This window comes from Mesorhizobium sp. 1M-11 (genome assembly GCF_001303895.1).
Taxonomy (GTDB): Bacteria; Pseudomonadota; Alphaproteobacteria; order Rhizobiales; family Rhizobiaceae; genus Mesorhizobium.
In genome coordinates this window covers 115,344-168,743 of the sequence record NZ_LJSD01000074.1, presented here as the reverse complement: position 1 = coordinate 168,743, position 53,400 = coordinate 115,344, and the positions used below count along the sequence as shown (strand labels likewise).

Here is a 53,400-nt window from a genome sequence, read left to right as displayed (position 1 = left end):
GCGCTCGGACTGGCCGAAGACGAGGCCATAGCCGCGCGTGAATTGCGGCGGTGCCTTGGCCGAGCCCTTGAACTGGTTGACCATCTGGCATTCGGTGACCTGGACACGGCCGACCGGCACGGCAAAGCCGAGTTCCGGCATGAACACCTCGACATCGACCTCACCAATGCGGACCTCGCCGACGAAGGGATGGCTGCGCGCATAGCCGCGCTGCGTCGAATAGCCGAGCGCGAGGAGAAAGCCCTCGTCGCCGCGCGACAGCGACTGCAGCCGCATGGCGCGCGACATCGGAAATTCCGTCGGCGTCTGGTTGATGTCGCCGGGCTCAAGCGCCGGATCGATGAAGCCGTCGTCCTCGATCAGTCCTTCCTGGTCGAGAATGTCGGCCACGCGCATGACCGGCTCCTGAGCATCGGTGCGCTGCGCGCCTGTTTCGATCTGCGGATCGCCTTCGAGTTCTTCATCGAGCAGGCGGTGCGTGTAGTCGAAGGTCGGCCCGAGCAGCTGGCCGCCGGGCAGGTCCTTGTAGCAGGCGGACACGCGCCGCTCGACCAGCATGGCGCCGGTGTCGACCGGCTCGCTGTGGCCGAAGCGCGGCAACGTGGTGCGATAGGCCCGCACCAGGAAGATCGCCTCGATCAGGTCGCCGCGTGCCTGCTTGATGGCGAGCGCCGCCAGCCTGCGATCATAAAGCGAACCTTCGCTCATCACCCGATCGACGCCGATGCTGAGCTGTTCGGTGATCTGGTCCAGCGTCAGTGCCGGCACCGACCTGTCGCCGCGACGGCGATCGGCCAGCAGGCGGTGGGCATTGTCGATGGCGACCTCGCCGCCCTTGACTGCAACATACATCGATCAGCCCTCCATCTCGACGAGGCGCGCCGAACGCGGCAAGCAGGCAATGGCATCGCCCGTGGTGAGGATGAGGTCGACGCCACGCGGGAACCGTTTGCGGTTGGCCTTCCACTGCGCCGCGAAATCCTGCGGCAGGCCACGCGGCGCCAGAACGACACGATCGCGTATGCCTGGGCCCTCGAACGTCAGCGGCGCGCCGCTTTCGAGACTTGGCACCTGCAGGATCAGCGTGGCGGAACGGTTCGGATATTCCTGGGTACCCTGAGCAAAGCGCTCCAGCGGCGGCATGGTCTGGGGAGCGCCGACCAGGGCGAAAGCGACATCACCGCAGGTTGCCATCTCACGAGCACCTGTGTGGAAAGTGAGCCAGGCGCGCAGTGCCGTGCTTTCGGCCAGTGTGGCATCGAGCCAGAACGGGGTATCGGTATCGATCAGAGCGCAGGCCACGGCGCCGGCCGCCCGGTCAAGCCGCGACGGCGGCGTCACGACCGCGTCCACCTCGACGATGGTCGCAGGCTTCGCCATCGCATCCATGACGGCGCGGAAGACGGACTGGGCATTCAGGACCGGATTGGAGAACCCGCCTTCGAGGGCAGTCGCTTCGTTCAACATCAGTCTTCTCCGCGTACCATGGTGAAAAAGTCGACGCGGGTGGCAGCGGTCTGCTGGCGTCGCGTCTCGTCGGCAACGTCCAGTTCGCGTCGTATCGGCTGGATCAGTTCGGCATCGATGCGCGCCGCGGTCTCGGGATTGCGGCAGAGCGCATCGATGACCGCCGAGAGCCGCGCTTTGGCATGATCGCGACCGAGCATCATGGCATGACCGACCGAGCCATCTTCCAGCTTGACGCTGGCGCGGGTGACGGTCGCCTCGCCGACATTGAACGGCTCGCCGGTGCCACCGATGCGTCCGCGCAGCATCACCAGGCCAGCCTCGGGGCCGCGCAACGGCGTATGCGCCTGTCGCAATCCAAGCACCGCCCAGAGTGCGCTCAGCCTTTGGCTGCTGCAGCGCGCCAGAACCGCCATCCGGTCCCGTCGCGCGGTTTGATCGGCAGTGATGTTCATGCTTACCTCAATTTGTCTATTGATCTAGACAACTAGATATCTTAGCCTGTCTTAGCTCCGTTGGATGACGGAAGCATGACAGCGAGCGGCAGGAGCGGGATATTGTCGAAATCGGCATTGCATCGAGGAGTCGGCGTCGCGCTGTGGCGGCAGATCGGCGACGAGATCAGGCGGGGCATCGGCAATGGCCTTGCTGACGAGAGCGGACGCCTGCCGCCCGAAGCCGAACTCGCGGCTCGCTTCGGCGTGAACCGCCATACGGTGCGCGCCGCCATCGCGGCCCTGGTCCACGAAGGCGTGCTTCGGAGCGAACAGGGACGCGGCACCTATGTGCGACGCCAGAAACGCCTGACCTATCCGATCGGCGCGAGAACTCGCTTCTCCGCCGGTCTCGAGGGCCAAGTACGGGACCGCCAGATCGAGCTCCTCGACCATGCCCGCGAACCGGCCAACGCCACGGTTGCCGCAGCACTTGGGCTGGAGCCTGCCGAAGAGGTCATCCGTCTCGAAATGCGCGGCCTTGCTGACGGCGTGCCGGTTTCCCGTTCAACCGCCTGGTTTCGTGCCGCGCATTTCCCCGATATCGCGGACTATTTCGCCAGGACCCATTCGATCACACGGGCACTCGCGCTCTCCGGCATCAGGGACTATCGCCGCGCCTCGACGACTATCGAAGCGCGGCACGCCGACGACACCGACACGCGCGATCTGCGGCTTTCGCCCGGCGCCATCGTGCTGGTCGCGCGTGGTATCAATGTCGATGGTAGCGACAAGCCGATCCAGTATTCACAGACGCGCTTCTCGGCGGATCGCGTCGAACTGACGGTCAGCGCGGACTAGGCGTCATATGACTCATGGCGCTTCCAGCGTGCTCCGCCCTCAACCCCACATCATGAGGCCGATCCAGCAGGCTATGATGAAAGCTGCTGCAATCGGAACACCCCAATCCGAGAGGAAGTGCGCGGGACGGTTTGTGTCGAAGTGGAGGAATGCCATAGCATGCCCTCCTCTAACGGGCTGGATATCGCCCTCTTGCAGCCGAGCCCAGTTTCGGCTGTCGACCAAGATAATTATACACCCAGTTGGCAGTCTTCACCAAACGAATCATAAGCTTACGGAGGCCAGGTGAAACCGCATCTCTTGCTCGTAGAACCGATGATGGCCGAGATCGAAGCCAGGCTCGATGCCGCCTATCAGGTGCATCGTCTCTTCGATGACGCGCAGCGTGACGGCATCGAGGCGGCGCGCGCCGACATTCGCGCCGTCGTGACCGGCGGGGGCACGGGCCTCGCCAATGACTGGATAGACCGGCTGCCATCGCTCGGCATCATCGCCGTCAACGGTGTCGGCACGGACAGGATCGACCTCGGCTATGCCCGAACGCGCGACGTCCATGTCGCCACGACACAAGGAGCGCTCACCGACGAGGTCGCCGACATGGGACTGGCATTGATCCTTGCCGTGCTGCGCCGGATCGCCGAGGGCGACCGGTTCATGCGCGGCGGCCGCTGGCAGGCCGGCGAGCCATTCCCACTCGGCTCCAGCCCGCGCGGCAAGCGGCTGGGCATCCTGGGGCTCGGCCAGATTGGCCGGGCGCTGGGCAGCCGCGCCGAGCTCTTTGGCATGGCCGTGCGCTACTCGAACCGGACGCATTATCACGACGTGGCGTGGCCGCATTTTGCCGATGCGGCAGCACTTGCCGCCGACAGCGACGTGCTGGCCGTCTGTGTCGCGGCGACGGCGGACACGCGCCGTGTGGTCGACGAGGCCGTGCTCAAGGCGCTCGGCCCGCAAGGCACGCTGATCAACATCGCGCGCGGCAGCGTGGTCGACGAGGACGCGCTGATCACGGCCCTGCGCGATGGCTCGATCGCGTCGGCCGGCCTCGATGTGTTCGAGAACGAACCGGCCATCCGCAAGGATTTCCTCGACCTGCCCAACGTCGTGCTGATGCCGCACCAGGCCAGCGCCACCGTCGAGACACGCCGCGCCATGGGCTACATGGTTCTGGCCAGCCTCGATGCCTATTTCGCTGGAAAGCGGCCTGAAAACACAGTGAACTGACGTTCAGCGACTGCCTTTTCTGCCCCCGAGGCGTTCACCGCTTCTTGAACGCTTCGGCCAACGCTGCACCGAAAGCACCCTGCGACGGCGGCACCTTGTCCGGCCGGCCCTTGCCCTGCTGCGGCATGGCCGGTTTCCTCGGGCCGTCCTGGCGCGCCGGCTTGCCGGAACCGCCATCGCCGTCGCGCCGCATCGTCAGGCCAATGCGCTTGCGCGGAATGTCGACATCGACCACACGCACCTTGACGATGTCGCCAGCCTTGACCACCTCATGCGCGTCCTTCACGAACCTGTCGGCCAGTTGCGAGACGTGGACAAGACCGTCCTGGTGTACGCCAATGTCGACGAAAGCGCCAAAAGCTGCGACGTTCGTGACGGTGCCTTCCAGCAGCATGCCCGGCTTCAGGTCCTTGATGTCGTCGACCCCTTCGGCAAAGGTCGCCGTCTTGAAGCCCGGACGTGGATCGCGGCCAGGCTTTTCCAATTCGGCGATGATGTCGCGCACGGTCGGCAAGCCGAAACGCTCGTCGACGAAAACGCGCGGGTCCAGCGCCTGCAGCATGGTTCGGTCGCCCATCAGCGCGCGCACGTCGCGCCCGCAGGCGGCGACGATCTTCTTGGCCACACCATAGGCTTCCGGATGCACGGAGGACGCGTCCAGCGGCTCGGTTCCGTTCGGAATGCGCAGGAAGCCGGCGCTTTGTTCGAACGCCCTTGGTCCCAGGCGCGCCACCTTGAGCAGTTCCTGGCGGCTGGGGAACGGACCATTGGCATCGCGATGCGCAACGATCGCTTCCGCCAGCGAGGCACCGAGACCGGACACGCGCGCCAGCAGCGGAGCGGACGCGGTGTTGAGGTCGACGCCGACAGCGTTCACGGCATCCTCCACCACCGCATCGAGCGAGCGCGCCAGCCGGTACTGGTCGACATCGTGCTGGTATTGCCCGACCCCGATCGACTTGGGCTCGATCTTGACGAGCTCCGCCAGCGGGTCCTGCAGCCGCCTGGCAATCGACACCGCACCGCGCAGGGAGACATCCAAGCCCGGGAATTCAGCAGCCGCTGTTTCAGACGCGGAATAGACCGATGCGCCAGCCTCGCTGACGATCACCTTGAGCGGCTTCGGCGCCGGCATGTCGCCCAGAAGGTCGGCGACCAGCTTCTCGGTCTCGCGACTGCCCGTACCATTGCCGATGGCGATGAGCTCGACATTGTGCTGGCGCATCAGCCGGGCGATTTCGGCCTGGGCGCCGCGCACATCGTTCTTCGGCTGGAACGGATAGACCGTCGCCGTTTCCTTGAGCTTGCCGGTGCCGTCGACTACCGCCACCTTCACGCCGGTGCGGATGCCCGGATCGAGCCCCATGGTGGCGCGCGAGCCGGCGGGGGCTGCCAGCAGGAGGTCCTTCAGGTTGCGGGCGAAGACGTGGATCGCCTCTTCCTCGGCGCGTTCACGCAGGTCGCGCATCAGATCGAGCGACAGATGCAGCGACAGCTTCACACGCCAGGTCCAGCCGGCGACCTCGGTCAACCATTTGTCGCCGGGCAGCGCGTTGCCGATCGCCAGCGTCTGCACGATGATGCGATCCACCGGCTTCACCGGCGAAGTGTCGTCGGCATCGACTTCGATGGCGAGCGAAAGCACGTCTTCGTTGCGCCCGCGCAGCATCGCCAGCGCCCGGTGGCTGGGCGTGGTCGCCCAACGCTCGGCATGATCGAAATAGTCGGAGAATTTGGCGCCGGCCTCCTGCTTGCCGTCGACGACGCGTGCCCGCAGGAAGGCGCGATCCTGCATATAGGTGCGCAGCTTGCCGACCAGTTCGGCGTTTTCCGCGAACTGTTCTGAAAGAATGTCGCGCACGCCCTCCAGCGCCGACTTCGTGTCCGGCACCTCTTCGGTGATATAGCCTTCGGCCAGCTGTAGCGGAACAGCCGCACGGTCGGCCATGATCGCCTCGGCCAGCGGACCGAGCCCGCGTTCGCGCGCGATCTCGGCCTTGGTGCGCCGCTTCGGCTTGTAGGGCAGGTAGATGTCTTCGAGTTCCGCCTTGGTCGCGGCCGCGGCGATCTTGGCCTTCAACTCGTCCGTCAGCTTGCCCTGCTCGCCGATCGATTCCAGGATCGCGGCGCGGCGTGCGTCGAGTTCACGCAGATAGACAAGGCGTTCGGCCAGTTGGCGCAACTGGGTGTCGTCAAGTCCGCCGGTGACTTCCTTACGATAGCGCGCGACGAAGGGAACCGTCGCCCCTTCATCGAGCAGTGCAATTGCCGCCGATACCTGCTGCGGCTTGGCCGCGATTTCTGTCGCGATGATGGAAGCGATCCGTGCGGTTTCCACCTGTTCTGCGCCACTCATGCGTTACCCGTCTCCAGCCGTTGAGTCGGCGCACCATATTGAAGTGCGCAAAAGGCCGCCATGCTGTTGGCCAGGCGGCGGTGTTTCTCCACAGCGAGCAGGCAGAACTGGAAGAGGCCAACTGAAAACTTGCGGAACCGATCGGCCGCTCATGCATTCCCGACCTTAGGGGCCTTAGTGGAGAGCATGCCCCCGATGGATAAACCCCTCCTTCAAGTCCAGCATCTGACCATGGAATTTGGCGGCCTTGTCGCCATCGGCGACCTGTCTTTCGAGGCTCGACGCGGCGAGATCACCGCGCTCATCGGCCCGAACGGCGCCGGCAAGACGACCGTGTTCAACTGCATCACCGGTTTCTACAAGCCGACGGAAGGCATGATCCATTTCACCGGGCAGGATGGCTCGGAGTTCCTGCTGGAGCGCATGCCGGATTTCCAGATCACGGCCAAGGCCAAGGTCGCCCGCACCTTCCAGAACATCCGGCTGTTTCCTGGACTCACGGTGCTGGAAAACATGCTGGTTGCCCAGCACAACAAGCTGATGCAGGCTTCGGGCTTCCTCATCCTGGGGCTGTTCGGCATCGGCAGCTATCGCCGGGCTTCCGCGGAATCGGTGGAGTTAGCGCAGTACTGGCTGGAAAAGGCCGACCTCATGGACCGCGCCGACGACCCTGCCGGCGACCTGCCCTATGGTGCGCAGCGCCGGCTCGAAATCGTGCGCGCCATGTGCACTGGTCCGGAGCTGCTCTGCCTCGACGAGCCTGCCGCCGGCCTCAACCCGAAGGAGTCGCTGGCGCTCAACGAACTGCTGATGGATATCCGCAGCAACAACGACACATCGATCCTGCTGATCGAGCACGACATGTCGGTGGTGATGCAGATCTCCGACCACATCGTCGTGCTGGAATATGGCCGCAAGATCTCCGACGGCGATCCCGCCTTTGTGCGCGCCGATCCCAGAGTGATTGCCGCCTATCTCGGCGTCGACGACGAAGAGGTCGAGACGGTGCTCACCGATGTCGGCGACGCGAAGGTCATCGAACAGTTGGACACTGACCGCTAAGTCCTCTCGCAGCCGAGCATGGCCACAAGTTGTCAGGCCGTTTCCTGGATGACCAGGGTGAGCGTCCCGGACTGGTCTATGGTTGCCGCCACCACCTGCGTTGGATCGAGCCCGTTCTGGGCCAGCATCATCACCGCCACCGGCGAAGCCTGGATCGATGTCTGCAGCTCACGCAGATCGTCCGCGCTGGTGTCGTTCAGTTTGGTTTCCACCTCGGCCCTGGCCGGTTGCGGCAACTCTTCGACCCTGACGATATTGATTGCCGTGACCTCCTGGTCGGGCGACAGGCCTGGCATCGGCACGGATGGCTGCGGCGACTGATCCGGAGTCTGCTGTCCGGGTAGCTGTTGTTCCGGCTCCTGTGCCATTGCCGGTGAAGCGGCGGCCATCACGGAAAGGGCCGCAACCAGCGTCAAGATACGCATCGGCTTCTCCTTTCATACAAATACAGAACAACCCCACCGGCAGCCGGTTCCATATTTACCGATTCAGCAAGCTGGAATCTCGAGGGAGGCAACGTTCCCCGCAGTCGAGTCGGCAACAAACCTGCTTTTGGCGGCTATCGCGTTTTTCAAACCACAATGCTCGCCGCCACAGCCCCCGCGCTCACACCTCTCAATAAGGACGCGCGCGCGCCGGAACTGGTGTGGCGGCACGAACTCGCCTTCGGAGTCCGAACGATGAAGTCGTGCGCTCCGGCCTGATTGCTTCTGGCTCGATGGAAGCCAGTTCACGCGCAACGCGATCCTTCAGCCTCCGGCACTCGACGATCCGCCCTTGTTCCCGGGCTGCAAGCACAAAGGCCTCGAAAGCGGCGCGCGGGCTGCACCATCCCAGCTTGGCCTGTTCGAGAATGCAAGCGGCGCTGCGATAGCTGTCAGCCGATTTGTCCGGCCACGACATGCCCATTGCTCTTTCCACATCATACAAGGTCGTGATCGGGAGCTTATAGTCCCGTGTCGTGCGAAAGATCACCGCTTTGAATGGTGGCATCATCCTCTCCGATTTTGGTTTGATCTCGCCTCGTCTCCGAAATTCCCTTCAAGGGACAATTCAGACCAGTCTTAGAATTCCGGCAGAACAGTCCCGTTCCAAAAATCTGCAACGGCAACTCGACACGCTCATTTCTCCGCATTCTTCTGGCCATTGGGATAGACCCCCTTCAAGACGGCCTCGAAATGCCGACTGACGGCGGCATTGCATTCGCAGGCGATTGAACGAAGCCGGCTCGTTTTGTGCACGATGATGCGACCGCGCCTCGTCTCGATGACACCGTCATCCCGCAATTGCCGGAAGACGCGGCTCAGATAGCTGCGACCCACGCCGAGCATGGCCGCAAGCTGTTCCTGCGTCAGCAACAGATCGTGCCTGCCGGTCCGATCCATGGCCGCCAGCAGCCATTTGGCCGTGCGCTGTTCGATCGAATGGGCGGCATTGCAGGCGACCGACTGGAATATCTGAGCCAGCAGACAATCCGCATAGCGCGCGAACAGGTGCCGCAGGGTCGGCGAACGGGATTTCGCCTCCTCGAGCTCCGCCAGATCGATCCGCCAGAATGAGCCACCGACCTGGACAACGGCTCTGGCGTAGGCCGGCAATTTTCCCTGGCTGACGATTCCGCCAACCGCGCCTTCGCGTCCCACCAGCACCGTTTCGATGCCCTGGCCGTCGCTGAGATCGACAAAATAGGAAATCAGGCTTTCGGCGCGCGGAAAATAGGCGTGGCGGACAGTATCACCAGGTTCGTGTATCAGCAGCCCGGAATGCCCGGACCAGTCTTCCAGATGGGGCTGGAGCACTGCCCAATCTTCCGGCTTCAGCGCGCGCAAAAGATTGTTGTCGAGCTCTTCGAACGACACCTGCATGGTCGACGTGTCCCTTCTTGCGCTGGTCTCCATCAAAGGTCTGCCCGAAAAGCCGAGATATGTTCACTAGTATGCAGACGGGCTCCACCTTGTCTGTCTACAAGAACACACAAGGTGCGGTTTGAAGTGCTTTTAAGGCTTCCGATCAATCCAGGCGAGTTTTCGCTATCAGAGCGCGCCGCACGTCCGGTCGGACAGGTCACGCGCCAGCCCGGAAGATGCCCAGGCAATTCCAGCAAAAGCGCGCAGCGGTTTTGTGTCCGGAATTGCGTAACAGCAGTTACAGCGTCTCCGCGAAAAGCGGAAACGCTGTTGTCGACGACTGGACTTTCGAGGGCGTAGCGCCGTTGCCACGCCAAACTCTACAGGCGTGAGACATGACCAGGAAACTTCGCGCCGACGCCCCGGTTCGGCTTCGGCTCTATGTCGCGGGCGATAGCCCCGCCATGCAAACCGCGCTCGAATGCAGGCATATGATCCTGCAGCGGCTGGGGTCCCGGATCGAGATCGAGGTGATCGATATTCTCGAGGATCGGCACGCCGCTCGAAGCGCCGGTATCCTTGCAGCGCCAACGCTGAGCGATGACACGCAGTCGCCGCCGCGACGACTGGTCGGATATCTCGGCGCTCCCGAGGACGTCCTCGGTCACTTCGATTTGCTTGGGATAGGAGCCACCTCATGAGGGTTGCCACAGGCGATTGCCACGCAATGCATGCTTCGCCTTCCGAGCGCCCATTGCCCGGTTTTCGGCGACCTCGCGGGCAGAACAGGCCAGCGCATCAGAACACCCGCGACGGCATTCTGGTTGTCGACGCCAACGGTATGATCCTTTTCGCAAATGCCGTTGCCTGTCGGATGTTCGGCTGCCAGCCAGACGACCTGCTTCTGGCCATGTTCGGCTTCCCCGTCGCAAACGGAAGCGGCAGCGAGATCATCATCCACAATCCGGACCGACCCGGTATCCCGGCCGAGCTGCGGATAGCCCAAACCACGTGGGCCGGCATGCCGGCCATGCTGGTGCGGCTGCGCGATGTTTCAGAGCGGAGGGCCGAGAAGGCTCGTCGGCGACGAGCCTTGAAACTCGAGGCTACGGGGCGGCTTGCCGCCAGCGTTGCGCATGACTTCAGCAACCTGGCCGCCGTGCTGGAGTCCGGCCTCAGGGTGCTGCAGCGGCACCTCGGCGACATCGACCCGAAAGCAGCAACATTGATCGAAGAGATGCTCGGTCGCACCCATAATGGCGCAGCCCTCGCACAGCGGCTGCTGTCCTTTGCGAAAGGTCGATCCCTGGGCGTGGAATCAGTCGATCCCAACGAACGGATCGTTTCGCTTGCCGATCTGCTTGGACAGACGCTGGGCAAAGGCATCGAGGTGAAAACCGATCTCGATCCCCGCGTGGAAGCCATGCGCGTCGATGGCGACCAGTTCGACATCGCCATCCTCAACCTCGCCATCAATGCCAGGGATGCGATGGCAGGACGGGGCAGGCTTTTCATAGCCACTGCCGGCGGTATGGAGCAGCCATCGGACGAGAAAGGCAATGTCGCTCCCTTTGTCAGAATTTCCGTGGCAGACACTGGCTGCGGCATGACCGGCGAGATCCTTGCCCATGTCATGGAGCCGTTCTTCACCACCAAAGGGCAGGAACAGGGAACCGGGCTGGGCCTCAGCCAGGTGTATGAGTTTGCCCGGCAATCGGGTGGCCATGTCCAGATCGAAAGTCAGGTTGGCGAGGGAACCACCGTCCATCTCTTTCTGCCCGTGCCGACGGGAGAAGCCGGCATCCGCTGAGCCGGACGCGTATCCTGCCTGCAGAAATCTGGAACCCCGGCCTGCACCAGATGTTTTGCCAAGTGCTGGCGTTTCCCGTCCCTCGGAGCACCAGCCAAAGCGGACGTCGCTTTGCAGCCAGCCCGGCAAGCCGCCGACTTCCCTCGCACCGGGCTGGCTGGTTCGCCGTGGTCTCCGGTCGCAACTGAGCTTGAGTATTTCGCAGCAGTAAGGCCCCTCAACGCTTGCCGGCGCCGCTGCCTTCCTCGACCAGCATCAGCCACTCCAGCGTACGGACTTCGTCGTTGTCGAGAAATTCCTTCCTCCTAACCGGACCCACCGCCTTCAATTCCGCCGGCAACTGTCCGCTTTCCCATGACGCGATGATCTGGGGATGGATGTAGCCGGAGCGGCAGACAGCACGCGTATTGCCAAGCGCTGCGGCTACCTTGTCGATGATGCTGTTGCGGAGTTCGGCCATCCTTTTCTTGGTTTCAGGCAAGGGCGTCTGCGCGAACAGGGACAAGGCCTGCACCGTGGCGCCCCAGGTCCTGAAGTGCTTTGAGCTGAAGCCGCAAATGTCGCCGATATAGGCGTTGACGGCATGCGACGTCACCGAGGCCCGATCCCCGCCCTCGTCCAGATACTGAAACAGAGTCTGGCCCGGCAGGTCCTGGGTATGACGAACGATGGCTGCGATACGCCGGTCGGCCAGTTTCAGCCTCCATTCCTTGCCAGACTTGCCCTTGAAGACAAAACGCAAGGTCGAGCCGACGATATCGACGTGTTTGTCCCGCAACGTCGTCAGGCCGAAACTGCCGTTCTCTCTTGCGTAGGCCGGATTGCCGATCCTTATCAAGGTGTTGTCGAGCAGCCAGACGACCACCGCCAGCACGCGCTCCCTCGGCAATCCATGCCTGCGCAGATCGGAATCGACCTGCAGGCGCATTGCCGGCAGTGCTCGCGCAAAGGGAATCAAGCTTGAAAACTTGGCTTCGTCTCGCATGCGAAGCCAGTCGCGATGGTAAAGATACTGCCGGCGTCCGCGGGTATCCCGGCCCATTGCCTGGATATGCCCCGTATTGTCGGCGCATATCCAGACGTCCGTCCAGGCCGGCGGTATAGCAAGCGCACGAATGCGCGCACGATTGACCAAGCCGGCGACCTTCCCGCCTTGCGCGTCGAGATAGCGGAACCCTCGCCCTGCGCGGCGGCGGTAAATGCCAGGTTCGCCATCGGCAACATATCTGAGCGAAATCGCATGGGCCGCTTCCGCGCCATCATGCGGCGCGTCGTTTGCTCCAACCGCGTTGTCCAAGGGATGCCTCCTTCGAGGACAGCAACCCATTCGGCAAGGACCGGTTCCCGTTTTGAACTTTTCGGAACTGTCCCGGGACCGTGACGTTGGCCGAGGACAACCCGTGAAACGGAACAAGCCTGCGAAGGAGGCCAACATGCCCCGTGGCGACAAAGACAAATACACCGACAAGCAGAAGCGCAAGGCCGAGCATATCGAGGAAGGTTACAAGGAACGCGGCGTCTCGAACGATGAAGCCGAGCGCCGGGCCTGGGCCACCGTCAACAAGGAATCCGGCGGTGGCAACAAATCAGGCTCCGGTCGCGGCGATCCCGACACCAATGTCGCCGCTAAGAAAGGCGGACGACTTGGCGGCCGCGCCGCAGCCCGGCGCCCCGCCAGCGAACGCTCCGCATCGGCCAAAAAGGCTGCGGCAACCCGCAAGCGGCATGAGGCTCACTGATGGGAGACCGGCCAATGGCAAATGTTTCAGGAACCAATGCAGCGCTGAAGCAGCGTGAGATCCAGCGTGACATCGACAGCAAGGATCACCAAAAAAGCGCGAATGGAAAAAAGGGGGATGCAATGCAAGCAGGTGCCCGCCACTATCCAGTCCCGCCCTTCCCCAAACAGCATCTGGCCAAACCCGGGAAGGAGACGGAGGTCGAGCCCGCCCCATTGTACGATGCCCCCTACTATGTCGGCTCGGAAAAGCTGGCGGGCAAGGTCGCCCTGATCACCGGCGGCGCTTCCGGCATCGGTCGGTCCGTCGCCGTGCTGTTCGCGCGCGAGGGCGCCGACATAGCCATCAGCTATCTCTCGGAACATAGCGACGCGGCTGCAACCAAGGCGGCGGTGGAAGCGGAAGGGCGGCGCTGCATCCTGTTGCCCGGCGATGTCGGCAATCGCGAGAAATGCGGAAAAGTCGTCGACGAGACGGTGAAGCAGCTGGGGCATCTCGATGTGTTGGTCAACAACGCCGCGTTCCAGATCCATGCAACCGATATCGCCGATATCTCCGAAGAACAGTTCGTCATGACGATCGAGACCAATCTTTACGGCTACTTCTTCATGGCACAGGCGGCTATTCCCCACATGAAGCCAGGTTCAGCCATCATCAACACCGGATCCGTTACGGGAATCGAGGGCAGTGCCGACCTCCTCGACTATTCCATGACGAAAGGAGGTATTCACGCCTTTACGCGGGCCCTCGCGGCGAGCCTTGTCACCCGTGGCATCAGGGTCAACGCCGTTGCGCCTGGCCCGGTCTGGAGCCCGCTCAACCCTGCCGACAAGCCGGCCGAACGCGTGGCGAAGTTCGGGGCGAACACGCCGATGAAGCGGCCAGCCCAGCCGGAGGAGATCGCACCCGCCTACGTCTTTCTCTCGTCACCGCACTGTTCGAGCTACATCACGGGCGAAATCCTGCCCGTGGTCGGCGGCTACTGACGGTAAATGAAACGGCCCGCGGCGCTCAAAGCACCACGGGCCGAACTGCCTCCGCAACGAACATGCTATTTCTTTCCGCCTTGCTTGCCCCCCGAAATGGTGGACGAAACCACCGCCGGCGGATCGCTCGCCGGGAAACTGTCCTCCAAGCCGGACTGGAGTTGTTCCTCCAACGTCCTGGAGTCTTCGGAACGACCGGAAGTGCGCCGTTTGGCGATGTCCTCAAGCCGCTGTTTCGTGTCCGGAGATTCTTTGGCCTCTCGAATGACTTGATAAAGCTGTTCGATCGCGAATTCCTTGAGCAGAGGAAAGTCCGCTTCCCCTTCTCCGCTCTCCCCCTCAACCAGTTCGATCATTTCGCGCTCGAACTTGGCGAGTTCCTCTTCGCCACGAATCTTGGAAAGCCGCTGCAATGCCGCCCGCAAAAATTCGGGCGCAAAATGAGCAGCGGCCAGCTTCCGCAGATGCTCGACCTGTTCAGGGTTTTTCGTTGCCAGACTGCGCATAGTCCTTGCTCCTCACTTTTCGCTAGGGTTGGCTCTGCGTAACCGGCGGCGCCGACCCGGTATCCGTGCTCATGCGCCCATAAATCTCCACAGCCCCCCAAGCGACCAGCGCGAGAGCGAGACTGGCAAGCAGGATCAGAAGGACATGGGTGCCTTTGCGACCCTGCCTGGCTTTTTCGGCCGGGATCTTCTTTTCAGGCATGATGCCGATCCTCTCCGGTCAAACCCGTCCGAGCAGCATCAGGATGACGATGATGATGAGCAGCAGGGAAAGTCCGCCGCCGCCGTAATAACCGGTCCCATAAAAAGGACCGCCACCGAGACCACTGAAACCGCCAAGCAAGAGAAGGATCAAAATGATCACAAGAATTGTGCCGAGGGTCATTGTTCTCTCCTTCCGATCGTCTTGAACCGTGCTCAAGAATTCCAGGTTCAACGGAAAACGAACGCTCCCAGGCAGAGGCTCGTTCCATTTATTTCCATGGCAGGCACTGCGGACCAATCGAGATATTTTTTCGAATCTTTTGGAACGAACCGGAAAACCTCGGGTTGGCCCAGATGAGGGCTGACTGACTGAAGTGGCGGATGACCGAACCACTTCGTGGCGGCCCGCTCGGCAATCCGCATCGATTGCTTCCACCCGCCGTCGGGGCCTGACGCTTCGAACGAGCATCTTTGTCCAATCACCGAGCAGGAGATGATTCATGAAACCATTCGTCCTTGCGTTGGGCGCGCTGACCATCACCGGCGCAGCCTTTGCCCAGGAACAACCCCCTCAGCAAACTGCTCCAATCAAGCCGTCCGTCACGAGCCCGGATTCGACCAACCCTGCTGCACCCGTGAAGGGCAAGAACAGCTTCACGGAAAGACAGGCGAAAGATCGGATCGAAAAGAAGGGCTTCACCGACATCACGAATCTGAAACTCGGCGAGGACGGCGTGTGGCGCGCCTCGGCACAGAAGAACGGCGTGCCGATATCCGTGGCCCTCGACTACCAGGGCAACATCACTGAAGGCGCCATCTAGAGCTCGTGACGAAACGAGGCCGACATCGCCGGGATGTCACCGCGCCCCAATCCAGCCGTTCAATCCAGCATTCACCGAGAAGGAGATCATCATGCAAACAGTCACCGGACTGTTCGATACACGTAACGAGGCGCACGCCGCGATCCAGGATCTCGAAAAGGCGGGCGTCGCAAGCGACAAGATCAGCATCGTCGGACCTGCCGGATCTGAAAAATCTGAGACGGAAGCAGGTGATGGCGCCGCTGCCGGTGCTGGCGTCGGCGTGCTCGCCGGCGGTGCGGGCGGCCTTCTCGCCGGTCTCGGCTTCATCGCCATTCCAGGCATCGGCCCGGTCGTCGCGGCAGGCTGGCTTGCCGCGATGGCCGCCGGTGCCGCTGCAGGCGGCGTAGCAGGCGGCCTCGTCGGCGCGTTGGCCGGCGCCGGTATCTCCAAGGACGAAGCCGAGCTCTACGCAGAAGGCGTGCGCAGAGGCGGCGTTTTGGTCGCCGTGCAGACCAATGAAGCCGACGAGGTGACGATCCGTTCGCTTCTGGTTTCGAATGGGGCGGTCGATATCAACGCCCGTCGCGATGCCTACCTTTCCGATCCGGATGCGCCGGCAGAGGAATTTCCCGAGCAAAGGCGTTCTGCATCGTACCGCTAAGCGGAACGCAACATTCGCGACCGGGGAAGGCCAGCGATGATCGCCCCTCCAAGTCGGGGTGTGCGACCACCGTCACCCCGCCCCGGCCGCTGCTTCAAAGCAAATGAAAGGATGTAATCATGGGACTGTTCTCGAAGGAGATCAAAACGCTCGATGACCTGTTCGTCCACACCTTGCAGGATATCTACTACGCCGAGCAACAGATAGCGAAAGCCCTTCCCACCATGATCGGCAAGGCAACGGATGAGAAACTCAGGGAAGGTCTTGCCCATCATCTCGAGGAGACCAAGGGGCATATCGAGCGCGTCGAGCAGGTCTTCGAAATGCACGGCCAGAAGATCAAGGCGATCGATTGCCCAGCCATCGACGGCATTCTGGAGGAGGCCAATGACGTCACCGGCGACGTCGCCGACACGAAAGTACTCGACGCCGCCATTATCGCTTCCGCCCAGGCTGTCGAGCACTATGAGATCACCCGCTACGGCACCCTGATCAGTTGGGCGAAAGACCTCGGCCGCGACGATTGCGCCGCTGTGCTCGAACAAAATCTCAGTCAGGAAAAAGCAGCCGACAAGAAACTTTCGAAGATTGCCGAAGCGGCTGTCAATCTGAAGGCGGCTTGACCCAGGCATTCCGGGAGGCGGCGCTCGGCCGCCTCCTTTCATCGATCACGTATGGGTCGTTCTTGAAGTGTCGAAGCACGGTGTCTACCGCCCGGGAGGGATCACCCCTCGGCTTTCATGGTGCGGGCAATTTTGCGCAGCTTGTTCAAATTACGCCCTTCCCGATCCACCAGGTCCTTGGCCTGGTTCGGCGACAAATCGGTATGTTCGGCGAGAAACTTCACCAACGGATCGGCTGTTGCCGGTTCCTTCGTCGACGTGACATTGGCATTCCCATCGCGAAGCATCGCAACGGCTTCCCTTTTCGTGATGCCCACGCGGCGCGCATAAAAATCGGCCTCTATGGCCCGCTCGATACGGGTCGTCGCCTTACGGCTCTTTATTCTTTGTCGTAAGCGCATCGGACAACTTCCTCTTGTCTGGATTGGTCAGCGTTTCGCCCGCCGCATCGCGATCGCGGTCCGGATCGTCATTGGCAGGCAGATAACCGCTAGGGCGATTCTCCGGTGGTCCTTCCCATCTGGGTCTCTGCTCCGTGGTACCCGGTTTGCCACTGCCCTCGACCGGCTGATCGAAAGCAGCGGCATGGAGCATCATCACTTTCGCTACTTCGATGAGCGTCTCGTCGTCGTCAGCCGCCGAGCGAGCGTTAAGTCGAACCTGGATTTCTTCTCCGCCTTGCCCGTGAAACTCCACCACCGGCATTGGTCCATGGTCGACGACTGTTTTCAGGATCTGCATGAAAACCTCCTTCTATCGAAGTCTCATCGAACCAACCCATGCCACAGGCTGAGGTTCCGAAATTCCAGATTCTTAAAGGGTCCAGCCACTATCGCTGAAACATTTAGTGAGGGAACCGGGAGATCGAAGCTGGGTTGGTCCTCAGCCGCTGAACTGGTGCAGTACGGCGCGCTGGTTTTCATCAACAGATAGGGATTTCGCAATGGCCATATTGCCGAACACCCCCGAGCCTCAGCCACCCGAGCCTCCTCCCCTGCCCGACGAGACACCGCCTATCAAGGAGCCGGAACCCGACCGTTTGCCCGACGAAATACCGCGGCCCAATCCCGACGAGACCCGCAACCCGCCACGGCGGATGCGGATAGAGGCTGCCGCAGGCAAACCGCCGCCGACGCCTCCGGAAAATCAAAGCCAGGCTGGAACAGGAGACAAAAAAACGCCTAAAACGGACGAGACCGAGCATGGTACGCATGGCAGCCTCGATCCCGAAAAGCAGGGCGAACCTGCCAACACCAAGATAAACACCACCAACCGGCGCAATTGATCCGCCCAGCGTTTCGCCGAAGGGCAACGATCTGCTTTGGATGTTCAATGGAAGCCGCGCGGAACCGGTGGCCCTAGCTCGAGACCCGGCGCTGTTTGCTTTTTGCGAGCTCCACCACCTTCTGCTCGATTTCCTTGCGAAGCTGCTCCACCTCTTTTTCCGTCAGATGCTCTATGCCGATCAGGCGGTTTTTCGCCTCGGATGCCCGGATCAGTTCATCCAGCTTGGTCTGGATCGCTGCGTTATCCCTGTTCTGGGTGTTCTGGATCAGGAAGACCATGAGGAACGTGACGATGGTCGTGCTGGTGTTGATGATCAGTTGCCAGGTATCCGAATAGCCAAAATAGGGACCAGTCACACCCCAAGCCAACACCGCCAGAACGCAAAGCCCGAAGGTGAGCGCCTTGCCGGTGGCATGGGCAACAGCATTCGCGATGCTGGTGAATATCTGTTCGGTTTTCATTGGCAGATCACTCCTCCCCACTTGGCGGTAACGACTGGAACGAAGGCGCCGACGCTCCCGTTCCGAGAAACTGTGGCAGGTCACCCGCAAGCCCCAATTTTATCGGAACGTTTTGGTCGCCCACTCATTGGGCCTGCATCACTTCGATCAGCGTGGGGCGTCGAACTCTGGGAGATCACCATGAGAGTACGAGATTGCATGACCAAGGACGTGAGGATCGCCATGCCGGACGCGACCCTGCGCGATGTGGCCCAAGCCATGGCCAGCCTGGACGCAGGGCTGCTGCCGGTCGCCGAAGGCGATCATCTGATCGGCATGGTCACCGATCGCGATATCGCGGTTCGTGGTGTTGCGATGGGAAAAGGTCCTGAAACACCGGTACGGGACGTGATGACGGGCGACGTCAAATATTGCTTCGATGACGAAGAAGTCAGCGCCGTTCTGCAGAACATGGGCGATATCCAGGTGCGGCGCCTGCCCGTGCTCAACAGGGATAAACGTCTCGTCGGTATCGTCTCGCTCGGTGATCTGGCCATGAATGGCGAAGCCATGCATGCCGGCGAAGCGCTGGGCGGCATCTCGCAGCGCGGCGGGGAACATTCGCAAATCACTCACTAGCAGACTGTGGAAGCAAGGCATTGGAAGCGGCTGCCCTGGCGGGCGCTTCCAATGTCAGCGCGGCTGATCGCGTCCGAACTCCTTGCGCAATTCCACCTTGGCCTGCTCCAGGACTTTCTTCTGCGACGAGGGCAGATTCTTGCCAGCCCGATTGATGTAGAAGGTGAGCATCGACATGGCGGAGCGGAAGGGCTCCGATTTTCGCCGGCTGCTCTTTTCGGCTGAATGTTTCAGCGATGCAGCGATCTTTTCCGGATCATGGGATTCGAAGACGCCTTCCTCCAGCGTAAGCGCATCGCTTTTTTCAGTGACTTCAGCGGACCATTTCCTAGGCATCGTGACCTCCTGTTTGTAGGGGTAACTGCTCCCGGAGGGCCACGTTCCAATTAAAGGAACCGTATCGTGGGCCGACCATTTGCTATGGAGGCAAGCAACTCGGGAGACCATCATGGCGCGGCAGGCGTTCTGGAAGGGCTACCTCAAACTATCCTTGGTGACCTGCTCGGTCGCCATGACGCCCGCGGTTTCGGGCAGCGAGCAGATCCGTTTCCACACCTTGAACCGCAAGACAGAAAATCGCGTTCAAAGCCGCTATGTCGACGCGGAAACCGGCAAACCTGTCGCGGAGGACGACGAGGCAAAAGGATATGAAGCGGCGGAAGGAAAGCTCGTCGTGCTGAGCGACAAGGAGCTTGATGCCGTCGCACTCGAAAGCACCCGCACCATCGACATCGATATGTTCGTGCCGCGCCAGTCGATCGGCTGGATCTGGTACGATCGCCCGCATTTCCTCACGCCGAACGACAAGGTCGGTGAGGAGGCCTTTGCCGTCATCCGCGACGCGATGCAGTCGGCGAAGGTCGTCGGCATCGCGAGATTGGTCCTTTACCGTCGCGAACACGCGGTGATGCTCGAACCTCGAGGGAAAGGCATCGTTCTGTGGACACTTCGATATGGCGATGAGGTTCGCGATGCCGACGATTATTTCGCCGAGATCGGAAAAGAAAAGCCTGCGGCCAAACCCATGAGCGCCATGCGCAAGGTCATCGCCAAGGGGACCTATCCCTGGAACGACAAGTTCGCCCACGACCAACTTCAGGATCGGCTGCGCAGGCTTATCTCAAGGAGGCGGAAATCGATGGCACGCCCCGGAAAAGGCGAGAAACGAAAATCTTCCGACAATGTCATCTCGATCACGGACGCCTTGCGTGCCAGTCTTGCCTCAGAGCGCCGGAAAAGCTGATCGCTTCAGCGTCGCTTCAAGGCCACTTCCGCCTTGCGAAAATCCCGCCAGGGATCGGCAGTCGAGTTGCTCAGCCTGCTCAGGGCGTTGTTTACGGTGAAATGAGCCGGACCGATCGAAGGGCCAAGTTCATTCCATTCAAGCGGCATGGAGACAGGTGCGCCCGCACGCGCCCGGGTTGCGTATGGCGCGATTGCCGTCGAGCCGCGCTGGTTGCGCAGGTAGTCGACAAGGATGTGGCCGACGCGCTTCGACTTGGTGATCGTCGAGACATATTTGCCGGGGCTGTCCGAAGCCATGTCGTCCGCGATTGACTTGGTGAATTCCTTCACGTCCTCCCACCCGGTGACTGGCTTGAGCGGCGCCACGACGTGGATTCCTTTGCCACCGGTCGTCTTGACGAAGGTGCTGAGCCCGGCCTTTTCGAGGCGCTCGCGAACCTCCCGCGCGGCATCGATCAGATCCTGCCATGAAATTCCCTCCCCGGGATCGAGATCCATGACGATCTGGTCCGGGTGTTCCAGATCCGCCAGGGGTGCCTGCCAGGGATGGACCTCGAGCGTTCCGGCCTGGACGAGCCCGATCAGACCGTCGAAGCTGTCGATCGCCAGGATGGGCTCTTCGGAATTGTCGTTCGGATCCTGTACGGTGAGGATCTCCTTGCTATGGCCCCGCCACGCATGCTTCTGGAAAAAGCACTGGCCGGCGGTGCCTTCCGGACAACGCAGCAAGGCCAGCGGCCGCGAGGTCACGAAGGGCGCCATGCGTGGCCACGCCTCGGAATAATAGTCCGCGAGGCCTGCCTTGGTGACGCCGGCATCCTCCCAATAGACACGGTCCGGATGGGTGAGCTTCACGACGGATTTTGGTGTGTCAGCTGATTTCATGGCTTGTTCCCGCACAATCGTGGCCGCTGCCTTGTCCTCGCGCAGGCCACGGAAGACAGCATGGCGCAACACCCCGTCGGCGGTCCAGTTCTTGAATTCGATCTCGGCGACCAGTTCCGGCTCCACGAACCGCACCCCTCGCCTGTTCGCAGCATCGAGAGGTTTGGCCAAAGGCGACTTTTCGCGCGCAAGCTTTTGCAGCCGGTCGAACAACGAGCGCGCTGTCCTGGTGTTGAATCCTGTTCCGACGCGACCGGCATAGACGAGCCGGCGCGCCTGATAGTAGCCGAGAACCAGCGAGCCGATGGCATCGCGTGTCGCAGTCGACGGCACATAGCCGATGACGACGAATTCCTGCCGGTCGTTGCACTTGGATTTGATCCAGTCGCGCGTGCGGCCAGACGGGTATTTGCCTTGCCTCAGCTTCGACACCACGCCTTCGAGACTCAACCGGCAGGCATGCTGCAGCACCATTTCGCCCTCTTCGGCGAAATCATCGCTGAATCGCAGGCCGGCAGGCTGATCGGCCAACACATCTCTTAGCCGTGCCTTGCGATCGACCAGCGGCAAAGCGCGGAGATCCTGTCCGTCACAATAAAGCAGGTCGAAAAGATAGAGGACAAAGCGGTCGCTGCGACCCTCGCTGAGGTCCGCCTGCAGAGCGGAAAAATCCGAAGCGCCGCCACCGGCCTCCACCACCAGCTCGCCATCGAGGATAGCCTCCTTGACCGGCAACGACGCCAACGCGTCCGGGATGGCCTTGCCGAACTTGCCGGTCCAATCGAGACCGGAACGTGTCAAAAGCTGCGCCTTGCCCTCCCGCACATGCGCTTGCAGGCGATAACCGTCGAACTTGATCTCGTGGATCCAGCGATCGCCCGACGGCGCGTGAGGACGCAATGTAGCAAGCGCCGGCTCGACAAAACCCGGGAACGCGCTCTTGCGGCTGCCTTTCGGATGCCGCTTCGACGGCGGCGATGCCGCGGATTTCCGAGCGCGCCTTGCCTTCGGCGGCGCTGCCTTGTCGGCGACTTCCTCGACGGACCTGCCGGATTTGACAGAGTCCGGCTGTTCTTCGAGAATATCTCCAGCGTTCTCGTCACGAGCGAATTCGTCGGCGCCCTTGATCAGCAGCCAGTTTTCGCGCTTCTCGTTGCGGCGCGAGGCCATGCGCACCAGATGCCATCGCCCCTGCAGCTTCTCGCCCGACAGCTCGAATTCCAGATGGCCTTTCTTGAGGCCTCTCGCCGCATCGCCGAGGGGCCTCCAGTCGCCGCGATCCCACAAAACGACGGTGCCGCCGCCATATTGTCCTTTGGGGATCGTCCCTTCGAAGTCGCCATACTCCAGCGGATGATCCTCGACATGCACAGCTAGCCGCTTGTCGCTCGGCACAAGGCTCGGACCGCGTGTCACGGCCCAGCTTTTCAGCACACCGTCCATCTCCAGCCGGAAGTCATAGTGCAGGCGGCGCGCATCGTGTTTCTGCACGACGAAACTGTGTCCGCCGCGCCGGTGCGGAACAGCACCTTTCGGTTCACGCGTGGAGGCAAAGTCGCGTTTTTGACGATAGCTGGTAAGAGCCATGGTCAGCCTGCCTTGCGCCGATTGGGTCTGTCGTCACTTTTCGTGACATCAGCGCTGCGCCGCAACGCGTCCATCAGATCGACAACCTTGCCCTCACGCTTGCGTTTCGGGGGCTTGATTTCGCGGCCTGCCATCTTGGCCTTGATCAATTCCGCCAGAGCCGCGTCGTAGCGATCATCGAACCGCGCCGGATCGAAAGTACCGGCCTTCGATTTCATGATGTGCTTGGCAAGATCCAGCATTTCCTTCTTGATCCTTGGTTCCGGAACCTTGGCGAACGCTTTTTCCGGCGACCGGATTTCGTAGTCGAAATGCAGAGTGTTCGCCAAAAGCCCGTCGCCATCGGCGCGGATCACCACGGTGCGCAGCCTTCGAAACAAGACGGCCTCGGCGAGGGCTACAGCCTTCTCGGCCGCAAGACTGTCGCGGACAAGGGCAAACTTTTCGTCCGCGCCACGATCCGGACCAAGATAGTAGGGACGATCGAAGAAAAGCGGATCGATATCCACGCATTTGACGAAGCGGGCCACGGAAAGTGTCTTGTCGCTTGCCGGAACAAGCTCGGCGACTTCGTCCGGTTCGACGGTCACGAAGGTGTCATTGCCGATGTCGAACCCCTTCACCTGATCTTCGTCGGCTACCTCCCTGCCGGATTCTTCATCGACATATTCACGCCGGACCCGATTGCCCGTCTTGCTGTTGACGACATGGAAGGACACACGATCCAAGGTCGAGGCGGCTGCGTAGAGCGCCACCGGGCATTCGATATCGGCGAGCGCCAGATTGCCTTTCCAGAGTGCGCGCGGCGCCATCGGCTCATCCCCACGAGGTCTGTGCGTCAGGTCTCATCGAAACGACCACCCTCGCGGGACGGATCGCGACTGATCACCGCCTCTTCCGTGTCGTTGGGCAACGCTTCGTCGCTTTCCTGGTAGGAGTTGTCGGCGTCCTCCTCTTCGGTCTCGCCGCTCCCCACTCGTTCCGTCATCTCGACCTCGGGCGGGATGTTGCCGTTGCTCAAGGCATCATAGGCATTCAGCGGACCGGGCGTGGATACGGTGTGCGCCATCATCGCCATCGCTTGCCGCTTCACCTCATCATCGTCGTCGAGCCAGCGGTCGGAGCGAAAGGCGACCGTGATGGATTGTCCTTCGCCATCCTGGAATCGAACGCGATAGCCATAGGCATCGCCGCGATCGACCTGCGTTGTTATTTCCGTGCGTCGAACCTGCATTCGCGCCTCCTCGCTTGAGTTACGGGGCTTGGAGTTACCGGGGTCAACGCGGCTCTTCTGCGGGCGTTCCGCTTTTTGTCCGGGTGGCCGGAAAATTGGAACAACCGCGCCGCCCAGCTGTTGGCCAGAACAACGCTACGCCAACACAAGGAGGATTTTCGATGGCCCGAGAACGCGATCCTTACTTCGGCCCGAACTATAGCGACGACCTCGACGACTTCGAAACAGAAGACCTGCGGTTCCGCGGCGGTCGTCCGCGCGATGAGCGCCCCCCTCGTCTAAGATCGAACGCCGATTTCTATGCAGGCACCCGCTATCGTCGTCCGACCGACCCCGACCATGATGATCGTTACCCTGCCGGACAACCCAACTACAGTTACGGTTCGCGCTACAACTATCCCGCACCGCGACACGAGAACCGCCCGGGCGGTTACCGGCAGTCCGACTATGACGATTTTCGCAATCGCGGGCATCGCGATTTCCTCGATCGGGCCAGCGACGAGGTTTCGTCGTGGTTCGGCGACGAGGACGCAGCGCAGCGCCGACGCACCGATCATCGAGGGCGCGGCCCCAAAGGTTACACGCGCTCGGACGACCGCATTGCCGAAGACCTGAACGATCGCCTTACGGACGACTGGTTCCTCGACGCGTCGGATATCGAGGTCAGCGTGAAGGCGAGTGAAGTAACGCTGGATGGCGAAGTGACTAGCCGCTCCGACAAGCGGCGGGCCGAGGATATTGCCGACGATGTTTCAGGCGTCATCAATGTTCAGAACAATCTGCGCATCCGCTCCGCCGACACGTCGTCTCAAGCCGCTGCGTGACCGGCAGCATGCTTCTTTCAGCGGTACGGCCAATGTCTAGCGAAGAAATCAATGCCGCCTCCCTCGGCGAGCTTGCGCGCGCGGAAGCCGCCTGCACACGCTGCCCTCTCTATCGCAACGCAACGCAGGTGGTTCCCGGCGAGGGTAAGGTGCGCTCAAGCCTGATGCTGGTGGGGGAACAGCCGGGTGACAAGGAGGATATAGCCGGCAAGCCATTTGTCGGCCCGGCCGGCCAGCTGCTCGATGAAATTCTGGAAGACGCGCAAATCCCCCGTTCGGCCGTGTTCGTCACGAATGCGGTCAAGCACTTCAAATTCGAACCGCGAGGCAAACGCCGGCTGCATCGCCGCCCAAATGTGGGTGAGATCGAGCGCTGCAAATGGTGGCTCGAGCAGGAGCGCAGACTCGTTGCTCCGAAAACCTTCATCGCCATGGGCGCGACCGCGATCAGAAGCCTGACCGGACGCTCACAACCGGTCTCATCTCTCAGGGGCAAGACACTGGAGCTTTCGGACGGCACACCACTGCTTGCGACAATCCACCCCTCATACCTTCTTCGCATCCGCGATCCGGACGATCGGGCACGCGAGCGCCTTGGCTTGCAGCAAGATCTGGCGCGAGGATGGGAAATGGCGAGGCACCTTCCACAGACATAGCGATGCTATTCATTCAGTTCCTTGGCCATGTCGAGATGGTGCCGCAGCACCGGCAGCGTGTTGGCCGCCCAGGTCTTTATCGCTGTGTGCTCGCCTTTCTCGCTATAGCGCTGGAACAGGTCGACGGCATCCGCATGCGCCTTGACCTGTTCGGAATGGTAGCGATCGTTGAAATCCTGTCCTCGCATTTCTTGAAGCTCGGCAATCGTTTCTTTCTGGCTTTCCGTCATCTCGGCCGGAACGACGGCGTTGATGGCCTGGTTTTCCACCATCTGCTTCAATTCGCTGCCGATCCGTTCGTGGTCGCGCACCATCTCCTCTGCAAACGATTTGGTCGCTGGATCGGCCCGCTCGATGGCAAGCTTGCTCACCGCAATTTCGAACAGGTCGCCGGTCGCGGCTTTCTTGACGAAATCTTCGGTCGAGGGAGAGACACCCAGCAGCGAATTCACACCCGCCTTTTCGGCGGCTGATTGGGCCAGTGCGGCCGTGGCCGCCAATACGATGGCGGCGGCAAGGACGAGCTTCTTCATGGACTTTCTCCCTGTCTCGGATCCGAACGAGAGCGGACTTTGATCGTTCCATGAAATGCGGGGTGCTCCAGCGCGAGCGGCAGATTTTCGGAACCGCGATGATCGCTTGGCATTGAGCTCGTGTTGAATTTTAAGGGCGGTAACCCGATCGGGCAACGCAAGGTATGGCGCACCATGACCCTCAAGGACACGATTTCGATCGATATCGATCTTGGGACCGAACCGCGTGAGGCCTTCCTGCATTTCACGCGAGAAATGACGAACTGGTGGCCAAAGGACTATTCGTGGTCCGGCGAAACGCTCCAGGAGATGACCATTGCCGATCAAGCCGGTGGATTTTGCACCGAAATCGGGCCGCACGGATTTCGTTGCGATTTTGGACGGGTCCTCGAAATCGATTTACCCCGGCATATCGTCTTCACCTGGCAGATCGGTCCCAATCGCGAGCCGGTTCCCGATCCGTCGAAAGCCGGCGAAGTCGACGTGACCTTTTCGGCAATACCCGGCGGAACGCGCGTGACTCTGACCCATAGGGGCTTCTCAAATCATGGCGCCAGCGCTGAGCAATACATGGAAGCAATGGGCTCGGCGCAGGGTTGGCCGTTGATCCTGCAACACTTCGCGAAGTCTGCGCCACAACGGGATAAGATCAGCAGGCAGAGCGATCCCTCACTGTGTGTGTCCAGCACTAAGCACTTGTGAAAGTGCGCGAGCGAATGTGATTTGAAAGCCATCCCAGAAAGGCGCTTATAAACCTCCGGTCGAGCATGCCAAGGGAGGTAGACGTGACTGTCTCTTTCACGAGTGGCGTTGCGTATCCCGGTGACCTGACTGCCCTGCAGCGTATCTATGACGATGTTTGTGACGACCATGGCTTTTGCCATGGCAGTCCAGCGGCTGAGGACCTGGCTCGAGCAACGATGGATCTGTTCTCGCAAGGGATCCTGGACCAGGACGAGATGATCGAAAGCCTCGAAATCTATCTGGAACGGAAATCCGGCGGACGTTAGCCTCCTGCTTAATCTGATCACCCTCAACTTATTGGTATTTCACAATATTCCAAAACAGTGTGCGCACGAAACATACTGTGTTGGAACGAGCTTGGCCGTGATCGCTTGATAGACCCGGGCGCGGTGAACAGTACGACCTGTCACAGCCCGTGAGTTTTGATGCGCAATGGCAGAACGCCGTCGCGCAAGAACAAGGAGGACAGAGCCCATGGCTTGTTTCACACCGGTGAGCTTCAGGACAGCGTGCGGAAGCAAATTCGTGATCCGCAACATAGCCGACATGGCCAATGCGATGCGCCGTTCCTGGCCGGACAAGGATTGCGAAAGCTATCTGCGAGCGGTCGATTTGATCGAGCGCGCCCAGGAAGGCGAGTGCAGCCCACGCGCAGCCTTCGGCGCCTTCATGCAGGCCGCGACCGAACAGAACCGCATCGTCCGCCGGCGCCACCGCTTCCCGAAGGAAGTCGCCCATACGCTCGCGGACATTTCGAAATTCGCGGCCTCCTAGAAGAGCTCAGCTGGCAAACAGCAATCCGCCGCCGCTACTTGCCTGCCTCACCAGACGGACTTCGGCCGTGACAGCCGTTGCAATCATCGATCGGGCCGAACTTCCTGCCGGCCCGCTTGTCCGTCCGGTGGCAGTCGGAACAGAATGCGTGGAACATGCCGTCGACGCGGGTGGTCTCGGAGATCGAGACACGCTTGTGGCAGGTCAGGCAGTTCTCATTGCCCGTTCGGTCGACGAAATTGTGGTGGCAGCCGGCACATGCCAGCCCCGTATGGTCGGTGTGCAGGAAGCGTGCATGGTCGATCGGAGCCTGCCGCAGGCTCGCGAGCCGCGTTTCGGCCATCGATCCCATCGCCAGCCAGGCAATTGCGCCGGAGAACAAAGCCAGCGTCGCCGCCAGCCGGAAGGGGTGCCGCTCTCGCAGAAAACCTTCGATCAGCAGGAAAGTGAGCCCCGCGAGCAAGGCGGCTGCCGCGAAGACGGTCATCCCGGCGATCAACGCGATGTGGGTGCAGGCAGCCGCGATCAGCAGATAGCCGGCCGTCCTGTGCACGGACAGGCTTGAGAAAGGACCGAGCTGCCGGCGCAATGATCGGGACCGCTGCACGAGCATGACCACGAGGAATGCCAGAAGCGCTACGATGCCGGCAACGATCTCGACCGGGATGGCCGGGGTCAGCCAACGCCAGAAGACAGGCTGGAAACCCGTGGTGATGATGATGTGGGCGGCAAGCGCTGCCAACGCCGCCCAGCCGAAAATCCTGTGCCACGGATATTGGCCGGAGGGAGGCCGCAGGAATAACGTTGCGGCGGCCAGCAGCAGGGCGGCAACGCCCAACAGGCGCGCCGCCCACCACGCCATGTCGGTCGGTTGCCAAAGAAGAACGGAGACACTGGCCACCAGCAGCACGAGCCCGGCCTGGCCGGCATGGCCGGCCAGCTTATGCAGCCCCTTCGCGCGCAGGTTCATAGCCTCATTCCCCGGCGAACTGGTCGCCAAGCTAGTGCCTTGACCGGCAAAGGGCATGTTCGACTTCAAGGCAATTGACAGCTTCCGACGACAAACCAACAATTCCCGCAGAAATCCCACCAGGGCATGGGAGGGACATGCCCCTGGCGACCGTGACTGGAGCAATTCCAGGAAAAGAGCGTAGCGGTTTTCCGTCCGGAATTGCGTGAAAACAAAGTTAGAGCGTTTCCGCGTTTCCGTGAAAAACGGAAACGCTCTGGAGGTACGGGATGCAGGGAAGCGGGACGATCGCGCCTCGGGCAACGACACTGCTGCTCGACGCACTGGCCAACAAGGGCCAGGAACCAGAAAGCATTTTGGCGCGGCTCGGACTCACTCGCTCCAGCCTTGCGGAGAGCCGTGAAAGCACGCCGCTCGCGATCTTCACCACCATCCTGGAAGCCGCCGCGCGCGAGAAGGGTGACATCACCTTCGGCCTGAAGCTCGGCCGCAGTTACAATCTGCCGGCGCTGGGCTCCATCGCCACCGTCTTCTTCACCGCGCCGACACTCGGCTGGGCCTTTTCGAAATTCACCAGCTACTTCTCCAGCCTGCAGAGCAATACCGAGGCGCGTCTGGACGTATCGGGTGGCCTCGCCAGGCTGAGCTATTCGATCTCCGACCCTACGGTGCGCCTGCGCCATCAGGATGCCGATTTCACCATCGCGCTCGAGCACAAGATGTTGACCGACGTGATTGGGCCGCGGCGGATCATTTCCCATGTCGATCTTGAGCATGATTGTTCCAGGGACATGGATGCCTACCGCAGCTATTTCGGCTGTATGGTGCAGAGCGGACGGCCGCGCAATGCGATCTATTTTCCCGTCGCCTATCTCGATCACAGCGTTCCCGGTGCAGATCCGGTGGCGAATGCGCGAGCCGAGGAGGAGCTTCAGGAAAACCGGTCCGCTCTGCGGCAGGAAGTCGACCTTGTCACCGCCCTGCAGGCATGGATGAGCGCCGCACTTGCGCGCGCCTTCGATGCCGACGTCGAACACGCCGCTGCCGATTTCGGCGTGTCGCTGCGCACTTTCCAGCGGCGGCTGGCGGAATGCGGCGTGAATTTCCTCGATATCCGCAACAAGGTGCGTATCCAGATCGCCAAATGCATGCTGGTGGCGACCGACATTCCGCTGACGACGATCGCGCTGCAGCTTGGCTACAGCGAGCCCAGCGCTTTCTCGCGCAATTTCAGGAGCCAGGTGGGCGAGACCCCCGCCGACTACCGGACCCGGGAAAGGCATATCTAAGAGCAATTCCAGGAAAAGTGTGCAACGGTTTCCCGTCCGGAATTGCGTAAAACAAAAAGTTAGAGCGTTTCCGTGAAAAACGGAAACGCTCTAAGGCGGAACGGCAGCTCGCCTGCATTTTGGCGCATTCTGTCAAGCGGGCCGCCGAAGTCGCGATGCAAAGTCGAAATCGAGAGCCTGTCGCCGCCCTGGGAGGAGTGGAAAGAGGCTGCGGACGAGGTCGCCAGGCGAAGGAGAAGCGCCCGGACAACCATCATCGACGTCGCCTGCGGCCGCAATCGTTCCTGCTACCTCCAGCTTGATTCCGCTGCCTTGCCGAAACGGCATGGTTGCGGCGCATTCATGAAGGGTCGGCATGGGAAGGAACGAGCAACGGGGAGGACCACCAATGCGTTTGGGTCTGTTCGCAGCGGCCATGCTGGCCGGCACGGCGATCTTGCCTGCCTATGCCCAGGAGGCTGCCAAGGAAATCCAGCCGGAGGAGATCACCAACGTCAAGATCCCGGCCGGCACCGAAATGCTCTTTTCCATGGATCTCGCGCTGAATCACGTGGTCGACGGACGCATCTATGTGATGGACGCCAAGACGTTGAAGCCTATCGGCATCATCGGCACAGGCAGCCTGGGCATGGCCCAGTTCCCACAAGGCTCGAAGGACATCTATGTTGCGACATCGCATCTGTCGCGCACGACGCGAGGCGACCGCTCGGATTTCGTCGAGGTCTATTCCGGAGAGGATCTCACCTTCAAGGAAGAAATCCCGATCTCGAAGAACAGGGCGCAGGCGCTGAACTATCGTTCGTTGTTCCAGCCGTCGGCCGAGATGAAATATCTCTTCGTGCAGAACGCGACCCCGGCGACCTCGGTGACCGTGGTGGACCTCGCTGCCAAGAAACAGATCGGCGACATCCCCAATCCCGGCTGCTACGGCATCTTCCCTTCGGCCAAGACCGCGACACGCTTTGCAACGCTGTGCGGTGACGGCACTGTCGGCACCATCGACGTCAAATCCGACGGCACCGGCGAGATGAAGCCGTCGGAAACGATCTTCGATCCGGACAAGGACGCCATCTTCACCAGCGCCTACCGCTGGGGCGACAACTGGGTGTTCCCGTCCTATGGCGGCAACATCTACGTCATCGATGTCGAAGGAGACACCGCCAAGCTGGTCGACAAGATCGAGGTGGCCAAAGGCGTCGAGGGCGATTGGCGCCCAGGCGGCTACCAGCCGCTTGCCGTGCATGACAAGAACGGCGTCGCTTATATGCTGATGCATTCCAAGGGCACGGAAGGCAGCCACAAGAATCCGGCCGAAGAGATCTGGGCGATCGACCTCAAGGACAAGAAGGTCATCGGCCGTTCGAAGTCGGTGCCGGCCATCGGGCTGACCGTCAACCAGGGCGACAAGCCGGCCTTGTTCGCGATCGACGGGTTGAAAGCGGAAATTGTCCGCTACGATCTGCCGGAAGCGGGCAAGGAGTTCGCGCTGACGCCAGCCGTATCGGCCTCGGGCGGAGATCTGCCCGACCAGGTCGAGGTGCGATAGTCCGCCATGGTAGCGCTGCACCCGATCCTTGTGGTGATCGCGGCGGGGACGCTGGTCTGCGTGTTTGCACGCGCGGCCATGCACAAGACCACCGACCTGACCATGTTCATGCACACGATGGGCGGCTATCGCCTGCTGCCTGCCGCGCTGCTGACGCCGGCGGCGCTTGGCCTGCTGTTTATGGAAATCGCGGTGATCCTCGGCCTGATCGTGCCGACGACCCGGCCGTTCGCGGCCGGCATAGCCTTGCTTCTGCTTGTCGTCTATGCCGGTGCCATTGCCATCAACCTGGCACGCGGCAACACGCATATCGACTGCGGTTGCGGCGGCGCCGGGCAAGGGCTGTCCTGGTATCTGGTGGCCCGCAACGCCGTGCTCGGCATGCTTTGCCTGGTGGCGATGGCTTCGCTGCTGCCGGTCGAGATGACCGCCATTGGCTGGCTGAGTGCTGCCGCCGGCATCCTTTCCACCATCCTGCTTTTCGCAGGCATCGAAAAACTCATCGACAACTGGTCCTGGCTGCAGGCGTCCAATCGCACGTTCGAGCAGCACAATCACGAGGGGCACGACTGATGGATCCGCTGGTTGTAGCCGTGATCGTCCTGTGGGCGATCGTCATCGTTCTCCTGGTCGTCGTCTTCGCGCTGGCGAGACAAGTCGGCATCCTATTCGAGCGCGTGGCGCCGATGGGCGCGCTGATGACCGACGCCGGCCCCAAGATCGGCGAACAATCGCCGCGCTTCGATCTTCTCACGCTGGACGGCAAGCCGCTGACGCTTGGACCGCCGGCGCCGAAGAGCACGCTGATCTTCTTCCTGTCGACCACCTGTCCGGTCTGCAAGAAGCTGTTGCCGGTACTGAAGTCGCTGAAGCAGGCGGAGGCGCAGAGGCTCGGCATCGTCATCGCCTCTGACGGCGATGCGCTGGAACACGCCGAATTCCGCCGCGCCGCCGGCCTGGCCGATTTTCCATACGTGTTGTCGCGCGATCTCGGCATGACTTACCGCATCAACCGGCTGCCCTTCGCGGTGCTGCTCGACCAGCAGGGCGTGGTGCGCGGCAAGGGCCTGGTCAATTCACGCGAGCAGCTGGAAAGCCTTCTCAATGCGCAGGACCTCGGCCAGGCCTCGATCCAGAACTGGATCGAAGCCGAAGTCGCCCATCGTAGCTAGACGACACGTGGTTAGAATTAGGGGAGACACGCTATGTCGAAACTGATCGACAAACTCTTCGGTGCCATCGACCACGTCACGGAGCGAGGGTCGCGGCAGATGGCACACCGGCTTGGTCGCCGCACCTTCCTGTCCTTCGTCGGCAAGGTGGCCGTCGGCGGGGCGATCATGCCGCTGCTGCCGTTCGACCGGGATGGCGGCGGCACCGCTCGTGCTGCCGCGGAAAAGACCGACCAGGAATGCGAATACTGGCGTTATTGCGCGCTCGACGGCTTCCTGTGCACCTGCTGCGGCGGCACCATCAACCAATGCCCGCCCAATGCGCAGGTCTCGGCGGTGACGTGGGTCGGCACCTGCCACAACCCAGGTGACGGCAAGGACTATCTGATCAGCTACAACGACTGCTGCGGCGTTGCCTCCTGCGGCAAGTGCCTGTGCAATTTCAACCTGCGCGAACGGCCCGGCTACCGCATGGGTGTGCACAACGACATCAACTGGTGCATGGCCAACACGCAAAGCAATTATCACTGCACCGTGGCAGCCGTCGTCGGCCTCGGCAACAGCAATGGCTAAAGCAATTCCAGCAAGAGTGCGTAGCGATTTTGCGTCCGGAATTGCGCTAAAACAAAGGGCTGCAACCAGCCTCGCCTTCGCGCTGGCAATGCTGGTCACGGCCAGCGCGCAGGCCGACGATGCAGCCCTGTTCACGCAGACCTGCGGAGCCTGTCACGGCAAGGGAGGCGTCGGCATCCCCGGCATGGCGCCACCACTCGCCGGTGCCGACTGGGCAAAGGCCGGGAAGGCGGAAAGCCGAACCTATGTGCCGACAGTCATCCTGAACGGCCTGTCCGGTAAGCTGATGGCCGCCGGTCGCACCTATCAGAGCGTCATGCCGGCGCAGAAGCAGCGTAAGGACGACGAGATCGCGACACTGGCGAACTATGTGCTTGCCACGCTGAACACCGCCCCGACCGATTTCAAACCGCTGACGGCGGCGGATGTCGGGGCACTGCGCGCCAACAAGGTCGACCACAAGGCGCTTCTCGGCACGCGCTCGCAACTGGTCCAGTGAGCGATGAGAAGCGTCGCCCTCGCCGTCCTCTTGGTCTCGATGGTTGTCGCCGGCATCCTCCCCGCCGCTGCATCGGAGAGCGGTCAGATACTCTACCGGCTGCATTGTTCGGGCTGTCATGGCCTGCAAGGCAATGCGGCAACGGTCGGCCGCATCCCCGCCTTGGCCGGCAACGTCGGCACCTTCATGAAATCGGCGGAGTCGCGAACCTTCCTCACCCAGGCTCCGGGCATCATGAATTCCGGCCTCAACGACAAGGATGTGGCGACGCTGATGAACTGGCTGGTGCCGGCACTGGCAAAAGATTCGCTGACCGAGCCGTTCAAACCGTATTCGGTCGAGGAGATCGCGCATTCGCGCGCCAACCGGCCACCCGACTTCTTTGTCGCGCGGCGCAAGGTGGCCGAGAACCTGCAGAAACAAGGCTATGCGCTGCCGAACTACTGAAATAGCTCGCAAATCCTGGCAGCGCTAATCCGCGGCAGTCGTCGACACCGGCGGACCTTTGGCTGTGCGTTCCTCCACCTCAACCCGGTCTCGGCCCTGCCGTTTGGCGCGGTAGAGCGCGGCATCGGCGCGTGTGGTCAATTCGCTGAGGCTTTCGCCATGTCGCGCCGAGGCGACGCCGAAACTGGCTGTCAGCTGTTGCGTCTGCGGTAATCCCTCGAAACGGTTCTGCCGCACGCTCTCCCTCAACCGTTGAGCAAAGACATGGGCGCCGGACGCATCGCAGTTCGGCAGCAGATAGGCAAATTCCTCGCCGCCGAGGCGACCACAGACATCAACCTGGCGCATCGTTTTGTGCAGCAGACGGCCAAAATCCTTCAGGACGGCATCGCCTGCCGGATGCCCGAACGTGTCGTTGATGCTCTTGAAATGGTCGATGTCGACCAGGATGAGACTGATCGGCCGGTTGCGCGCGTCGGCAAGCAATTCCTGCGCGCGTTCATCAAAGCCGCGCCGGTTGAGTACCCCCGTGAGGGGATCGACAGCGCGTTCATGGCGCAGGTCGGCGACCATGTCGCTCACGGTAACGGCAAACAATGCGAGCGCCAGCATGACGCCCAGAACCGCCAGCGAAAACTGCAGCGCCAGCCAGAAAGGCGACGTACCGAATGCCCCCGCCGATGGCGCCACGCCGCCGACCGTCAGCACCGTACGTGGGAAGAAATGCAGCGAAAAGGCAAGCAGGATCCAGAACAGGATCTTCTCGGCAAACATCCCACCACGCAACTGGCGCAGGCGCCAGGCAGTGGCAAGGCAGATCAGCCCGTAGCCGAAGTTCAGGATGTAGATGCGAACGATCAGCTGGCGGTCGACATAGAAGAAATAGGCTATGCCGCCGCAGATCAGGACGAGAATGGCGAGATAGCCGGCCAGGCTCAAACGCTGGCTGGAACGCCGAAGCAGCCCGTCATTGAGCAGAAGCACGCTCAGCGTATAGAGGAAGGATGATGCCATTGCGTTCGGGCCGTGCCCGTCCGGCACTGCCAGGATCTGCGACAGGGTTCCGAGGCAGAAGAACAGGCAGGCCGCGCAAAAGAACAGCAGATATTGAAGTCGCCGGTCGCGCAGCCAGATCGCCGCGAAACTTGCCGCGAAAACCAGCAGGATGGCGGGTCCGATGAGGACAAGGGGATTGGAAGGGACACGCATGGCGGTATGACGGTTCGGCGGTCCTGAAACGCGGGGCAGCTTTTGCACAGAAGGCGGCCACCCGCAACGACCGAAGCCAAGACCGGTTACCGCTCCGTCAACGCGTCCCGCGGAAACCTTCCATTTCCTTACTTTGGGCCGGGCAAAGCCAGCCTTTCATATGTGGTTCGGCTTGACGCCCCCGTTTCAGGCCCGCCTTGTCGGGTTCGCCAAACCATCGCGACGCGCCCTGAGCACGGCATCGCCTCCCCTAGAGAGATATTTAACGCGCTAAGCATGACAGGCCGGTAAAGTTGAGTTATGAATACAGCTTACGTGCCTTTTGTCCATTTGTGGAATCCGCCTTCGCCAACGGAGTGGTTCCACCGACTGGTTGGGACGACCGATGCATCGGCTAGACGATGGTCAGCGAAAGAAACTGGAACGCATTCGCAAAGCCCTCGCCCTGCAGATCGAGGAGGCTGCACGGGACGGCCACGATATGCTGGCGCATCTCTTGGAAATGGCGCGCATCGAAGTCTCTGCGATCCTGAATGACGCCTCGAGGGCGAAGCACTAGTCGGAGGCGCCGTAGAGTTGCATCGAAGCTGGAGCAACTCCAGCAAAAGTGCGCAGCGGTTTTGCGTCCGGAATTGCGTAAAAAGAGTTAGAGCGTTTCTGCGTTTTCGTGAAAAACGGAAACGCTCTAGTCCAGACTTTTCGAAAAACGCAGTCCGGTGTGTTCATACCCAAGCCGGGCATACAGGCGGTGCGCGTCCTCGCGATGTTTGCTGGGCTTCACCGTAACATAGCTGACGCCGTTATCACGGAGCCAGGTTTCTCCACACCCCACCAGCAATGCGCCAACCCCGCAGCCCCGAAAACGGGAGGAAACAACGAGCGCGACAATCGCTCCTTGCGGATCGCTTCGGTAAAGCGATGGCGAGGTCGAGACCGCGACCATCCCCGCAACAGCGCCATCTTCAACCGCAACGAACATTGCGTGGTCCGCCCGGTTGGCTACAGCCGCTATCCGTGCCGCCATCTCATCGCTGGAAGTCGGGTAACCGAGCTCGGTCATAAGCTGCCCCAGCGACGAGACATCACTCGACGTAGCGTACCTTGTCTCCATCGCGAGTCCCCTTGTTTGCCGGCGTACTCATACGCAGTGCGTATGAAGGCGACGCGACATGGCATCTCCCGCCAACTCGTCTCCACCATCTGTAACCGTGGCAGCTGCAGTTTACGGTTGATCTCACAGCCATTTTGTGTAATTAAATGACCGACCGGTCGGTGAATTACACAGGCAGAGCAAACCGACGGGGAGGAAACCCATGCCGGAAGCTTCTATCTGCGACACCGTTCGCGCGCCGACGAGCCGTTATGGCGGCGCGCTGGCGGCGATCCAGGCTGATGATCTGGCAGCACTTCCCCTCGCCGCCATCGCATTGATCGTCGGACGCGTCTGACGCGCGATCCTCAAACGCGATCAGGAAAAGGAGACGTCGCCATGTATGCACAGATGGTCAAGACGGACGCGGCTCGGGTCAAGAGCCTGGATGAGATGGAGCCGCAGGAACGGGCTTTCCAGGAGCGCATCGATGCCGGCCAGAAGATCGAGCCGAAGGAATGGATGCCGGAAGCCTATCGCAAGACGCTGATCCGGCAGATTTCCCAGCACGCCCATTCCGAGATCGTCGGCCAGTTGCCGGAAGGCAACTGGATCACCCGCGCGCCGACGCTGGAGCGCAAGGCGATCCTGCTCGCCAAGGTGCAGGACGAGGCCGGCCATGGGCTCTATCTCTATTGCGCGGCCGAGACGCTCGGCATCAGCCGCGACGAGATGTACGGACAGCTGCATTCCGGCAAGGCGAAATACTCCTCGATCTTCAACTATCCGACGCTCACCTGGGCCGACATCGGCGCCATCGGCTGGCTGGTCGACGGCGCCGCGATCATGAACCAGGTGCCGCTGCAGCGCTGCTCCTACGGGCCCTATGCGCGCGCCATGGTGCGCATCTGCAAGGAGGAGAGCTTCCACCAGCGCCAGGGCTTCGACATCCTGACCGTCCTGTGCAAGGGCACGCCTGAGCAGAAGGCGATGGCGCAGGATGCGCTGAACCGCTGGTGGTGGCCGTCATTGATGATGTTCGGCCCTTCGGACGATGCCTCGGTCCACTCGGCCCAGTCGATGGCCTGGAACATCAAGCAGGACTCCAACGACGAGTTGCGCCAGAAATTCGTCGACCAGACTGTGCCGCAGGCCAGGTTCCTGGGCCTCACCGTTCCCGATCCCGACCTGAAGTGGAACGAGGAGAAAGGCGGCCATGATTTCGGCGAGCCGGACTGGACCGAATTCTTCGAGGTGATCGCCGGCAACGGCCCCTGCAACCGCGAACGGCTGGAAGCCCGCCGCAAGGCCTGGGACGACGGCGCCTGGTTCCGCGACGCGCTCACCGTGCATGCCGAAAAACATGCCGTTCGCAAGACGCCGGCGGCAGCAGCGTAAACCGCGATGGAGCGCACAATGGCACCCTCCCCGATCCTGAGGATATTGCTTCTGATCTGCGTCGCCTTCTTCCTGTGCATGGGCGCGGCCCATTTCCTCGGCCTCAAGGTGCCGGTGCTGTTCGTCTATTTCGACACGCCTTTCTACGCCTACCAGGACCGCATCATCTCCTTCACGCTTGTCACCTATGCGGCGTTGTTCTTTGCGGCCTCGCGTGACCGAGCGGTGGTGCCATTCGCGCTGATCTCGATCTGGGCGACTGTGATCGGGCTTGCCTACATCAACCAATCCAGTGAACTCGCCGAGGTGCTGAGCTGGCGCGGCACCGCCATCTACTGGCTGCAGACTGCCGCACTTGCCGCCCTGGCGGTGGTGCTGACCGGACTGTTCATGAAAGAGCGCGGCTCGAGCGCGCAGAGGAGCCTGACATGACAAGCGAATGGCCCTTGTGGGAAGTGTTCATCCGCGGCCAGCACGGCCTCAACCATCGCCACGTCGGTAGCCTGCACGCGCCGGACGCCAAGATGGCGATCCACAATGCGCGCGACGTCTATACCCGCCGCAACGAAGGCGTGAGCATCTGGGTGGTGCGCTCGTCCGATGTGGTGGCCAGCGCGCCGTCCGACAAAGGCCCGCTGTTCGATCCCGCCAATTCCAAGGTCTACCGGCACCCGACCTTCTTCGACGTGCCGGACGAAGTGGGGCACATGTGATGGGCGCCACTCCCGAGGCAATAGCGGAATTCGCACTGCGCATGGGCGACAATTGCCTGATCCTCGGCCATCGCGATTCCGAATGGTGCGGCCATTCGCCGGCGCTCGAGGAAGACATCGCGCTCGCCAACACAGCGCTCGACCATGTCGGCCAGGCGCAGCTCTGGCTCGGTCTTGCCTGCGAAGCCGAAGGCAAGGGCAAGACGGCCGACACGCTGGCCTTCCTGCGCGACGCCTCCGGCTATCGTAACCTGCTGCTGGTCGAGCAGCCGAACGGCGATTTCGGCCGCACCATCATGCGCCAGTTCCTGTTCGATGCCTGGCACCTGCCGATGCTGAAGGCTCTTGTGCATTCCAGCGACAAGCGCGTCGCCGAGATCGCAGAGAAGGCTTCCAAGGAGGTCGCCTATCATCTCGATCGCAGCACCGACCTCGTCGTGCGGCTGGGCGACGGAACCCGCGAAAGCCAGACCCGGATGCAGGCGGCGCTGGACTTCCTATGGCCCTATACGGGCGAGATGTTCCTCGGCGATGCGCTGGACGACGAGTTGGAAGCAGCCGGCATCGCCCCGGCACCCGCTTCGCTGCGGCCAGCCTGGGACCAGCACGTCAATCGCACGCTGGCCGAGGCCACGCTGAAAGCGCCGGACAAGAGCTACGCCCAGAAAGGCGGCAAGCGCGGTGTGCATTCGGAACATCTCGGTTTCATCCTGGCCGAAATGCAGTTCCTGCAGCGCGCCTATCCCGGCGCGAAATGGTGAGGCCGTCATGAACGTCGCCGCCATCACCCGCCCCCGTCTCAGCCAGGTCTGGTCCTGGCTTGCCGAGATCCCCGATCCGGAAATCCCGGTCATCTCCCTCATCGATCTCGGTATCATCCGCGATGTCGCCTGGCGCGGCGACACGCTGGAAGTGACGGTGACGCCGACCTATTCCGGTTGCCCGGCGACCGGCGTGATCAACCTCGAGATCGAACGGACACTGGTCGAACACGGCATCGAAAAGCTCGCGCTCAAGCGGCAGCTCTCGCCGGCATGGACCACGGCCTGGATCAGTGCCGAAGGGCGCGAGAAGCTGAGCACCTATGGCATCGCTCCGCCCCAGGAAGGCACGGCGGCCTGCGCAGGCGCGTTGATGCCGCTGACTGTCGCCTGCCCGCAATGCGGCTCCACGAAAACGGAGCGTATCAGCCAGTTCGGTTCCACACCGTGCAAGGCGCACTACCGCTGCACCGAGTGCCTGGAACCCTTCGATTATTTCAAGAGCATCTGAGGCGCCGATGGCCCGCTTCTTCCCCCTTGAGGTCACCGAAATCCGCCGCGAGACCCGCGACGCCGTGGTGGTGACACTTGCCCCCCGCGATGAAGACCGCCAGGCCTTCGACTTCACGCAGGGCCAGTACCTGACCTTCCGCCGTTCGTTCGACGGCGAGGAGTTGCGCCGCTCCTATTCGATTTGCACAGGCAAGGATGAAGGGCTGCTCCGGGTCGGCATCAAGCGTGTCGACGGCGGCGCCTTCTCGACCTGGGCCAATGAGGAGCTGAAAGCGGGCGATGCGCTGGAAGCCATGGCACCGATGGGCGCTTTCCACGTGCCGCTGCAGCCCGAAGTGAGCCGGCACTATCTCGCCTTCGCCGGCGGCAGCGGCATCACGCCGGTGCTGTCGCTGATCAAGACGACGCTGGCGCGCGAACCCGGGTCGCGCTTCACGCTGATCTACGGCAACCGCTCGATCAACTCGATCATGTTCCGCGAGGAACTGGAGGATATCAAGAACACCCATCTCGGACGTTTCAACGTGGTGCACGTCCTGGAAAGCGAAGCGCAGGAGATCGACCTGTTCTCGGGCCGCATCGATGCCGAGAAATGTGCGCGCCTGTTCAAGGGATGGGTCAACATCGATGCAGTCGATATGGCCTTCATCTGCGGACCGGAGCCGATGATGCTGGCGATCGCCGCGTCGCTGCGCGAACACGGATTGCGTGACGACCAGATCAAGTTCGAGCTGTTTGCCTCCGCCCCGCGCCGTGCCAAGCATGTCGTCAAGACCGCCGCCGATGGCGCCAAGGCCGAGACTTGCAAGGCGACGATCACGCTCGACGGCTCCACCCGCATCATCGAAATGGCGAAGAAGGGCGAAACCCTCCTGGAGGCGGCACTGGCTGCCAGCCTCGACGCGCCTTTTGCCTGCAAGGCCGGCGTCTGCTCGACCTGCCGCGCCATGGTTCTGGAAGGCGAGGTCGAGATGGAGACCAACCACGCGCTGGAGGACTACGAGGTGCGCCAAGGCTACGTGCTGACCTGCCAGTGCCATCCCTTGTCGGACCATGTGGTGGTGACCTATGACCAGTAGTGATCCGCAAGAAAGCATGCCGCTGGAGGACTATCTCGCCCAGGGCGGCAAGCTGACGACACCGGAAAACGCGCCGCCGCGCTATCGCGGCGAATTGCTGCGTTTGATGGCGACCTTCGTCGACAGCGAGCTGGCGGGTGCTGCAGGCTTTGCCGACATCGTCAACCAGGGCCCCGGTATCAAGGAGCGCATCGCCGCTTCCCGCATCGTGCTGGAGAAACTCGACCATGCCGAGCGTGTGCTTGCCGTGATGGGCGAATTCGGCGCCGACATTTCTCGCTATGCCAACCATCATCCCTGGACGGCGCGTGTCGCCCGCGACAGCGACCTGGGTGCTGCGCGCCATGGCTCGGACATGCGGTTGGCCGTGCTGCACTATCCACTGCAGGACTGGCTCGACGCCGTCGTCATGAACGTGCTGATGGGTCGGGCGGTGACGCTCCAGCTCGACGAGCTTTCCAGCCTGTCCTATCAGCCGCTCGGCGACATCTTCCGGACGATCCTGCCGCGTGAGCGCCGGCACATGGAACTCGGCGAGGAAGGCCTGCGCAAGCTGCTGCAGGACAAGGCCAACAAGCCGCCGATCACTGCATCGATCGCCTATTGGCGCCCGCGCGTCGCGGCAAGCTTCGGTGCCGCAGCATCCCAGCATTTCGACACGCAGAAGAAATTCGGCCTGCGCCATACCGGCAATGCGGAACTCGCCGCCGAATGGGCACGCCAAGTCGACAGTTTTCTGGGCGATATCGGCCTGCGCTGATCCACCTGCCCGCCTTTCACAGCCATCGAGGAGCCAGCCATGAACGCGCCCCTGAAGAATGTCCGCCAGCTGGAATCCTACATTGCCGGGCAATGGGTTCGCGGTGCCGGCAAGGCGGTGTCGCTGCTCGATGCCGCGACCGGACAACCTGTGGCGCTGATCGATGCCAGTGGCATCGACTTCAAGGCGGCCCTCGGTTTCGGCCGCGAAACAGGCAATCCGGCACTGCGCCGGATGAGTTTCCACGAGCGGGCGCTGATGCTGAAAGCGCTCGGCCAGGCGCTGATGGAGGCCAAGGAAGAATTCTACGCGCTGTCGACGGCGACAGGCGCTACCCGCACCGACAGCTGGATCGACATCGAGGGCGGCATTGGCACGCTGCTTTCCTACGCGTCGAAGGGCCGGCGCGAGCTGCCCAACACGCACACGCTGGTCGACGGCGACGTCGAGCTTCTGTCGCGCGACAACAGTTTTTCCGCCCAGCATATCCTGACGCCGCTGGAAGGCGTGGCTATCCACATCAACGCCTTCAACTTCCCTTGCTGGGGCATGCTGGAAAAGCTTGCTCCCACGCTGCTTGCCGGCATGCCGGCAATCGTCAAGCCGGCCAGCCAGACCGCCTATCTGACCGAGCTGATGGTGCGCCGGATCATCGATCTCGACATCCTGCCCAAGGGTGCCTTGCAATTGGTCAGCGGTTCGGTCGGCGACCTGCTCGACCATGTCGACTGCCAGGATGTGGTGACTTTCACCGGTTCGGCCGCGACCGGGCGCAAGCTGAAGGCACATCCGACGATCGTCGAGAACTCCGTGCGCTTTACCATGGAGGCGGATTCGCTCAACGCGGCGATCCTCGGGCCCGACGCGGTTGCCGGCACCGAGGAATTCGACCTTTTCGTCAAGGAAGTGGCGCGCGAGATGACCGCCAAGGCCGGCCAGAAGTGCACGGCCATCCGCCGGGTGATCGCGCCACGCGCCAGCGTCGACGCCCTGATCAAGGCTCTCGGCGAACGCCTGGCCAAGACCCCGCTTGGCAATCCCGGCGAGGACGGCATCAAGATGGGGCCACTGGCGAGCCTGGCGCAGCGCGACGAGGTGCGGGCCCGGATCAGGGACCTGCAGGGTGATGCCGAAATCGTCGCCGGCGATCCGGACAAGCCGAATGTCATTTCAGGCGATGCCGAGGCCGGCGCGTTCCTCAGCCCCGTGCTGCTTTATTGCGACAGGCCGGGTGCCGCGAACGCGGTACACGACGTGGAGGCCTTCGGGCCTGTCAGCACGATCATTCCCTATGAGATCGCTGAAGAAGCCGCCGTGCTGGCGCGGCGCGGCAAGGGCAGCCTTGTGGCATCCGTCTTCACCAATGACTCGAAATTCGCGCGCGACACGGTCCATGCGCTGGGCCCCTGGCACGGTCGCGTCATGATCGGCAACCGCGCCAGCGCGAAATCGTCGACCGGCCACGGCTCACCTTTGCCGGTTCTGGTGCATGGCGGCCCCGGCCGCGCCGGTGGCGGCGAGGAGCTTGGCGGCATGCGCTCCGTCAAGCACTACATGCAGCGCACGGCGGTGCAGGCAGCACCCTGGCTGCTTTCGGAAGTGGCAGGTCGCTGGATGCAGGGCGCGAAGGCCAAGCATGACGATGTGCATCCCTTCCGCAAGTCACTCGCCGAACTGGAGATCGGCGACCAGTTGGTGACGGGCACTCGCACGGTGACGCTGGAGGACATCGAGCATTTCGCCAATTTCACCGGCGACACCTTCTACGCCCATATGGACGAGGAAGCAGCCAGGGCGAACCCGTTCTTCGAGGGACGTGTGGCGCACGGCTATCTGATCGTCTCCTTCGCCGCCGGCCTGTTCGTCGACCCGGCGCCTGGGCCGGTGCTCGCCAATTACGGCGTGGACTCGCTGCGCTTCCTCACGCCGGTCAATCCCGGCGACACGCTACAGGTGACGCTGACGGCCAAGCAGATCAATCCGCGCGAGACCGAAAGCTATGGCGAGGTGCGCTGGGACTGCACGGTGACCAACCAGGACACGCAGGTGGTGGCGCAATACGACGTGCTGACCATGGTGGCGAAGACCTGGCCGCAGTAGCCTTAAACCGGCACCTGCCCATGCACCTTGATGTCCTTGAGCACCAGATTGGTGCGCACATGGGCAATGCCGGGCAGCCTGAACAGGAAGTGTTCGAGGAAGTCGTTGTAGGCATCCTTGTCGCGACAGACGACATGCAGATGGTAGTCGGCCTCGCCAGTGGTCGAAAAACACTCCAGCACCTCCGGCCGCGACGCGACGCGCGAGACAAAGGTGGCGACGTGATCCGCCTCGTGGCGCGACAGCATCACATGTACCACGGCCGAGAAATTCAGGCCGGCCTTCAGCGGATCGACGACGGCACCATAGCCTGAAATGATGCCTGCCTCTTCCAGCGCCCGGACCCGCCGCCAGCAGGCGGACGCCGACATACCCGCCTTCTCGGCCAGTTCCTGGTTGGAGATGCGGGCATCCTGCTGCAGCAGCCTCAGCAGAATCCTGTCCGGTTCGGTAAGGTGCATCGAAATCCCGCCTATCGGTTGGTCTTACCAACTATCTAGCTAAAATCGGCAGAATTGACCATATCGTGAGCAAATCGGGGTGAAACTGGCAGGATATTTCAAGCAGCAAGCGTAGACTGGATCGGATGGTACCCTTTCGGGAGATCCCGGCCGTGGCTGACGTCTTGCTTGCCGACTACAATCTCAACGACCGTTATACGAACAAGAACGGCCGTGTCTTCCTCACCGGAACACAGGCGCTGGTGCGCATCACGCTCGACCAGGCGCGGCGCGACAAGGAGCATGGCCTGAAGACGGCCGGCTTCGTCTCCGGCTATCGCGGCTCACCGCTTGGCGGCGTCGACCTGGAGCTGTGGCGGGCGAAGGAGTTGGTCAAACAGCACGGCATCGAGTTCCTGCCCGCCGTGAACGAAGACCTCGCCGCCACCGCAGTACTTGGCTCACAGCAGGTCGAAACCAATCCGGATCGCACCGTCGAAGGCGTGTTTTCGATGTGGTACGGCAAGGGGCCAGGCGTCGACCGTGCCGGCGACGCGCTGAAGCACGGCAACGCCTATGGTTCCTCGCCGCATGGCGGCGTGCTGGTCGTCGCCGGAGACGATCACGGTTGCGTGTCTTCTTCCATGCCGCATCAGTCCGACGTCGCCTTCATGGCCTGGTTCATGCCGACGCTGAACCCCTCCTCCGTCGGCGAATATCAGGCCTTCGGTGAATATGGCTATGCGCTGTCGCGCTTCACCGGCATGTGGGTCGGCTTCAAGGCGATCTCCGAAACCGTGGAAAGCGGCCAGTCGGTGGACATCGTCGCCGACCGCGAGTTCCAGCAGCCGGACTACACGCCGCCACCAACCGGCCTGCATTACCGCTGGCCCGACCTGCCCGGTCCGCAGATCGAAGAGCGCATGGAAGCCAAGAAGATGGCCGTCTATGCCTTCGCCGAGGCCAATCCGATCGACCGGCGCATCTACGACGTCGCGGATGCCAGTTTCGGCATCGTCACCACCGGCAAGGCCCATCTCGACCTGATGGAAGCGCTGCGGCTGCTCGGACTGGACGAGAAGGCTTGCCGCAAGCTCGGCATCGACATCTACAAGGTCGGCATGGTGTGGCCGCTGGCGCGCCGCGACGCGCTGGAGTTCGTGAAGGAGAAGAAGGAGATCCTCGTCGTCGAGGAAAAGCGCGGCATCATAGAGAGCCAGCTCAAGGAGTATTTCTACGACTATCCCGGCCACAAGCCGCACTCGATGGTCGGCAAGCGCGACGAGGACGGCAACAGGCTGATCTCGTGGATCGGCGAGCTGTCGCCACGCATGCTGGCGCCGATCGTGGCCAAGCGCCTGGACATGGTGTTCCCGAACCTGCGCCTGCTCGACCGAGCCGCGGCGCTGGTGCCGGAATCCGAGCGGCTGATCCAGGTGCCGGGCGCGGCGCGCACGCCCTATTTCTGTTCCGGCTGCCCGCATAATTCGTCCACCAAGGTGCCGGAAGGCTCCAAGGCGCTGGCCGGCATCGGCTGCCATTTCATGGCGAGCTGGATGGACCGAGAAACGACGTCGCTGATCCAGATGGGCGGCGAAGGCGTGAACTGGGCGGCATCCTCGCTCTTCACCGGCAAGGGCCACATCTTCCAGAACCTCGGCGAAGGCACCTATTACCATTCCGGTTCGATGGCGATCCGCCAGGCGGTCGCGGCAAAGGCCAACATCACCTACAAGATCCTGTTCAACGACGCGGTCGCCATGACCGGCGGCCAACCGGTGGACGGCCCGATCAGCGTTCAGGCGATCGCGCAGGAAGTGCGCGCCGAAGGCGTGGAGCGCATCGCGCTGGTTTCCGACCAGCCGGACAAGTTCAGCATCGCGGCATTTCCTTCAGGTGTCACCCTGCATCACCGTTCGCAGCTTGATGCCGTGCAGCGCGACCTGCGCGAGGTGAACGGCGTCTCGGTGCTGATCTACGAACAGACCTGCGCCACCGAAAAGCGGCGGCGGCGCAAGCGCGGCACGATGGAGGACCCCAAGCGTTTCGCCTGGATCAACGATCTGGTCTGCGAAGGCTGCGGCGACTGCTCGGTCGAGTCCAACTGCCTCAGCGTCGAGCCGAAGGAGACGCCGTTCGGCCGTAAGCGCAAGATCAACCTTTCCAACTGCAACAAGGATTTCTCCTGCCTGAACGGTTTCTGCCCGAGCTTCGTGACGGTCGAAGGCGCGGTGCGGCGCAAGCGGCAGGCCAGCAACGAGGATTTCGGCGCCCGCGCTGCCGCACTGCCCCTGCCGGATGCGCCCACACTCGACCGACCATACGACCTGCTCGTGACCGGTGTCGGCGGTACCGGCGTGGTGACCGTCGGCGCGCTGATCTCAATGGCGGCGCATCTGGAAGGTAAAGGCAGCTCGGTGCTCGACTTCACCGGCTTCGCGCAAAAGTTCGGCCCGGTGCTTTCCTTCATCCGGCTGGCGGCAACGCCCGATGCCATCAACCAGGTACGCATCGATGCCGGGGCGGCGGACGCCCTGATCGGCGGCGACATCGTGGTGTCGTCTTCACCGAAGGCTTCCGCCTGCTACCGGGCCGGCATGCAAGCGGTGGTCAACATGGCGGAAATGCCGACCGGTGACATCGTGCGGCTGCGCGATGCCGATCTTTCGACCCGTCGCCGGCTGAAGGAGATCGAACGCGTGGCCGGAGCCGGCAACGTGCGTGCGCTGGACGCTAACGCCCTTGCCGAGCGGCTGTTCGGCGATGCGGTCTTCGCCAATATCATCCTGCTCGGCTATGCCTGGCAGCGAGGGCTGGTGCCGATCGAACACAACGCACTGCAACGGGCAATCGAGCTGAACGGCATTGCGGTCGAACGCAACAAACAGGCTTTTGCCGCCGGGCGGCTGGCTGCCGCCGACCCACGCCCCCTGATCGCCGGTCAGCCGGCCATGGCAAGTGAAAGCCTCGATGAGATGATCGCACGGCGCGAGGCTTTTCTCGTCGATTACCAGGATCGTGCCTGGGCGCAGCGTTATCGCGCGACCGTTGAGCGGGTTCGCAGCGCCGAGCGGCCGTTCGGCTCGGAAGGCCTGACCGATGCCGTTGCGCGTTCCCTGTTCAAGCTGATGTCCTACAAGGACGAATATGAGGTGGCGCGGCTGCATATGCAGACCGGCTTCCTTGCTGAGCTCAAGCGCGAGTTCGATGGTGATTACAAGGTCAACTACCACTTCGCGCCACCGTTCATGGGTGGCGGCAAGGACGCGCGCGGCCGGCCCCGCAAACGCCAGTTCGGCCAATGGATCCAGACGCCGCTGCGTGTCATGGCCCGGATGAAACGGCTACGCGGCACGGCCTTCGATCCGTTCGGCTACACGGCGGAGCGCCGGATGGAGCGGGAACTGATCGGCTGGTACCAGGGGCTGATCGACCAGATCATCGGACAGCTCCCGGCACGCTCTCCGGCCGAACTGATCGAACTTGCAAAGGCCCCTATGGATATCCGCGGCTACGGGCCGGTGAAGGAAGAGGCGGCCGCGAAGGTCAAGGCGCGGGTAGCCACCATGCTCGCCTGCCCAAAAGAGACACGCCAAGCAGCGTAAGAGGCTACCGTAGTGAATTCACGCCATCGAGGAACAGCGACGTCACCATGTCGGCGTAGCCTTCGCGGTTGAGCGCGCCGCTCGGTTTGAACCAGGTGTAGGCCCAGTTGAGGATGCCGAACAGCGACATGGTGACGGGCGTGATGCCGGCGCGGGCCTTGCCGAGCTCAGGGTTGATGTCGGTGAGCACATCGGAGAACGCCTTCACGATGCGGCGCTCCATCTGCTGCAGCTCGGTCTTCTGCACCTCGGAAAGCGAGCCCGTGCCGTTGAGCAGGACCTGCTGGAAATTGGCGGCGGTGCGGTAATTTTCGAGCACCCCACCGATCAGATGGCGCAGGCGTTGCCTGGGTTCGAGGTCCGGACGATCGGCTGCGAGGATCGCCTGTTCAAGCTCGACCAGATGGGTGCGACCGATGTCGAAGAGCAGCAATTCCTTGCTCGGATAGTAATGGTAGAGCAGCGCCTTGGAGACGTTGTTCTCCTGCGCGATCTGCGCCATCGATGCGCGTTCCATGCCGAGTTTGGCGAAGACCGCGGCGGCGCTGTCGAGAATGCTGCGCCGTTTCTCGTCGAAATCCGCAGCTCTCGTCCTTGCCATCTTCCTATCTCTTTGTCCGGCGCATGATCATGTTTTAGGCCTGTTGTCGACGATCCGCCTGGCCTTGCCGGCAGAACGCTCGACCGAATCAGGATCGCCGACCACGATTTTGGTGCTCACACCCACCACGCTCTTGATGTGGTGCGCAAGTTCTTTGGCTGAGGTACCCCGCTGGGCGGCGTCAACAGCATGCGGCATGGCCTCGACATGAACGGTCATGCAGTCCAGACGGCCCTCTCGGCTCAGCACGATCTGGAAATGCGGCGCGAGGCCGGCGCATTTGAGCAGCTGTTCCTCGATCTGAGTCGGGAAGACATTGACGCCGCGCAGGATCATCATGTCGTCGGAGCGGCCGGTGATCTTCTCGATGCGCCGCATGGAGCGCGCCGTGCCCGGCAGCAGGCGAGTCAGATCGCGCGTCCGATAGCGGATGATCGGCAGCGCTTCCTTGGTCAGCGAGGTGAAGACCAGCTCGCCCATTTCACCATCCGGCATCACTTCGCCTGTCTCAGGATCGATGATCTCCGGATAGAAATGATCCTCCCACACATGCAGGCCGTCTTTGGTCTCGACGCATTCGTTGGCGACGCCGGGACCGATGACTTCCGACAGGCCGTAGATGTCGACGGCATGCATGTCGAAATCGTTCTGGATCTCCTCGCGCATGGCGTTGGTCCAGGGTTCGGCGCCAAAGATGCCGACCGCCAGTGACGAGGAACGCGGGTCGATGCCGATCCGCCGGTATTCATCCAGGATCGACAGCATATAGGATGGCGTCACCATGATGATGCGCGGCTTGAAATCCTCGATCAGCGAGACCTGGCGCTCGGTCATGCCACCGGAGATCGGCACCACGGTGCAGCCGAGCTTTTCAGCACCGTAATGGGCGCCGAGGCCGCCGGTGAACAGGCCATAGCCATAGGCGACATGGCAGATGTCGCCAGGCCTGCCGCCCGACGCCCTGATCGAGCGCGCGACACAGGTTGCCCACATGTCGATATCGTTCCTGGTGTAACCGACGACGGTCGGTTTACCCGTCGTTCCGGATGAAGCATGGACACGTGCCAGCTTTTCGCGTGGCACCGCGAACATGCCGAACGGATAGGTGTCGCGCAGGTCCTTTTTGACGGTGAATGGGAATTTCGACAGATCCGACAGCTGCCTCAGATCGTCGGGATGGACGCCGGCCGCATCGAACTTCGCCTTGTAGTGCGGCGAGTTGCGGTAGGCATGGTCGAGCGTTGCCTTCAACCGCTTCAGCTGCAGTGCTGTAATCTCGTCGCGCGAAGCAATCTCGATCGGCTCCAGATCACCCGGGCGCGGAGACAGGTCTTCCATTCAATCCTCCCAGATTGTGTGTGGACTGGCGCACCCCAAGCGGATGCGCAGCGCTCATGCCGACGACGGCAGATGTGTTCCCTTGACCGTGCGCGAGTGACCGCGGAACTCCGCCACCCGCTCGCCTTTCTGGTTGGTCACCGCGATGTCGTAGATGCCGTTGCGCCCGGCGCGCGACACCTCGCGGGCGCGTGCCGTCAGCCGATCGCCAAGAAAGGCCGGCGCAACGAACGTGACGGAGCAATGCTGCGCCACCGTGCGCTGATTGTAGCTGTTGCAAGCGAAGGCAAAGGCCGAGTCCGCCAAGGTGAACATGTAGCCGCCATGGCAGGTGTTGTGGCCATTGGTCATGAGATCGGTCACGGTGAAGGAAATCGTCGCCTCACCTGGCCCGATATGCTCCAATTCCATGCCGAGATGTTGCGAAGCGCGATCGTCCCGCCACATCGCCTCAGCCGAGGCAATCGCGACAGCCTGCGGATCGCTCATATTGATCGTCATTTGCCCTTGAACTCCGGCGCCCGCTTGTCCAGGAACGCGGCGACGCCTTCGGCGTAGTCGGCGCTACGACCCGCTTTGCGCTGCAGGTCGCGTTCGAGGTCGAGCTGCTGGTCGAGCGTGTTGGCGGCGCTGGCATGGATGGCCTGCTTGGTCAGGCCGATGCCGAAGGTCGGACCGGCGGCCATGCGTTTCGCCAATGCAGTCGCCTCCGGCATCAATTGTTCGTCGTCGATGGCTTTCCAGATCAGGCCCCATTCGGCTGCGGTCTGCGCCGGCAGGGGTTCGGCAGTCAGCACCAGCGCCTTGGCGCGCGCTTCGCCGAGCAGGCGCGGCAAAGTCCAGGTGCCACCGGAATCGGGGATCAGGCCGATCTTCGAGAAAGCCTGGATGAACTTGGCGGACTTGGCTGCAAGCACAATATCGCAGGCCAGCGCAATGTTGGCGCCGGCACCGGCGGCGACGCCGTTCACGGCACAGATCACGGGTTTATCCAGTGAACGGATCAGCCGCAGCAATGGGTTGTAAAAGGTCTCGATCGTAAGGCCGAGATCCGGTGCCTCGGTGGCCTTGCGCGGATCGCGATCACCGAGATCCTGGCCAGCGCAGAAGGCGCGGCCGGCGCCGGTCAGCAGAACGGCACGGATCGCTGCGTCATCGTGTGCCCGCTCAAAAGCTGCGCGCAGGGCCGTGTGCAGTTCCGGATTGAAGGAATTCAGCTTGTCGGGACGGTTGAGCGTCAGCGTCATGACGCCGTCGGCTACCGTTACCAACAGCGTGTCGGATTGCGTCACGTCATCTCCTCCCGGTCCCGCCAAGCCCCTCCTTGGCGAAGGCTTGACAGTTGCATAATCCGACCGGTCGGTCAATAATAAACTGACATTCCGGACTGCGGCTTCGATGCCATCGAGAGCTCAGGCCAACGGACAGCTGGTTCCTTTCGCCGATCCTGAAACATTCGCGATAATCATCACCGCAATGCGGAACCACCAAGCCTTCTAGCAGTTGAATATAGACGAAGCGGTCTATCAGCTTCGCGGACCTAGAGGCGCGAATTGCCATGACTGAACATCAGGCGGACGTCTTCGATCTTTTTTCGGAGATCTATAAGAGTGCGGCGCAAGAAGAAATCAGCATCCAGCAATATCTGCTTGCCTGCCGCGAAGACAAATCCATGTATGCCACCGCCCCGGAACGCATGGTCGAGGCGATCGGGGAGCCAAATCTCATAGACACCAGCAAGGACGAACGGCTCGGGCGGATTTTCTCAAACCGCACCGTCAAGGTGTATCCATCCTTCGCTGACTTCTACGGCATGGAAGACACGATCGAGCGGATAGCAGGCTATTTCCGTTATGCTTCCCAAGGCCTCGAGGAACGCAAGCAGGTCCTCTATCTTCTGGGTCCCGTCGGCGGCGGCAAATCCTCGCTCGCCGAGCGGCTGAAAAAGCTGATGGAGCAACGTCCGATCTATACGCTGAAGGTCGGCAACGAAATCAGCCCGATCTTCGAATCGCCCCTTGGACTTTTCCAGCCCGACCGCATGGGAGATTTGCTGGAGGACAAATACGGGATCGCCCGGCGCAGGCTCAACGGCCTGATCTCACCCTGGGCCGCCAAGCGTCTCGATGAAATGTCCGGTGACATCTCCAAGTTCAGCGTCGTCAAGCTGATGCCGTCGAGACTGCGACAGATCGCCATTGCCAAGACCGAGCCCGGTGACGAGAACAACCAGGACGTCTCGGCCCTGGTCGGCAAGGTCGACATCAGACAGCTCGAAAACTTCAGCCAGTCGGATCCGGATGCCTATTCCTACAGCGGTGGGCTGAACCGCACCACGCAAGGCCTGCTGGAATTCGTCGAGATGTTCAAGGCACCCATCAAGGTCCTGCATCCGCTGCTGACGGCGACCCAGGAGGGCAGCTACAACGGCACGGAGAATTTCGGGGCTTTCCCCTATCAAGGCATCATCGTGGCCCACTCCAACGAGTCGGAGTGGCAGCAGTTCAAGACCAACAGGAACAACGAAGCCTTCCTCGACCGCATTCTGGTGGTCAAGGTGCCTTACTGCCTGAGAGTCACCGAGGAGAGGCAGATCTATGAAAAACTGCTGCGCGAGAGCGAACTGGCCAGCAGCCCCTGCGCTCCGGAAGTGCTCGATATATTGAGCCGTTTCTCGGTCTCGACCCGGCTCGCCGAGCACGACAATTCCCCTCTCTACACAAAGATGCGCATCTATGACGGGGAAAATCTGAAGGAGATCGACCCGAGAGCGAAATCCGTCCAGGAGTATCGTGATACCGCGGGCGTCGACGAAGGCATGAACGGCGTTTCCACACGCTTCGCCTTCAAGATCCTGTCGCAAACCTTCAATTACGACACCAAGGAAGTGGCGGCCGATCCCGTCCACCTCATGTACATCCTGGAAGAGGCGATCAAGCGGGAGCAGTTCCCGAAGGAGACCGAGGCGTCCTATCTGGAATTCATCAAGTCGGAACTGGCCGCGCGTTACGCGGAATTCATCGGCCACGAAATCCAGAAGGCCTATCTGGAATCCTACAGCGAGTACGGCCAGAACCTGTTCGACCGCTATATCGCCTATGCCGACGCCTGGATCGAAGACCAGGATTACAAGGACCCCGACACCGGCCAGATCCTCGATCGGGAGGTTCTGGACAACGAGCTGTCGCAGGTCGAGAAACCGGCCGGCATCGCCAATCCCAAGGACTTCCGCAACGAGGTGGTGAAGTTCACGCTGCGCGCGCGGGCCCGCAACAATGGCCGCAATCCCTCTTGGACCAGTTATGAGAAGCTGCGCGAAGTGATCGAAAAGCGCATGTTCGGCCAGGTCGAGGATCTGCTGCCGGTCATCAGCTTCGGATCGAAGCAGGATAGCGTCACCGAAAAGCGTCACAACGAATTCGTGCAGCGGATGGTGGAACGGGGCTACACCCAACGGCAGGTGCGCCGGCTGGTCGATTGGTACATGCGGGTCAACAAGGCCGGTTAAGAGCCGGGATGGTTCCATGCCGATCTTCATCGATCGTCGACTGAACCCGAAGGACAGGAGCCTCGCCAATCGCCAGCGCTTCTTGAAACGCGCGCGCGAGGAGCTGAAGCAGAACGTTCGCGACGAAATCCGAAGCCGTCGGATCGCCGAGGTCGATGCCGAGCATACCCTGCCGATACCAAAGAAGGGCACCGGCGAGCCGAACTTCGATGACGCGAAGAACAGCGGTCGCCGCGAGCGCATCCTGGTCGGCAACAAGCAGTTCGCCGAGGGGGATTTGATCCCCAAGCGAGGCCAGGGCGGTTTCGGATCGTCGACGCCGGGTGACACCGCGTCGGAAGACGATTTTCGCTTCGTG

63 protein-coding genes and 2 pseudogenes (2 of these 65 running past the window's edge) are annotated in these 53,400 nt (G+C 61.9%); 38 read left to right on the top strand and 27 right to left on the bottom strand.

From position 1 onward, the window contains the following. The 3 genes in view from AO692_RS29230 to phnG are tightly spaced (at most 3 nt apart) and all read right to left on the bottom strand, a layout consistent with a single transcriptional unit that may run on beyond the window. Window positions 1–852: the 5' portion of a carbon-phosphorus lyase complex subunit PhnI gene (locus tag AO692_RS29230; protein ID WP_054313552.1), read on the bottom strand. Its footprint begins 258 nt before the window's first position; only the first 852 of its 1,110 coding nucleotides appear in the window; its start codon is at window positions 850–852; the stop codon falls past the left edge of the window. A gap of 3 nt (window positions 853–855) precedes the next feature. Further along, window positions 856–1,467, bottom strand: a complete 612-nt coding sequence (phnH, locus tag AO692_RS29225; protein WP_054313551.1) for a phosphonate C-P lyase system protein PhnH — start codon at window positions 1,465–1,467, stop codon at window positions 856–858. After that, entirely contained in the window at window positions 1,467–1,922 is a 456-nt protein-coding gene (gene phnG / locus AO692_RS29220) for a phosphonate C-P lyase system protein PhnG (RefSeq protein ID WP_054313550.1), read from the bottom strand. The genes phnH and phnG overlap by 1 nt, the downstream gene beginning before the upstream one ends. Before the next feature lie 75 nt (window positions 1,923–1,997). On the opposite strand from phnG, the gene phnF reads away from it, so the two are divergent. Both phnF and AO692_RS29210 read left to right on the top strand, forming a co-directional pair. After that, a complete protein-coding gene (phnF, locus tag AO692_RS29215; RefSeq protein ID WP_054313549.1) occupies window positions 1,998–2,762 on the top strand; it encodes a phosphonate metabolism transcriptional regulator PhnF in 765 nt (254 codons plus the stop codon). 300 nt (window positions 2,763–3,062) lie between these two features. After that, window positions 3,063–3,986, top strand: coding sequence for a 2-hydroxyacid dehydrogenase (locus AO692_RS29210; protein WP_348271484.1), 924 nt, complete (start codon window positions 3,063–3,065; stop codon window positions 3,984–3,986). A 34-nt stretch (window positions 3,987–4,020) separates the two neighbouring features. On the opposite strand, the gene AO692_RS29205 is transcribed toward AO692_RS29210, so the two are convergent. Then, entirely contained in the window at window positions 4,021–6,342 is a 2,322-nt protein-coding gene (locus AO692_RS29205; RefSeq protein WP_054313547.1) for a Tex family protein, read from the bottom strand. Window positions 6,343–6,537: 195 nt separating this feature from the next. Here AO692_RS29205 and AO692_RS29200 point away from each other — a divergent pair, with 195 nt between their 5' ends. Beyond that, the gene (locus AO692_RS29200) at window positions 6,538–7,404 is read left to right on the top strand and encodes an ABC transporter ATP-binding protein (protein ID WP_054313546.1); all 867 of its coding nucleotides are present in this window, start codon (window positions 6,538–6,540) and stop codon (window positions 7,402–7,404) included. 32 nt (window positions 7,405–7,436) lie between these two features. Here AO692_RS29200 and AO692_RS29195 read toward each other — a convergent pair whose 3' ends face one another. The 3 genes from AO692_RS29195 to AO692_RS29185 form a co-directional block, all read right to left on the bottom strand. Continuing rightward, window positions 7,437–7,829: a hypothetical protein gene (locus AO692_RS29195; protein ID WP_054313545.1), complete on the bottom strand. Its 393-nt coding sequence runs from the start codon at window positions 7,827–7,829 to the stop codon at window positions 7,437–7,439. Between the two features lie 190 nt (window positions 7,830–8,019). Then, window positions 8,020–8,400, bottom strand: coding sequence for a DUF982 domain-containing protein (locus tag AO692_RS29190; RefSeq protein WP_082407636.1), 381 nt, complete (start codon window positions 8,398–8,400; stop codon window positions 8,020–8,022). Between the two features lie 125 nt (window positions 8,401–8,525). Further along, window positions 8,526–9,269, bottom strand: a complete 744-nt coding sequence (locus AO692_RS29185; RefSeq protein ID WP_054313543.1) for a Crp/Fnr family transcriptional regulator — start codon at window positions 9,267–9,269, stop codon at window positions 8,526–8,528. A 377-nt stretch (window positions 9,270–9,646) separates the two neighbouring features. On the opposite strand from AO692_RS29185, the gene AO692_RS32560 reads away from it, so the two are divergent. Beyond that, on the top strand, window positions 9,647–9,952 hold the full coding sequence (locus AO692_RS32560) for a circadian clock KaiB family protein (protein WP_082407634.1): 306 nt from the start codon (window positions 9,647–9,649) through the stop codon (window positions 9,950–9,952). Then, the gene (locus AO692_RS29175; protein ID WP_082407632.1) at window positions 9,949–11,061 is read left to right on the top strand and encodes a PAS domain-containing sensor histidine kinase; all 1,113 of its coding nucleotides are present in this window, start codon (window positions 9,949–9,951) and stop codon (window positions 11,059–11,061) included. The genes AO692_RS32560 and AO692_RS29175 overlap by 4 nt, the downstream gene beginning before the upstream one ends. A gap of 217 nt (window positions 11,062–11,278) precedes the next feature. Here the strand turns inward: AO692_RS29175 and AO692_RS29170 are convergent, their stop codons facing one another. Next, window positions 11,279–12,358, bottom strand: coding sequence for a DNA topoisomerase IB (locus AO692_RS29170; RefSeq protein WP_244483542.1), 1,080 nt, complete (start codon window positions 12,356–12,358; stop codon window positions 11,279–11,281). Between the two features lie 136 nt (window positions 12,359–12,494). Between AO692_RS29170 and AO692_RS29165 the strand changes: the two genes are divergently transcribed. Together AO692_RS29165 and AO692_RS29160 are read left to right on the top strand one after the other, a co-directional pair. Continuing rightward, window positions 12,495–12,800 (top strand): hypothetical protein, encoded by a 306-nt coding sequence (locus AO692_RS29165; protein WP_054313539.1) that lies wholly within the window; start codon window positions 12,495–12,497, stop codon window positions 12,798–12,800. Window positions 12,801–12,814: 14 nt separating this feature from the next. Beyond that, window positions 12,815–13,786 carry an SDR family oxidoreductase gene (locus AO692_RS29160; protein ID WP_054313538.1) on the top strand — a complete coding sequence of 324 codons (972 nt, stop codon included), beginning with the start codon at window positions 12,815–12,817 and terminating at the stop codon, window positions 13,784–13,786. Window positions 13,787–13,851: 65 nt separating this feature from the next. Here AO692_RS29160 and AO692_RS33340 read toward each other — a convergent pair whose 3' ends face one another. The 3 genes from AO692_RS33340 to AO692_RS32555 are packed head-to-tail and all read right to left on the bottom strand — an operon-like array spanning window position 13,852 to window position 14,677. Continuing rightward, window positions 13,852–14,292: a hypothetical protein gene (locus tag AO692_RS33340; RefSeq protein ID WP_054313537.1), complete on the bottom strand. Its 441-nt coding sequence runs from the start codon at window positions 14,290–14,292 to the stop codon at window positions 13,852–13,854. Window positions 14,293–14,314: 22 nt separating this feature from the next. Continuing rightward, window positions 14,315–14,494: a hypothetical protein gene (locus tag AO692_RS29150; RefSeq protein WP_054313536.1), complete on the bottom strand. Its 180-nt coding sequence runs from the start codon at window positions 14,492–14,494 to the stop codon at window positions 14,315–14,317. Window positions 14,495–14,512: 18 nt separating this feature from the next. Beyond that, window positions 14,513–14,677 (bottom strand): DUF3309 family protein, encoded by a 165-nt coding sequence (locus AO692_RS32555; RefSeq protein ID WP_082407630.1) that lies wholly within the window; start codon window positions 14,675–14,677, stop codon window positions 14,513–14,515. Window positions 14,678–14,996: 319 nt separating this feature from the next. Here AO692_RS32555 and AO692_RS29145 point away from each other — a divergent pair, with 319 nt between their 5' ends. The 3 genes from AO692_RS29145 to AO692_RS29135 all read left to right on the top strand — a co-directional run bounded on the left by AO692_RS29145 (window position 14,997) and on the right by AO692_RS29135 (window position 16,583). After that, on the top strand, window positions 14,997–15,317 hold the full coding sequence (locus AO692_RS29145; protein ID WP_054313535.1) for a hypothetical protein: 321 nt from the start codon (window positions 14,997–14,999) through the stop codon (window positions 15,315–15,317). A gap of 91 nt (window positions 15,318–15,408) precedes the next feature. Continuing rightward, a complete protein-coding gene (locus AO692_RS29140; RefSeq protein ID WP_054313534.1) occupies window positions 15,409–15,960 on the top strand; it encodes a hypothetical protein in 552 nt (183 codons plus the stop codon). A 119-nt stretch (window positions 15,961–16,079) separates the two neighbouring features. Beyond that, entirely contained in the window at window positions 16,080–16,583 is a 504-nt protein-coding gene (locus AO692_RS29135; protein WP_054313533.1) for a ferritin-like domain-containing protein, read from the top strand. Between the two features lie 101 nt (window positions 16,584–16,684). Here the strand turns inward: AO692_RS29135 and AO692_RS33335 are convergent, their stop codons facing one another. Further along, entirely contained in the window at window positions 16,685–16,984 is a 300-nt protein-coding gene (locus AO692_RS33335) for a hypothetical protein (protein WP_152980016.1), read from the bottom strand. Continuing rightward, entirely contained in the window at window positions 16,953–17,177 is a 225-nt protein-coding gene (locus AO692_RS29125) for a hypothetical protein (RefSeq protein WP_054313590.1), read from the bottom strand. Before AO692_RS29125 ends, AO692_RS33335 begins: the two co-directional genes overlap by 32 nt. A 349-nt stretch (window positions 17,178–17,526) precedes the next feature. On the opposite strand from AO692_RS29125, the gene AO692_RS33550 reads away from it, so the two are divergent. Then, entirely contained in the window at window positions 17,527–17,868 is a 342-nt protein-coding gene (locus AO692_RS33550; protein ID WP_200911807.1) for a hypothetical protein, read from the top strand. A 73-nt stretch (window positions 17,869–17,941) separates the two neighbouring features. Here AO692_RS33550 and AO692_RS29115 read toward each other — a convergent pair whose 3' ends face one another. Next, entirely contained in the window at window positions 17,942–18,331 is a 390-nt protein-coding gene (locus AO692_RS29115) for a low affinity iron permease family protein (protein WP_054313530.1), read from the bottom strand. Between the two features lie 180 nt (window positions 18,332–18,511). On the opposite strand from AO692_RS29115, the gene AO692_RS29110 reads away from it, so the two are divergent. Beyond that, on the top strand, window positions 18,512–18,949 hold the full coding sequence (locus tag AO692_RS29110; RefSeq protein ID WP_054313529.1) for a CBS domain-containing protein: 438 nt from the start codon (window positions 18,512–18,514) through the stop codon (window positions 18,947–18,949). A gap of 54 nt (window positions 18,950–19,003) precedes the next feature. On the opposite strand, the gene AO692_RS29105 is transcribed toward AO692_RS29110, so the two are convergent. Further along, window positions 19,004–19,285: a DUF3175 domain-containing protein gene (locus tag AO692_RS29105; protein ID WP_054313528.1), complete on the bottom strand. Its 282-nt coding sequence runs from the start codon at window positions 19,283–19,285 to the stop codon at window positions 19,004–19,006. Window positions 19,286–19,397: 112 nt separating this feature from the next. Between AO692_RS29105 and AO692_RS29100 the strand changes: the two genes are divergently transcribed. Beyond that, a complete protein-coding gene (locus AO692_RS29100; protein WP_054313527.1) occupies window positions 19,398–20,192 on the top strand; it encodes a Ku protein in 795 nt (264 codons plus the stop codon). A 5-nt stretch (window positions 20,193–20,197) separates the two neighbouring features. On the opposite strand, the gene ligD is transcribed toward AO692_RS29100, so the two are convergent. The 3 genes and pseudogenes from ligD to AO692_RS33825 form a co-directional block, all read right to left on the bottom strand. Beyond that, window positions 20,198–22,666 carry a DNA ligase D gene (gene ligD / locus AO692_RS29095; RefSeq protein ID WP_054313526.1) on the bottom strand — a complete coding sequence of 823 codons (2,469 nt, stop codon included), beginning with the start codon at window positions 22,664–22,666 and terminating at the stop codon, window positions 20,198–20,200. Between the two features lie 2 nt (window positions 22,667–22,668). Beyond that, window positions 22,669–23,478 carry a Ku protein gene (locus AO692_RS29090; protein ID WP_054313525.1) on the bottom strand — a complete coding sequence of 270 codons (810 nt, stop codon included), beginning with the start codon at window positions 23,476–23,478 and terminating at the stop codon, window positions 22,669–22,671. A 26-nt stretch (window positions 23,479–23,504) separates the two neighbouring features. Continuing rightward, window positions 23,505–23,693, bottom strand: a pseudogene (locus tag AO692_RS33825) (hypothetical protein); the annotation flags it as partial. A gap of 368 nt (window positions 23,694–24,061) precedes the next feature. Between AO692_RS33825 and AO692_RS29080 the strand changes: the two are divergent. Further along, window positions 24,062–24,724 carry a BON domain-containing protein gene (locus tag AO692_RS29080; protein ID WP_054313524.1) on the top strand — a complete coding sequence of 221 codons (663 nt, stop codon included), beginning with the start codon at window positions 24,062–24,064 and terminating at the stop codon, window positions 24,722–24,724. Window positions 24,725–24,756: 32 nt separating this feature from the next. Then, window positions 24,757–25,380 (top strand): UdgX family uracil-DNA binding protein, encoded by a 624-nt coding sequence (locus tag AO692_RS29075; protein WP_054313523.1) that lies wholly within the window; start codon window positions 24,757–24,759, stop codon window positions 25,378–25,380. A 5-nt stretch (window positions 25,381–25,385) separates the two neighbouring features. On the opposite strand, the gene AO692_RS29070 is transcribed toward AO692_RS29075, so the two are convergent. After that, window positions 25,386–25,913, bottom strand: coding sequence for a DUF4142 domain-containing protein (locus tag AO692_RS29070; RefSeq protein ID WP_054313522.1), 528 nt, complete (start codon window positions 25,911–25,913; stop codon window positions 25,386–25,388). A 174-nt stretch (window positions 25,914–26,087) separates the two neighbouring features. On the opposite strand from AO692_RS29070, the gene AO692_RS29065 reads away from it, so the two are divergent. From AO692_RS29065 to AO692_RS29060, 3 genes are all read left to right on the top strand, one after another. Further along, complete coding sequence (locus AO692_RS29065) at window positions 26,088–26,615, top strand: SRPBCC family protein (RefSeq protein WP_082407644.1); 528 nt, start codon at window positions 26,088–26,090, stop codon at window positions 26,613–26,615. An 83-nt stretch (window positions 26,616–26,698) separates the two neighbouring features. Beyond that, window positions 26,699–26,923 (top strand): hypothetical protein, encoded by a 225-nt coding sequence (locus AO692_RS33000; protein WP_152980014.1) that lies wholly within the window; start codon window positions 26,699–26,701, stop codon window positions 26,921–26,923. A gap of 166 nt (window positions 26,924–27,089) precedes the next feature. Continuing rightward, entirely contained in the window at window positions 27,090–27,431 is a 342-nt protein-coding gene (locus AO692_RS29060) for a DUF982 domain-containing protein (RefSeq protein WP_082407628.1), read from the top strand. Window positions 27,432–27,465: 34 nt separating this feature from the next. Here the strand turns inward: AO692_RS29060 and AO692_RS29055 are convergent, their stop codons facing one another. Then, on the bottom strand, window positions 27,466–28,401 hold the full coding sequence (locus AO692_RS29055; RefSeq protein WP_054313520.1) for a cytochrome c3 family protein: 936 nt from the start codon (window positions 28,399–28,401) through the stop codon (window positions 27,466–27,468). 269 nt (window positions 28,402–28,670) lie between these two features. On the opposite strand from AO692_RS29055, the gene AO692_RS29050 reads away from it, so the two are divergent. The 7 genes from AO692_RS29050 to AO692_RS29015 all read left to right on the top strand — a co-directional run bounded on the left by AO692_RS29050 (window position 28,671) and on the right by AO692_RS29015 (window position 33,927). Further along, on the top strand, window positions 28,671–29,690 hold the full coding sequence (locus AO692_RS29050; protein ID WP_054313519.1) for an AraC family transcriptional regulator: 1,020 nt from the start codon (window positions 28,671–28,673) through the stop codon (window positions 29,688–29,690). A 388-nt stretch (window positions 29,691–30,078) separates the two neighbouring features. Next, entirely contained in the window at window positions 30,079–31,236 is a 1,158-nt protein-coding gene (locus tag AO692_RS29040) for an amine dehydrogenase large subunit (protein ID WP_054313517.1), read from the top strand. Between the two features lie 6 nt (window positions 31,237–31,242). Next, on the top strand, window positions 31,243–31,809 hold the full coding sequence (locus AO692_RS29035) for a MauE/DoxX family redox-associated membrane protein (RefSeq protein WP_054313516.1): 567 nt from the start codon (window positions 31,243–31,245) through the stop codon (window positions 31,807–31,809). Continuing rightward, entirely contained in the window at window positions 31,809–32,408 is a 600-nt protein-coding gene (gene mauD, locus AO692_RS29030) for a methylamine dehydrogenase accessory protein MauD (RefSeq protein ID WP_054313515.1), read from the top strand. Before AO692_RS29035 ends, mauD begins: the two co-directional genes overlap by 1 nt. A gap of 33 nt (window positions 32,409–32,441) precedes the next feature. Beyond that, complete coding sequence (locus tag AO692_RS29025; protein ID WP_054313514.1) at window positions 32,442–32,981, top strand: methylamine dehydrogenase light chain; 540 nt, start codon at window positions 32,442–32,444, stop codon at window positions 32,979–32,981. 88 nt (window positions 32,982–33,069) lie between these two features. After that, a complete protein-coding gene (locus AO692_RS29020; RefSeq protein ID WP_054313513.1) occupies window positions 33,070–33,480 on the top strand; it encodes a cytochrome c in 411 nt (136 codons plus the stop codon). A 3-nt stretch (window positions 33,481–33,483) separates the two neighbouring features. Next, window positions 33,484–33,927, top strand: a complete 444-nt coding sequence (locus AO692_RS29015; protein ID WP_152980012.1) for a cytochrome c — start codon at window positions 33,484–33,486, stop codon at window positions 33,925–33,927. A 24-nt stretch (window positions 33,928–33,951) separates the two neighbouring features. Here AO692_RS29015 and AO692_RS29010 read toward each other — a convergent pair whose 3' ends face one another. Further along, the gene (locus AO692_RS29010; protein ID WP_054313511.1) at window positions 33,952–35,136 is read right to left on the bottom strand and encodes a GGDEF domain-containing protein; all 1,185 of its coding nucleotides are present in this window, start codon (window positions 35,134–35,136) and stop codon (window positions 33,952–33,954) included. A gap of 385 nt (window positions 35,137–35,521) precedes the next feature. Between AO692_RS29010 and AO692_RS33250 the strand changes: the two genes are divergently transcribed. After that, on the top strand, window positions 35,522–35,695 hold the full coding sequence (locus AO692_RS33250) for a hypothetical protein (protein WP_161808147.1): 174 nt from the start codon (window positions 35,522–35,524) through the stop codon (window positions 35,693–35,695). Between the two features lie 126 nt (window positions 35,696–35,821). Here the strand turns inward: AO692_RS33250 and AO692_RS29005 are convergent, their stop codons facing one another. Continuing rightward, complete coding sequence (locus AO692_RS29005; protein WP_161808146.1) at window positions 35,822–36,196, bottom strand: GNAT family N-acetyltransferase; 375 nt, start codon at window positions 36,194–36,196, stop codon at window positions 35,822–35,824. Between the two features lie 253 nt (window positions 36,197–36,449). Between AO692_RS29005 and AO692_RS33545 the strand changes: the two are divergent. The 9 genes and pseudogenes from AO692_RS33545 to paaZ all read left to right on the top strand — a co-directional run. Then, a pseudogene (locus AO692_RS33545) lies at window positions 36,450–36,551 on the top strand (acetyl-CoA acetyltransferase); the annotation flags it as partial. Between the two features lie 74 nt (window positions 36,552–36,625). Beyond that, window positions 36,626–37,624: a 1,2-phenylacetyl-CoA epoxidase subunit PaaA gene (gene paaA / locus AO692_RS29000; protein WP_054313509.1), complete on the top strand. Its 999-nt coding sequence runs from the start codon at window positions 36,626–36,628 to the stop codon at window positions 37,622–37,624. 18 nt (window positions 37,625–37,642) lie between these two features. Continuing rightward, a complete protein-coding gene (locus AO692_RS28995) occupies window positions 37,643–38,056 on the top strand; it encodes a hypothetical protein (RefSeq protein WP_054313508.1) in 414 nt (137 codons plus the stop codon). Further along, window positions 38,053–38,337 carry a 1,2-phenylacetyl-CoA epoxidase subunit PaaB gene (paaB, locus tag AO692_RS28990; protein ID WP_054313507.1) on the top strand — a complete coding sequence of 95 codons (285 nt, stop codon included), beginning with the start codon at window positions 38,053–38,055 and terminating at the stop codon, window positions 38,335–38,337. The genes AO692_RS28995 and paaB overlap by 4 nt, the downstream gene beginning before the upstream one ends. Then, the gene (gene paaC, locus AO692_RS28985; RefSeq protein WP_054313506.1) at window positions 38,337–39,098 is read left to right on the top strand and encodes a 1,2-phenylacetyl-CoA epoxidase subunit PaaC; all 762 of its coding nucleotides are present in this window, start codon (window positions 38,337–38,339) and stop codon (window positions 39,096–39,098) included. Before paaB ends, paaC begins: the two co-directional genes overlap by 1 nt. A 7-nt stretch (window positions 39,099–39,105) precedes the next feature. After that, window positions 39,106–39,609 (top strand): 1,2-phenylacetyl-CoA epoxidase subunit PaaD, encoded by a 504-nt coding sequence (paaD, locus tag AO692_RS28980; protein WP_054313505.1) that lies wholly within the window; start codon window positions 39,106–39,108, stop codon window positions 39,607–39,609. A gap of 7 nt (window positions 39,610–39,616) precedes the next feature. After that, a complete protein-coding gene (gene paaE / locus AO692_RS28975; protein ID WP_054313504.1) occupies window positions 39,617–40,690 on the top strand; it encodes a 1,2-phenylacetyl-CoA epoxidase subunit PaaE in 1,074 nt (357 codons plus the stop codon). Beyond that, the gene (locus AO692_RS28970) at window positions 40,680–41,450 is read left to right on the top strand and encodes a Phenylacetic acid catabolic protein (protein ID WP_054313503.1); all 771 of its coding nucleotides are present in this window, start codon (window positions 40,680–40,682) and stop codon (window positions 41,448–41,450) included. The genes paaE and AO692_RS28970 overlap by 11 nt, the downstream gene beginning before the upstream one ends. A 39-nt stretch (window positions 41,451–41,489) precedes the next feature. Continuing rightward, the gene (gene paaZ / locus AO692_RS28965; protein ID WP_054313502.1) at window positions 41,490–43,550 is read left to right on the top strand and encodes a phenylacetic acid degradation bifunctional protein PaaZ; all 2,061 of its coding nucleotides are present in this window, start codon (window positions 41,490–41,492) and stop codon (window positions 43,548–43,550) included. Between the two features lie 2 nt (window positions 43,551–43,552). Here paaZ and AO692_RS28960 read toward each other — a convergent pair whose 3' ends face one another. Further along, on the bottom strand, window positions 43,553–44,011 hold the full coding sequence (locus tag AO692_RS28960) for an Lrp/AsnC family transcriptional regulator (RefSeq protein ID WP_054313501.1): 459 nt from the start codon (window positions 44,009–44,011) through the stop codon (window positions 43,553–43,555). Between the two features lie 152 nt (window positions 44,012–44,163). On the opposite strand from AO692_RS28960, the gene AO692_RS28955 reads away from it, so the two are divergent. Further along, window positions 44,164–47,595, top strand: coding sequence for an indolepyruvate ferredoxin oxidoreductase family protein (locus AO692_RS28955; protein ID WP_244483541.1), 3,432 nt, complete (start codon window positions 44,164–44,166; stop codon window positions 47,593–47,595). Between the two features lie 4 nt (window positions 47,596–47,599). On the opposite strand, the gene AO692_RS28950 is transcribed toward AO692_RS28955, so the two are convergent. From AO692_RS28950 to paaG, 4 genes are read right to left on the bottom strand one after another with little or no spacing between them, the layout of a single operon-like run. Further along, the gene (locus tag AO692_RS28950) at window positions 47,600–48,196 is read right to left on the bottom strand and encodes a TetR/AcrR family transcriptional regulator (RefSeq protein WP_054313499.1); all 597 of its coding nucleotides are present in this window, start codon (window positions 48,194–48,196) and stop codon (window positions 47,600–47,602) included. A 27-nt stretch (window positions 48,197–48,223) separates the two neighbouring features. Further along, a complete protein-coding gene (gene paaK / locus AO692_RS28945) occupies window positions 48,224–49,534 on the bottom strand; it encodes a phenylacetate--CoA ligase PaaK (RefSeq protein WP_054313498.1) in 1,311 nt (436 codons plus the stop codon). Between the two features lie 54 nt (window positions 49,535–49,588). Further along, entirely contained in the window at window positions 49,589–50,035 is a 447-nt protein-coding gene (paaI, locus tag AO692_RS28940; protein WP_054313497.1) for a hydroxyphenylacetyl-CoA thioesterase PaaI, read from the bottom strand. Next, window positions 50,032–50,826 (bottom strand): 2-(1,2-epoxy-1,2-dihydrophenyl)acetyl-CoA isomerase PaaG, encoded by a 795-nt coding sequence (gene paaG / locus AO692_RS28935; protein ID WP_054313496.1) that lies wholly within the window; start codon window positions 50,824–50,826, stop codon window positions 50,032–50,034. The genes paaI and paaG overlap by 4 nt, the downstream gene beginning before the upstream one ends. A gap of 266 nt (window positions 50,827–51,092) precedes the next feature. Here paaG and AO692_RS28930 point away from each other — a divergent pair, with 266 nt between their 5' ends. Both AO692_RS28930 and AO692_RS28925 read left to right on the top strand, forming a co-directional pair. Then, on the top strand, window positions 51,093–53,042 hold the full coding sequence (locus AO692_RS28930; RefSeq protein ID WP_054313495.1) for a PrkA family serine protein kinase: 1,950 nt from the start codon (window positions 51,093–51,095) through the stop codon (window positions 53,040–53,042). Between the two features lie 16 nt (window positions 53,043–53,058). Continuing rightward, window positions 53,059–53,400: the 5' portion of a YeaH/YhbH family protein gene (locus AO692_RS28925; RefSeq protein WP_054313494.1), read on the top strand. 969 nt of this gene lie beyond the right edge of the window; the window shows 342 of its 1,311 coding nt (coding positions 1–342); the start codon lies at window positions 53,059–53,061; its stop codon lies off the right edge, out of view.

Coding starts and splice junctions, on each gene's coding strand:
- phnH (WP_054313551.1), bottom strand. CDS start 1,467: ATGTTGAACGAAGCGACTGCCCTCGAAGGCGGGTTCTCCAATCCGGTC.
- phnG (WP_054313550.1), bottom strand. CDS start 1,922: ATGAACATCACTGCCGATCAAACCGCGCGACGGGACCGGATGGCGGTT.
- phnF (WP_054313549.1), top strand. CDS start 1,998: ATGACAGCGAGCGGCAGGAGCGGGATATTGTCGAAATCGGCATTGCAT.
- AO692_RS29205 (WP_054313547.1), bottom strand. CDS start 6,342: ATGAGTGGCGCAGAACAGGTGGAAACCGCACGGATCGCTTCCATCATC.
- AO692_RS29200 (WP_054313546.1), top strand. CDS start 6,538: ATGGATAAACCCCTCCTTCAAGTCCAGCATCTGACCATGGAATTTGGC.
- AO692_RS29195 (WP_054313545.1), bottom strand. CDS start 7,829: ATGCGTATCTTGACGCTGGTTGCGGCCCTTTCCGTGATGGCCGCCGCT.
- AO692_RS29190 (WP_082407636.1), bottom strand. CDS start 8,400: ATGATGCCACCATTCAAAGCGGTGATCTTTCGCACGACACGGGACTAT.
- AO692_RS29185 (WP_054313543.1), bottom strand. CDS start 9,269: ATGCAGGTGTCGTTCGAAGAGCTCGACAACAATCTTTTGCGCGCGCTG.
- AO692_RS32560 (WP_082407634.1), top strand. CDS start 9,647: ATGACCAGGAAACTTCGCGCCGACGCCCCGGTTCGGCTTCGGCTCTAT.
- AO692_RS29175 (WP_082407632.1), top strand. CDS start 9,949: ATGAGGGTTGCCACAGGCGATTGCCACGCAATGCATGCTTCGCCTTCC.
- AO692_RS29165 (WP_054313539.1), top strand. CDS start 12,495: ATGCCCCGTGGCGACAAAGACAAATACACCGACAAGCAGAAGCGCAAG.
- AO692_RS29160 (WP_054313538.1), top strand. CDS start 12,815: ATGGCAAATGTTTCAGGAACCAATGCAGCGCTGAAGCAGCGTGAGATC.
- AO692_RS33340 (WP_054313537.1), bottom strand. CDS start 14,292: ATGCGCAGTCTGGCAACGAAAAACCCTGAACAGGTCGAGCATCTGCGG.
- AO692_RS29150 (WP_054313536.1), bottom strand. CDS start 14,494: ATGCCTGAAAAGAAGATCCCGGCCGAAAAAGCCAGGCAGGGTCGCAAA.
- AO692_RS32555 (WP_082407630.1), bottom strand. CDS start 14,677: ATGACCCTCGGCACAATTCTTGTGATCATTTTGATCCTTCTCTTGCTT.
- AO692_RS29145 (WP_054313535.1), top strand. CDS start 14,997: ATGAAACCATTCGTCCTTGCGTTGGGCGCGCTGACCATCACCGGCGCA.
- AO692_RS29140 (WP_054313534.1), top strand. CDS start 15,409: ATGCAAACAGTCACCGGACTGTTCGATACACGTAACGAGGCGCACGCC.
- AO692_RS29135 (WP_054313533.1), top strand. CDS start 16,080: ATGGGACTGTTCTCGAAGGAGATCAAAACGCTCGATGACCTGTTCGTC.
- AO692_RS33335 (WP_152980016.1), bottom strand. CDS start 16,984: ATGCGCTTACGACAAAGAATAAAGAGCCGTAAGGCGACGACCCGTATC.
- AO692_RS29125 (WP_054313590.1), bottom strand. CDS start 17,177: ATGCTCCATGCCGCTGCTTTCGATCAGCCGGTCGAGGGCAGTGGCAAA.
- AO692_RS33550 (WP_200911807.1), top strand. CDS start 17,527: ATGGCCATATTGCCGAACACCCCCGAGCCTCAGCCACCCGAGCCTCCT.
- AO692_RS29115 (WP_054313530.1), bottom strand. CDS start 18,331: ATGAAAACCGAACAGATATTCACCAGCATCGCGAATGCTGTTGCCCAT.
- AO692_RS29110 (WP_054313529.1), top strand. CDS start 18,512: ATGAGAGTACGAGATTGCATGACCAAGGACGTGAGGATCGCCATGCCG.
- AO692_RS29105 (WP_054313528.1), bottom strand. CDS start 19,285: ATGCCTAGGAAATGGTCCGCTGAAGTCACTGAAAAAAGCGATGCGCTT.
- AO692_RS29100 (WP_054313527.1), top strand. CDS start 19,398: ATGGCGCGGCAGGCGTTCTGGAAGGGCTACCTCAAACTATCCTTGGTG.
- ligD (WP_054313526.1), bottom strand. CDS start 22,666: ATGGCTCTTACCAGCTATCGTCAAAAACGCGACTTTGCCTCCACGCGT.
- AO692_RS29090 (WP_054313525.1), bottom strand. CDS start 23,478: ATGGCGCCGCGCGCACTCTGGAAAGGCAATCTGGCGCTCGCCGATATC.
- AO692_RS29080 (WP_054313524.1), top strand. CDS start 24,062: ATGGCCCGAGAACGCGATCCTTACTTCGGCCCGAACTATAGCGACGAC.
- AO692_RS29075 (WP_054313523.1), top strand. CDS start 24,757: ATGTCTAGCGAAGAAATCAATGCCGCCTCCCTCGGCGAGCTTGCGCGC.
- AO692_RS29070 (WP_054313522.1), bottom strand. CDS start 25,913: ATGAAGAAGCTCGTCCTTGCCGCCGCCATCGTATTGGCGGCCACGGCC.
- AO692_RS29065 (WP_082407644.1), top strand. CDS start 26,088: ATGACCCTCAAGGACACGATTTCGATCGATATCGATCTTGGGACCGAA.
- AO692_RS29060 (WP_082407628.1), top strand. CDS start 27,090: ATGGCAGAACGCCGTCGCGCAAGAACAAGGAGGACAGAGCCCATGGCT.
- AO692_RS29055 (WP_054313520.1), bottom strand. CDS start 28,401: ATGAACCTGCGCGCGAAGGGGCTGCATAAGCTGGCCGGCCATGCCGGC.
- AO692_RS29050 (WP_054313519.1), top strand. CDS start 28,671: ATGCAGGGAAGCGGGACGATCGCGCCTCGGGCAACGACACTGCTGCTC.
- AO692_RS29040 (WP_054313517.1), top strand. CDS start 30,079: ATGCGTTTGGGTCTGTTCGCAGCGGCCATGCTGGCCGGCACGGCGATC.
- AO692_RS29035 (WP_054313516.1), top strand. CDS start 31,243: ATGGTAGCGCTGCACCCGATCCTTGTGGTGATCGCGGCGGGGACGCTG.
- mauD (WP_054313515.1), top strand. CDS start 31,809: ATGGATCCGCTGGTTGTAGCCGTGATCGTCCTGTGGGCGATCGTCATC.
- AO692_RS29025 (WP_054313514.1), top strand. CDS start 32,442: ATGTCGAAACTGATCGACAAACTCTTCGGTGCCATCGACCACGTCACG.
- AO692_RS29020 (WP_054313513.1), top strand. CDS start 33,070: ATGCTGGTCACGGCCAGCGCGCAGGCCGACGATGCAGCCCTGTTCACG.
- AO692_RS29015 (WP_152980012.1), top strand. CDS start 33,484: ATGAGAAGCGTCGCCCTCGCCGTCCTCTTGGTCTCGATGGTTGTCGCC.
- AO692_RS29010 (WP_054313511.1), bottom strand. CDS start 35,136: ATGCGTGTCCCTTCCAATCCCCTTGTCCTCATCGGACCCGCCATCCTG.
- AO692_RS33250 (WP_161808147.1), top strand. CDS start 35,522: ATGCATCGGCTAGACGATGGTCAGCGAAAGAAACTGGAACGCATTCGC.
- AO692_RS29005 (WP_161808146.1), bottom strand. CDS start 36,196: ATGACCGAGCTCGGTTACCCGACTTCCAGCGATGAGATGGCGGCACGG.
- paaA (WP_054313509.1), top strand. CDS start 36,626: ATGTATGCACAGATGGTCAAGACGGACGCGGCTCGGGTCAAGAGCCTG.
- AO692_RS28995 (WP_054313508.1), top strand. CDS start 37,643: ATGGCACCCTCCCCGATCCTGAGGATATTGCTTCTGATCTGCGTCGCC.
- paaB (WP_054313507.1), top strand. CDS start 38,053: ATGACAAGCGAATGGCCCTTGTGGGAAGTGTTCATCCGCGGCCAGCAC.
- paaC (WP_054313506.1), top strand. CDS start 38,337: ATGGGCGCCACTCCCGAGGCAATAGCGGAATTCGCACTGCGCATGGGC.
- paaD (WP_054313505.1), top strand. CDS start 39,106: ATGAACGTCGCCGCCATCACCCGCCCCCGTCTCAGCCAGGTCTGGTCC.
- paaE (WP_054313504.1), top strand. CDS start 39,617: ATGGCCCGCTTCTTCCCCCTTGAGGTCACCGAAATCCGCCGCGAGACC.
- AO692_RS28970 (WP_054313503.1), top strand. CDS start 40,680: ATGACCAGTAGTGATCCGCAAGAAAGCATGCCGCTGGAGGACTATCTC.
- paaZ (WP_054313502.1), top strand. CDS start 41,490: ATGAACGCGCCCCTGAAGAATGTCCGCCAGCTGGAATCCTACATTGCC.
- AO692_RS28960 (WP_054313501.1), bottom strand. CDS start 44,011: ATGCACCTTACCGAACCGGACAGGATTCTGCTGAGGCTGCTGCAGCAG.
- AO692_RS28950 (WP_054313499.1), bottom strand. CDS start 48,196: ATGGCAAGGACGAGAGCTGCGGATTTCGACGAGAAACGGCGCAGCATT.
- paaK (WP_054313498.1), bottom strand. CDS start 49,534: ATGGAAGACCTGTCTCCGCGCCCGGGTGATCTGGAGCCGATCGAGATT.
- paaI (WP_054313497.1), bottom strand. CDS start 50,035: ATGACGATCAATATGAGCGATCCGCAGGCTGTCGCGATTGCCTCGGCT.
- AO692_RS28930 (WP_054313495.1), top strand. CDS start 51,093: ATGACTGAACATCAGGCGGACGTCTTCGATCTTTTTTCGGAGATCTAT.